This is a genomic window from Sphingopyxis sp. GW821-FHT12C06 (genome assembly GCF_058807415.1).
This window is the reverse complement of the sequence record NZ_JBXAQR010000006.1, coordinates 1-55,753: the sequence shown is the minus strand read 5'-3', so window position 1 is coordinate 55,753 and position 55,753 is coordinate 1. Positions and strand designations below refer to the sequence as shown.

The 55,753-nt window shown below is 65.2% G+C and carries 54 protein-coding genes and 1 tRNA gene (1 of these 55 cut by a window edge); 39 read left to right on the top strand and 16 right to left on the bottom strand.

The window, feature by feature from the left end; all coding sequences use genetic code 11:
- The 3 genes from AC1RRJ_RS17735 to fsa all read right to left on the bottom strand — a co-directional run.
- On the bottom strand, positions 1-407 hold the start of the coding sequence (locus tag AC1RRJ_RS17735; protein WP_493125105.1) for an acetyl-CoA acetyltransferase. 1,102 nt of this gene lie to the left of the window's left edge; only the first 407 of its 1,509 coding nucleotides appear in the window; its start codon is at positions 405-407; the stop codon falls past the left edge of the window.
- Positions 408-409: 2 nt separating this feature from the next.
- Positions 410-1,213: an enoyl-CoA hydratase-related protein gene (locus tag AC1RRJ_RS17730; RefSeq protein WP_493125103.1), complete on the bottom strand. Its 804-nt coding sequence runs from the start codon at positions 1,211-1,213 to the stop codon at positions 410-412.
- A 133-nt stretch (positions 1,214-1,346) separates the two neighbouring features.
- The gene (gene fsa, locus AC1RRJ_RS17725; RefSeq protein ID WP_493125101.1) at positions 1,347-1,997 is read right to left on the bottom strand and encodes a fructose-6-phosphate aldolase; all 651 of its coding nucleotides are present in this window, start codon (positions 1,995-1,997) and stop codon (positions 1,347-1,349) included.
- Positions 1,998-2,134: 137 nt separating this feature from the next.
- Between fsa and radA the strand changes: the two genes are divergently transcribed.
- From radA to AC1RRJ_RS17705, 4 genes are read left to right on the top strand one after another with little or no spacing between them, the layout of a single operon-like run.
- Positions 2,135-3,496, top strand: a complete 1,362-nt coding sequence (gene radA / locus AC1RRJ_RS17720) for a DNA repair protein RadA (RefSeq protein ID WP_493125099.1) — start codon at positions 2,135-2,137, stop codon at positions 3,494-3,496.
- Positions 3,497-3,506: 10 nt separating this feature from the next.
- Positions 3,507-4,058, top strand: coding sequence for a CvpA family protein (locus tag AC1RRJ_RS17715; protein WP_493125097.1), 552 nt, complete (start codon positions 3,507-3,509; stop codon positions 4,056-4,058).
- The gene (locus AC1RRJ_RS17710; RefSeq protein WP_493125095.1) at positions 4,055-4,486 is read left to right on the top strand and encodes an iron-sulfur cluster assembly scaffold protein; all 432 of its coding nucleotides are present in this window, start codon (positions 4,055-4,057) and stop codon (positions 4,484-4,486) included. The genes AC1RRJ_RS17715 and AC1RRJ_RS17710 overlap by 4 nt, the downstream gene beginning before the upstream one ends.
- The gene (locus AC1RRJ_RS17705) at positions 4,483-6,375 is read left to right on the top strand and encodes a cation:proton antiporter domain-containing protein (RefSeq protein ID WP_493125093.1); all 1,893 of its coding nucleotides are present in this window, start codon (positions 4,483-4,485) and stop codon (positions 6,373-6,375) included. The genes AC1RRJ_RS17710 and AC1RRJ_RS17705 overlap by 4 nt, the downstream gene beginning before the upstream one ends.
- Here the strand turns inward: AC1RRJ_RS17705 and aroB are convergent.
- Together aroB and AC1RRJ_RS17695 are read right to left on the bottom strand one after the other, a co-directional pair.
- On the bottom strand, positions 6,361-7,473 hold the full coding sequence (gene aroB, locus AC1RRJ_RS17700; RefSeq protein WP_493125091.1) for a 3-dehydroquinate synthase: 1,113 nt from the start codon (positions 7,471-7,473) through the stop codon (positions 6,361-6,363). The genes AC1RRJ_RS17705 and aroB overlap by 15 nt on opposite strands.
- Complete coding sequence (locus tag AC1RRJ_RS17695; RefSeq protein WP_493125089.1) at positions 7,461-8,024, bottom strand: shikimate kinase; 564 nt, start codon at positions 8,022-8,024, stop codon at positions 7,461-7,463. The genes aroB and AC1RRJ_RS17695 overlap by 13 nt, the downstream gene beginning before the upstream one ends.
- A 121-nt stretch (positions 8,025-8,145) precedes the next feature.
- Between AC1RRJ_RS17695 and AC1RRJ_RS17690 the strand changes: the two genes are divergently transcribed.
- From AC1RRJ_RS17690 to AC1RRJ_RS17670, 5 genes are all read left to right on the top strand, one after another.
- Entirely contained in the window at positions 8,146-8,280 is a 135-nt protein-coding gene (locus AC1RRJ_RS17690) for a hypothetical protein (protein ID WP_493125087.1), read from the top strand.
- Complete coding sequence (locus tag AC1RRJ_RS17685) at positions 8,277-10,100, top strand: hypothetical protein (protein ID WP_493125085.1); 1,824 nt, start codon at positions 8,277-8,279, stop codon at positions 10,098-10,100. The genes AC1RRJ_RS17690 and AC1RRJ_RS17685 overlap by 4 nt, the downstream gene beginning before the upstream one ends.
- Positions 10,101-10,126: 26 nt before the next feature.
- Positions 10,127-11,059 carry a tyrosine recombinase gene (locus tag AC1RRJ_RS17680; RefSeq protein WP_493125083.1) on the top strand — a complete coding sequence of 311 codons (933 nt, stop codon included), beginning with the start codon at positions 10,127-10,129 and terminating at the stop codon, positions 11,057-11,059.
- Positions 11,060-11,069: 10 nt separating this feature from the next.
- Positions 11,070-12,017: an acetyl-CoA carboxylase carboxyltransferase subunit alpha gene (locus AC1RRJ_RS17675; RefSeq protein WP_493125081.1), complete on the top strand. Its 948-nt coding sequence runs from the start codon at positions 11,070-11,072 to the stop codon at positions 12,015-12,017.
- Between the two features lie 173 nt (positions 12,018-12,190).
- Positions 12,191-13,702, top strand: a complete 1,512-nt coding sequence (locus tag AC1RRJ_RS17670) for a M48 family metalloprotease (RefSeq protein ID WP_493125079.1) — start codon at positions 12,191-12,193, stop codon at positions 13,700-13,702.
- Between the two features lie 82 nt (positions 13,703-13,784).
- Here the strand turns inward: AC1RRJ_RS17670 and AC1RRJ_RS17665 are convergent, their stop codons facing one another.
- Entirely contained in the window at positions 13,785-13,967 is a 183-nt protein-coding gene (locus AC1RRJ_RS17665; RefSeq protein ID WP_493125077.1) for a Flp family type IVb pilin, read from the bottom strand.
- 138 nt (positions 13,968-14,105) lie between these two features.
- The gene (locus tag AC1RRJ_RS17660) at positions 14,106-14,276 is read right to left on the bottom strand and encodes a Flp family type IVb pilin (RefSeq protein WP_493125075.1); all 171 of its coding nucleotides are present in this window, start codon (positions 14,274-14,276) and stop codon (positions 14,106-14,108) included.
- Positions 14,277-14,469: 193 nt separating this feature from the next.
- On the opposite strand from AC1RRJ_RS17660, the gene AC1RRJ_RS17655 reads away from it, so the two are divergent.
- A complete protein-coding gene (locus AC1RRJ_RS17655; protein WP_493125073.1) occupies positions 14,470-14,871 on the top strand; it encodes a (deoxy)nucleoside triphosphate pyrophosphohydrolase in 402 nt (133 codons plus the stop codon).
- Positions 14,872-14,902: 31 nt separating this feature from the next.
- On the opposite strand, the gene AC1RRJ_RS17650 is transcribed toward AC1RRJ_RS17655, so the two are convergent.
- Positions 14,903-15,694: a class I SAM-dependent methyltransferase gene (locus AC1RRJ_RS17650; protein WP_493125071.1), complete on the bottom strand. Its 792-nt coding sequence runs from the start codon at positions 15,692-15,694 to the stop codon at positions 14,903-14,905.
- Positions 15,695-15,796: 102 nt separating this feature from the next.
- On the opposite strand from AC1RRJ_RS17650, the gene AC1RRJ_RS17645 reads away from it, so the two are divergent.
- The 4 genes from AC1RRJ_RS17645 to AC1RRJ_RS17630 all read left to right on the top strand — a co-directional run bounded on the left by AC1RRJ_RS17645 (position 15,797) and on the right by AC1RRJ_RS17630 (position 17,525).
- A complete protein-coding gene (locus AC1RRJ_RS17645) occupies positions 15,797-16,666 on the top strand; it encodes a double zinc ribbon domain-containing protein (RefSeq protein ID WP_493125069.1) in 870 nt (289 codons plus the stop codon).
- 4 nt (positions 16,667-16,670) lie between these two features.
- Positions 16,671-16,931 (top strand): glutaredoxin 3, encoded by a 261-nt coding sequence (gene grxC / locus AC1RRJ_RS17640; RefSeq protein ID WP_493125067.1) that lies wholly within the window; start codon positions 16,671-16,673, stop codon positions 16,929-16,931.
- Between the two features lie 2 nt (positions 16,932-16,933).
- Positions 16,934-17,413 carry a DUF1178 family protein gene (locus AC1RRJ_RS17635; RefSeq protein ID WP_493125066.1) on the top strand — a complete coding sequence of 160 codons (480 nt, stop codon included), beginning with the start codon at positions 16,934-16,936 and terminating at the stop codon, positions 17,411-17,413.
- A 35-nt stretch (positions 17,414-17,448) separates the two neighbouring features.
- Positions 17,449-17,525, top strand: a tRNA-Arg gene (locus AC1RRJ_RS17630).
- Positions 17,526-17,635: 110 nt separating this feature from the next.
- Here AC1RRJ_RS17630 and AC1RRJ_RS17625 read toward each other — a convergent pair.
- Positions 17,636-18,880 carry an acyl-CoA dehydrogenase family protein gene (locus AC1RRJ_RS17625; protein ID WP_493125064.1) on the bottom strand — a complete coding sequence of 415 codons (1,245 nt, stop codon included), beginning with the start codon at positions 18,878-18,880 and terminating at the stop codon, positions 17,636-17,638.
- A gap of 95 nt (positions 18,881-18,975) precedes the next feature.
- Positions 18,976-19,887, bottom strand: coding sequence for a LysR family transcriptional regulator (locus AC1RRJ_RS17620; RefSeq protein WP_493125062.1), 912 nt, complete (start codon positions 19,885-19,887; stop codon positions 18,976-18,978).
- A gap of 581 nt (positions 19,888-20,468) precedes the next feature.
- Between AC1RRJ_RS17620 and AC1RRJ_RS17615 the strand changes: the two genes are divergently transcribed.
- From AC1RRJ_RS17615 to AC1RRJ_RS17590, 6 genes are all read left to right on the top strand, one after another.
- On the top strand, positions 20,469-20,648 hold the full coding sequence (locus AC1RRJ_RS17615) for a hypothetical protein (protein WP_493125060.1): 180 nt from the start codon (positions 20,469-20,471) through the stop codon (positions 20,646-20,648).
- Positions 20,648-23,071 (top strand): TonB-dependent receptor, encoded by a 2,424-nt coding sequence (locus tag AC1RRJ_RS17610; RefSeq protein ID WP_493125058.1) that lies wholly within the window; start codon positions 20,648-20,650, stop codon positions 23,069-23,071. Before AC1RRJ_RS17615 ends, AC1RRJ_RS17610 begins: the two co-directional genes overlap by 1 nt.
- Entirely contained in the window at positions 23,071-24,423 is a 1,353-nt protein-coding gene (locus AC1RRJ_RS17605; RefSeq protein ID WP_493125056.1) for an MFS transporter, read from the top strand. Before AC1RRJ_RS17610 ends, AC1RRJ_RS17605 begins: the two co-directional genes overlap by 1 nt.
- A gap of 43 nt (positions 24,424-24,466) precedes the next feature.
- Positions 24,467-25,420 carry a TauD/TfdA dioxygenase family protein gene (locus tag AC1RRJ_RS17600; protein ID WP_493125054.1) on the top strand — a complete coding sequence of 318 codons (954 nt, stop codon included), beginning with the start codon at positions 24,467-24,469 and terminating at the stop codon, positions 25,418-25,420.
- A 128-nt stretch (positions 25,421-25,548) separates the two neighbouring features.
- Complete coding sequence (locus AC1RRJ_RS17595) at positions 25,549-27,210, top strand: arylsulfatase (RefSeq protein ID WP_493125052.1); 1,662 nt, start codon at positions 25,549-25,551, stop codon at positions 27,208-27,210.
- Positions 27,211-27,274: 64 nt separating this feature from the next.
- A complete protein-coding gene (locus tag AC1RRJ_RS17590) occupies positions 27,275-27,937 on the top strand; it encodes an MOSC domain-containing protein (RefSeq protein ID WP_493125050.1) in 663 nt (220 codons plus the stop codon).
- On the opposite strand, the gene AC1RRJ_RS17585 is transcribed toward AC1RRJ_RS17590, so the two are convergent.
- Complete coding sequence (locus AC1RRJ_RS17585) at positions 27,934-28,845, bottom strand: AraC family transcriptional regulator (RefSeq protein WP_493125047.1); 912 nt, start codon at positions 28,843-28,845, stop codon at positions 27,934-27,936. The genes AC1RRJ_RS17590 and AC1RRJ_RS17585 overlap by 4 nt on opposite strands.
- Before the next feature lie 97 nt (positions 28,846-28,942).
- On the opposite strand from AC1RRJ_RS17585, the gene AC1RRJ_RS17580 reads away from it, so the two are divergent.
- On the top strand, positions 28,943-29,686 hold the full coding sequence (locus tag AC1RRJ_RS17580) for an SDR family oxidoreductase (protein ID WP_493125045.1): 744 nt from the start codon (positions 28,943-28,945) through the stop codon (positions 29,684-29,686).
- Here AC1RRJ_RS17580 and glpD read toward each other — a convergent pair.
- Positions 29,683-31,185, bottom strand: coding sequence for a glycerol-3-phosphate dehydrogenase (glpD, locus tag AC1RRJ_RS17575; protein ID WP_493125042.1), 1,503 nt, complete (start codon positions 31,183-31,185; stop codon positions 29,683-29,685). The two genes, AC1RRJ_RS17580 and glpD, sit on opposite strands and share 4 nt — an antisense overlap.
- Before the next feature lie 127 nt (positions 31,186-31,312).
- Here glpD and zwf point away from each other — a divergent pair, with 127 nt between their 5' ends.
- The 10 genes from zwf to tgt all read left to right on the top strand — a co-directional run bounded on the left by zwf (position 31,313) and on the right by tgt (position 45,196).
- The gene (gene zwf, locus AC1RRJ_RS17570) at positions 31,313-32,776 is read left to right on the top strand and encodes a glucose-6-phosphate dehydrogenase (protein WP_493125040.1); all 1,464 of its coding nucleotides are present in this window, start codon (positions 31,313-31,315) and stop codon (positions 32,774-32,776) included.
- Between the two features lie 98 nt (positions 32,777-32,874).
- Positions 32,875-34,716 carry a phosphogluconate dehydratase gene (edd, locus tag AC1RRJ_RS17565; protein WP_493125038.1) on the top strand — a complete coding sequence of 614 codons (1,842 nt, stop codon included), beginning with the start codon at positions 32,875-32,877 and terminating at the stop codon, positions 34,714-34,716.
- 93 nt (positions 34,717-34,809) lie between these two features.
- Positions 34,810-35,430 carry a bifunctional 4-hydroxy-2-oxoglutarate aldolase/2-dehydro-3-deoxy-phosphogluconate aldolase gene (gene eda / locus AC1RRJ_RS17560; protein WP_493125035.1) on the top strand — a complete coding sequence of 207 codons (621 nt, stop codon included), beginning with the start codon at positions 34,810-34,812 and terminating at the stop codon, positions 35,428-35,430.
- Between the two features lie 154 nt (positions 35,431-35,584).
- Positions 35,585-37,165 (top strand): HAD-IB family hydrolase, encoded by a 1,581-nt coding sequence (locus AC1RRJ_RS17555; protein WP_493125033.1) that lies wholly within the window; start codon positions 35,585-35,587, stop codon positions 37,163-37,165.
- Positions 37,166-37,270: 105 nt separating this feature from the next.
- Positions 37,271-39,616: a glycerol-3-phosphate 1-O-acyltransferase gene (locus AC1RRJ_RS17550; RefSeq protein ID WP_493125031.1), complete on the top strand. Its 2,346-nt coding sequence runs from the start codon at positions 37,271-37,273 to the stop codon at positions 39,614-39,616.
- On the top strand, positions 39,609-41,153 hold the full coding sequence (locus AC1RRJ_RS17545; protein ID WP_493125029.1) for a wax ester/triacylglycerol synthase family O-acyltransferase: 1,545 nt from the start codon (positions 39,609-39,611) through the stop codon (positions 41,151-41,153). The genes AC1RRJ_RS17550 and AC1RRJ_RS17545 overlap by 8 nt, the downstream gene beginning before the upstream one ends.
- A gap of 23 nt (positions 41,154-41,176) precedes the next feature.
- Positions 41,177-42,625, top strand: coding sequence for a DUF3336 domain-containing protein (locus tag AC1RRJ_RS17540; RefSeq protein WP_493125027.1), 1,449 nt, complete (start codon positions 41,177-41,179; stop codon positions 42,623-42,625).
- A gap of 2 nt (positions 42,626-42,627) precedes the next feature.
- A complete protein-coding gene (locus tag AC1RRJ_RS17535; protein WP_493125025.1) occupies positions 42,628-43,476 on the top strand; it encodes an alpha/beta hydrolase in 849 nt (282 codons plus the stop codon).
- A 59-nt stretch (positions 43,477-43,535) separates the two neighbouring features.
- The gene (locus tag AC1RRJ_RS17530) at positions 43,536-44,024 is read left to right on the top strand and encodes a hemerythrin domain-containing protein (RefSeq protein ID WP_493125023.1); all 489 of its coding nucleotides are present in this window, start codon (positions 43,536-43,538) and stop codon (positions 44,022-44,024) included.
- A gap of 47 nt (positions 44,025-44,071) precedes the next feature.
- Complete coding sequence (tgt, locus tag AC1RRJ_RS17525) at positions 44,072-45,196, top strand: tRNA guanosine(34) transglycosylase Tgt (RefSeq protein ID WP_493125021.1); 1,125 nt, start codon at positions 44,072-44,074, stop codon at positions 45,194-45,196.
- On the opposite strand, the gene AC1RRJ_RS17520 is transcribed toward tgt, so the two are convergent.
- Complete coding sequence (locus AC1RRJ_RS17520) at positions 45,197-45,367, bottom strand: NepR family anti-sigma factor (RefSeq protein ID WP_493125019.1); 171 nt, start codon at positions 45,365-45,367, stop codon at positions 45,197-45,199.
- Between the two features lie 210 nt (positions 45,368-45,577).
- On the opposite strand from AC1RRJ_RS17520, the gene AC1RRJ_RS17515 reads away from it, so the two are divergent.
- The 7 genes from AC1RRJ_RS17515 (at position 45,578) to xth (ending at position 52,458) form a co-directional block, all read left to right on the top strand.
- Positions 45,578-46,369 carry a response regulator gene (locus AC1RRJ_RS17515; RefSeq protein ID WP_493125017.1) on the top strand — a complete coding sequence of 264 codons (792 nt, stop codon included), beginning with the start codon at positions 45,578-45,580 and terminating at the stop codon, positions 46,367-46,369.
- A 55-nt stretch (positions 46,370-46,424) separates the two neighbouring features.
- Entirely contained in the window at positions 46,425-49,142 is a 2,718-nt protein-coding gene (locus AC1RRJ_RS17510) for a bifunctional [glutamine synthetase] adenylyltransferase/[glutamine synthetase]-adenylyl-L-tyrosine phosphorylase (RefSeq protein ID WP_493125015.1), read from the top strand.
- Complete coding sequence (locus AC1RRJ_RS17505) at positions 49,139-49,606, top strand: peroxiredoxin (RefSeq protein WP_493125013.1); 468 nt, start codon at positions 49,139-49,141, stop codon at positions 49,604-49,606. Before AC1RRJ_RS17510 ends, AC1RRJ_RS17505 begins: the two co-directional genes overlap by 4 nt.
- A complete protein-coding gene (locus AC1RRJ_RS17500) occupies positions 49,603-50,394 on the top strand; it encodes a ferritin-like domain-containing protein (RefSeq protein ID WP_493125010.1) in 792 nt (263 codons plus the stop codon). The genes AC1RRJ_RS17505 and AC1RRJ_RS17500 overlap by 4 nt, the downstream gene beginning before the upstream one ends.
- 140 nt (positions 50,395-50,534) lie before the next feature.
- Complete coding sequence (locus tag AC1RRJ_RS17495) at positions 50,535-51,209, top strand: M23 family metallopeptidase (protein WP_493125008.1); 675 nt, start codon at positions 50,535-50,537, stop codon at positions 51,207-51,209.
- Between the two features lie 97 nt (positions 51,210-51,306).
- Positions 51,307-51,648, top strand: coding sequence for an iron-sulfur cluster insertion protein ErpA (gene erpA, locus AC1RRJ_RS17490; RefSeq protein WP_493125006.1), 342 nt, complete (start codon positions 51,307-51,309; stop codon positions 51,646-51,648).
- A gap of 39 nt (positions 51,649-51,687) precedes the next feature.
- Positions 51,688-52,458, top strand: a complete 771-nt coding sequence (xth, locus tag AC1RRJ_RS17485; RefSeq protein WP_493125004.1) for an exodeoxyribonuclease III — start codon at positions 51,688-51,690, stop codon at positions 52,456-52,458.
- 26 nt (positions 52,459-52,484) lie between these two features.
- On the opposite strand, the gene AC1RRJ_RS17480 is transcribed toward xth, so the two are convergent.
- On the bottom strand, positions 52,485-52,772 hold the full coding sequence (locus AC1RRJ_RS17480; RefSeq protein WP_493125002.1) for a putative quinol monooxygenase: 288 nt from the start codon (positions 52,770-52,772) through the stop codon (positions 52,485-52,487).
- On the bottom strand, positions 52,772-53,953 hold the full coding sequence (locus AC1RRJ_RS17475) for an N-acetyltransferase (protein WP_493125000.1): 1,182 nt from the start codon (positions 53,951-53,953) through the stop codon (positions 52,772-52,774). The genes AC1RRJ_RS17480 and AC1RRJ_RS17475 overlap by 1 nt, the downstream gene beginning before the upstream one ends.
- Positions 53,954-54,126: 173 nt before the next feature.
- Between AC1RRJ_RS17475 and AC1RRJ_RS17470 the strand changes: the two genes are divergently transcribed.
- Positions 54,127-55,173, top strand: a complete 1,047-nt coding sequence (locus tag AC1RRJ_RS17470) for a fatty acid desaturase family protein (RefSeq protein ID WP_493124998.1) — start codon at positions 54,127-54,129, stop codon at positions 55,171-55,173.
- On the opposite strand, the gene AC1RRJ_RS17465 is transcribed toward AC1RRJ_RS17470, so the two are convergent.
- On the bottom strand, positions 55,104-55,753 hold a 650-nt coding region (locus AC1RRJ_RS17465), incomplete at its 5' end, for a hypothetical protein (RefSeq protein WP_493124996.1). The genes AC1RRJ_RS17470 and AC1RRJ_RS17465 overlap by 70 nt on opposite strands.

Genomic DNA, 55,753 nt, shown 5'->3' with positions numbered 1-55,753 from the left:
TGCGCGCGTTTCGCGGCGCGGCCGGCGGCGGTGCGCAGCGCCTCGCCGCCGACGATCGCCGCGAGTTTGATTTCGCCCGCGCCAATGCGGTTCGCCGCCTCGTTGAGCAGGCGGACCGGGGTGTCGCCGTGCGGCGCCGCCGACTGATAATTGACCGCCGGGGTGGCGCCGATCGTGGCGGCGAGCGGTTCGCACAAATTGCCAAGGTCGCGAAAGCTGATCTGGTCGACGATCGCGAGGCTGTCGAGATCGGTCAGCAATCCGCCGCCGGCGTCGGCCTCGGCCGCCTTCAGCGCGGCGACCATCAGCCCGAGCGAGTCGAGCCCCTGATCGGAGTCTTCGGGCCGGTCGTTGACCTGCCCGACGCCGATGATGACGGGAATGCGTTCGGGATCGGTCATGATCATGGTCAGCGCGCCTTCCACTCGGGCTTGCGCTTTTGAGCGAAGGCGAGGGGGCCTTCGCGCGCATCCTCGCTGGACATCAGTGCCTTGCGCTCGCGGCTGTTCTCGGCCCAATGCGCGTCGTCGCCGGCGATCTGGCCGTCGGCGATGCGGAGTGCGACGCGCTTCGAGGTTTGCACCGACAGCGGGGCGTTGCCTGCGATCTTTTCGGCGAGCGCGATCGCGGTGGGCATGAGGTCGGCGAGCGGAACGACGCGGTTGGCGAAGCCATAGCGCTGGGCAGTCGCGGCATCGAAGGGATCGCCGGTGAGCAGATGCTCCATCGCGATCTTCTGCGGCAGCTGCTTGACGATGCGGAAGGCGCCGCCCGCCGCCGCGAACAGCCCGACCTTGACCTCGGGCAGGCCGAACTGGGCATGATCGGCGGCAACGACGAGGTCGCTCATCAACGCGATTTCGCAGCCCCCGCCAAAGGCGAAGCCGTTGACCGCGGCGATGACCGGTTTCGAGATCGGGTGTGCGACCATACCGGCAAATCCCCACGCCTGCTGCGTCTTGTCGGCGGGCTGGAGCATCTCGCCTCGCGACAGCGCGACAAGGTCAGCGCCGGCGCAGAAGCTCTTGTCACCTGCACCGGTGACGATCACGACGCGAATTTCGGGGTCGTTCTCGGCCTCTTCGAGCGCGGTGCCGATGCCGACATGAACCGCGGCGTTAATCGCGTTGCGCGCCTCGGGCCGGTTGATCGTGACGATCAATATATGGCCCTGACGCTCCGTGAGAACGGCGGGTGCAGCGGTGTCGGTCATCAAATCTCTCCCATTGGCCGGGGTCGCGACAAGGCGAATCCCGGCTGTCTGGGAAAACTATCGGCCGAAGTTAACGTTTACGTCAACTGGAAAGCAATCATCGCCCCCGCGAAGGCGGAGACAATGACTGGAATCAGATCGACTGGCCGGTCTTCGCCCAATCGGCGAGGAAGCCTTCGATGCCCTTTTCGGTCAGGATATGCTTGAACAGGCCCTTGATGACCGACGGCGGTGCGGTCATCACGTCGGCGCCGATCTTGGCGGCTTCGAGGACGTGGATGCCGTGGCGGACGCTGGCGACCAGGATTTCGGTGTCATAGTCATAATTGTCGTAGATCAGGCGAATGTCGGCGATCAGCTGCATTCCGTCGAAGCCATTGTCGTCGTGACGGCCAACGAAGGGCGAGACGAAGCTCGCGCCGGCCTTGGCGGCGAGCAGCGCCTGTGCAGCCGAGAAGCAGAGCGTGACATTGACCATCGTGCCGTCGCTGGTCAGCGCCTTGCAGGTCTTGAGCCCGTCGATCGTCAGCGGCACCTTGATGCAGACATTGTCGGCAATCTTGCGGAGGATTTCGGCTTCCTGCATCATCGTCGCATGGTCGAGCGCGACGACTTCGGCCGACACCGGGCCGTTGGTCAGCGCGCAGATTTCGCGGGTTACTTCCTTGAAATCGCGGCCGGACTTGGCGATCAACGACGGGTTGGTGGTGACGCCGTCGAGCAGGCCGGTCGCGGCGAGCTCCTGAATATCGGCGATTTCGGCAGTGTCAGCGAAGAATTTCATGGCGCAGGCTTCCTTTCGGGGGGCGATTCGGTCGTTGCCGATCCCCCTAGAGCAATGGCGGGAAAAACTGAACCGTCCCCACCCTTCTTCGTGGGAAACCACTGGCGTTCCATCTTTGTTCCGATTATGCGAGCCGCATGGCCAAAGCGAAACGTCAATATGTCTGCCAGAATTGCGGGTCCGCGACCTATCGCTGGCAGGGGCAGTGCGCCGATTGCGGCGAATGGAACACGCTGGTCGAGGAGGCGGGCGAGACCGTTTTTTCGGCGAAGCATGACCTCAGCAAGGGCGGGCGTACGCTGGTGCTCGAAACGCTCGATGCCGACAGCAAGATGCCCGATCGCATGCTGTGCGGAATCGCCGAATTCGACCGCGCGCTCGGCGGCGGTTTCGTCGCGGGATCGGCGACTTTGATCGGCGGTGACCCCGGGATCGGCAAATCTACACTGCTTCTGCAGGCGGCCGGGCGCCTCGCGAAGGCAGGAAAGTCGGTGGTCTATATCAGCGGCGAGGAGGCGGCGGCGCAGGTGCGGCTGCGCGCGCAGCGGCTCGGGCTCGGCGATGCGCCGGTCGCGCTGGCAAGCGCGACATCGGTGCGCGACATTCTCGCGACGCTCGATCGGCAGTCGGCCGATTTCGTCGTCATCGATTCGATCCAGACGATGCACAGCGACCTGATCGACAGCGCGCCGGGGACGGTGAGCCAGGTTCGCGCGAGCGCGCAGGAACTGATCCGTTACGCCAAGGATGGCGGCGCGGCGATCGTTCTCGTCGGGCATGTCACCAAGGACGGGACGATTGCGGGGCCTCGGGTACTCGAGCATATGGTGGACACGGTTCTGGCGTTCGAAGGTGAGCGCAGCCACCAGTATCGCATCCTGCGCGCGGTGAAGAACCGCTTCGGCGGCACCGACGAGATCGGTGTCTTTGCGATGGGCGAAGAGGGGCTCGGCGAGGTTTCGAACCCGTCGAGCCTGTTCCTGACCGACCGCAGCCGCGATGTGCCGGGGTCGGTGGTGTTCCCCGCATTGGAAGGCACGCGGCCAGTGCTGGTCGAGGTGCAGGCGCTGACAGTGCGGCTGGCAAGCGGGGCCACTCCCCGGCGCGCCGTGGTCGGATGGGACAGCGGGCGGCTCGCGATGGTGCTCGCGGTGCTCGAAGCGCGCTGCGGGCTGCAAATGGGCGCGGCCGAAGTCTATCTGAACATCGCGGGCGGATACCGCCTGACCGATCCCGCCGCCGACCTTGCCGTCGCCGCGGCGCTGATTTCGGCCTTCACCGAGCGGCCGGTGCCCGCCGACGCGATTGTCTTTGGCGAATTGTCGCTGTCGGGCGAGGTGCGGCAGGTCTCGCACGATGCGCTGCGCCTGCGCGAAGCGGCAAAGCTCGGTTTTTCAACCGGCTGGGGGCCGAAGGGGATGAAGGCTGTGAAGGGGATCAGCGTCTCCGGCTTTGAGCGGCTCGGCGAACTCGTTGACCTGATGCTTGGGCGCGACTAGCGCACGGCAAATGGGAAGTCTGACATCATTGGATATTGCGGTGCTGGCGCTGGTCGGCGGCTTCGCGGTGCTCGGCTTCATGCGCGGGCTGGTGCAGGAGGTGACGAGCCTTCTTGCGTGGATACTCGCGATCGCGGCGGTGCGTTTCTTTCACCCTGTCGTGACCGATTTCGTCAGCGGCTGGGTCGGGACCGAGGGCGGCGCCGCGATGCTGGCGTTCGTGCTGTTGTTCGGCGGCGTGTTCATCCTCACCAAATGGGGCGGGCGCGCGATGGGGCAGCGCAGCCGCGCGTCGATCGTCGGCGGTTTCGATCGCGGGCTTGGTGCGGGCTTTGGCGCGGTGAAGGGGCTAATCGTCGCGACCATCGGCTTCATGATCGCGACGCTGCTTTACGACATCGGTTACGGCAATGCGCAGCGTCCGGCGTGGCTGACCGACAGCCGCAGCTATCCCGCGCTCAGCGCGACGAGCCAAGCTATGAGCAAGGTCATCGCCGACCGCCGCGCCGAGGCCCGCGCGGCCGCGGCTGAGGCCACCCGGCAGAGCGCGGGCGGGCAATGAGCGCGCCGCTTTATAACCGCGACATTTTGTCGCTGGCGGTTGCGGCGGCCGAGCATCTGCCGAACCCCGATGCGCGGCTGCGCGTCAGCGCGCGCGCGCCCTTGTGCGGCAGCGCGATTCTCCTCGACCTCGATACCGACGCCGCGGGGCGTGTGACGACGGTCGGCATGCATGTCGAGGCGTGTGCGCTGGGACAGGCGGCGGCGACCCTGCTCGCGCGTCATTCCCCGGGACGCGACCTCAGCGAATTGCGCAGCGCGCGCGACGCGATCGCGGCATGGTTTGGCGGTGCGGACAGCACGCCGCCCGACTGGCCGGGGTTCGACCTGCTTGCTCCGGCGCGCGACTATCCGGCGCGGCACGGCGCGATCCTGCTGCCCTTTGACGCGGCGATCCAGGCGCTTCAGGGGCAGGTAGTCGGGGCATGACGATAATCGGCCTCGCGACTGCCGCCGCGGGGGCCGCAGCCGAAACATCTGCCGATGCCCAATTGATCGAAGGCGCGATCCTGCTGGGGGTCGCGACCTTGTTTGTGCTAATTTTCCGCCGCCTCGGCCTCGGTGCGGTGCTTGGCTATCTGGTCGCGGGTGCGCTCGTCGGTCCGCACGGGCTGGGGCTGGTAGGCGGCGGCGAATCGAAACTCGCCTTTGCCGAAATCGGTATCGCCTTTCTGCTCTTCCTCGTCGGGCTGGAACTGCATCCGCGGCGATTGTGGGAGCTGCGGCGGGCGATCTTCGGCCTCGGCCTCGCACAGGTCGTGGTCACCGGGGTGATCCTGACCGGGCTGATTTTCGTGACTTTGGGCTTCAGCTGGCAGGCGTCGCTCGCGCTCGGGCTGCCGCTGGCACTGTCGTCGACCGCGCAGGTGCTGCCTGGCCTCAAAAGCTCGGGCCGGATCAACTCGCCCTTTGGCGAGAAGGCCTTTTCGATCCTGCTGTTCCAGGATCTGTCGATCGTGCCGATGATCACCATCGTCGCGGCGCTGTCGCGTGCGCCCGCCGACCCCTCGGCGCCGCCGGGGGCGATGATGGCGCTCTATACGGTGCTGGCGATCGTCGGGCTGGTGCTGGCGGGGCGTTTCATTCTCAATCCGTTGCTCCGTGTCATTGGCCGGTATGGCGAGCGCGAATTGTTCGTTGTCGTCGGTCTGCTCACCGTGCTGGCGAGCGCAGCGCTGATGCACAGCCTGCACCTGTCGCCCGCGCTCGGCGCGTTCATCGCCGGCGTCATGCTCGCCGATTCGCCCTATCGGCACGAGATAGAGGCCGATGTCGAACCCTTCCGCCTGATCCTGCTCGGCCTCTTTTTCCTCGCGGTCGGCATGGTGCTCGATATCAACGTGATCCTTGCGGACCCCATGCGCGTGGTGGCGCTGGCGGCAGGGCTCGTCGTGGTAAAGCTATCGGTCCTTACCGTCATTCTGCGTCTGTTCGGCAAGACATGGAAGGCCGCGCTCGGGCTTGGCCTGCTGCTCAGTCAGGGCGGCGAATTCGGCTTCCTGTTGTTCACCCAAGCGTCCGACGCTCTGCTGATCGAGCCCGAAGCCGCGAGTCTGTTCAGTGCTGTTGTGACGCTGTCGATGATATCGACGCCGTTCCTGATGCTGTTCGCGCGGAATCTGGAATTCGCGCCCGACCGCGACGGGCCCGAACTTGAGGATCCGAAGGATGCGCCGCGCGGATCGGCGATCGTGATCGGTTATGGCCGCTTTGGCCAGACCGTGGCGCAGATGCTGCACGGGGTCGCCTGTTCGGTGACGCTGATCGACAAGAAGCCCGCCCAGATCGAACGGTCGGGGCGTTTCGATACCAAAGTGTATTTCGGCGACGGGCTGCGCCCCGATTTGCTCCGCCGCGCGGGCGCCGACGAGGCGCGGCTGATCATTTACTGCATCGATGACGCGTCGGTTGATGCCGCGACGCTCAAGCCGATCGTCGACGCCTTTCCGCAGGCGAAGGTGCTGATGCGCGTCTTCGACCGCCGCCAGTTGATGGCGATCGACGGTGCGGGAGCGAGCGGCGCGGTGCGCGAAGTATATGAAAGCTCGATCGCGCTCGGGCTGATGGCGCTCGAACAACTGGGCGTCGATCCGCGCGAGATGGAGGATGTCGAGACCGCGCTGCGCCACATGGACCAGACGCGCTTCGATGCGCAGATGGTCGATGGCGACCTGTCGGCGGGGATGGACCACCGGTTCAAGCCCGGTGGCGGACGCGAGGCGGCGAGCGTGCTCGAAATATTGCGCCAGCGGCGCCTCGCGGCCAAGGCCGCGAAGGAAGAGGAAGCCGAACGCGCCGCCCAATCAGCCGCGCGCTGATCTTTCGCCGTCGAGAAAGGCCGCGACCACATCGAGGCTATATTCGTCGGTGACGAAGCTCTCGCCGATTCCGCGCGTCAGGATCAGCGGCAGCTTGCCGCCGCGTACCTTTTTGTCATGCGCCATATGCGCCGCAAGCGTCGCGCCATCGGCATTCACCCCGGCGCTGGCGAGGTCGTGCGGCAGGCCGACCGCGGCGAGATGCGCCGCGACGCGGTCAGCGTCGGCGGCGGAGCAGAGGCCATTCGCAGCCGAGAAACGATGCGCGAGCGCCATGCCCGCTGCGACCGCTTCGCCATGAAGCAATTTGTCCGAATAGCCGGTCTCGGCCTCGAGCGCGTGGCCGAAGCTGTGGCCGAGGTTGAGCAGCGCGCGGACATCTTGCGTCTCGCGCTCGTCGGCGGCGACGATGCGCGCCTTGGCGGTGACGCTATGCGCAATCGCCTTGTGGCGTGCCGCGCTGTCGCCTTCGAGCAGCGCCGCGCCATGCTCCTCGCACCAGGTGAAGAAAGCGGCGTCGTCGATCAGGCCATATTTGACGACTTCGGCATAGCCTGCAGCGAGTTCGCGGCGGGGCAGGGTGGTCAGCGTGGTCGGATCGATCAGCACCAGCGCGGGCTGGTGGAAAGCGCCGATCAGATTCTTGCCCGCGGGCACATTGATCGCGGTCTTGCCGCCGACGCTGCTGTCGACTTGTGCCAGAAGCGTGGTCGGAATCTGAACAAAGGCGCAGCCGCGCTTGACGATGCTGCACGCGAAACCGACGAGGTCGCCGATTACGCCGCCGCCGAGCGCGATGACATGGTCGCTGCGTTCGGCGCCTTCGCCGATCAGCCATTCGGTGAGGCGCGCGAGGCCCGCCCAGCTTTTGCTGCCTTCGCCCGGATCGAGGATGAGCGACGAAACCGCGATTCCGGCGCCGGTCAGCGTGGCTTCGACGGTCGCCAGATAATGCGGCGCGACATGGCTGTCGGTCACAACCATCGTGCGCGGACGGCGCAGCAGCGGTGCGACATGCGTACCGATTTCGGCGATAAGGCCGTCGCCGATCAAAATCGGATAGCTGCGCGCGCCAAGATCGACGGTCACATTTTGCATGTTGCGAGAGCCTCCAAAATCGCCTGCACCGTATGTTCGTGCGGATTGCTGGCCGAACTGACGCGCAGATGCGCCTCGGCATAGATGGGGTTGCGGACTGCGGCGAGTTCGCGGAGCACTTCGGCGGGGTCGCGATCCTTGAGCAGCGGGCGATGGCTGCGGCGTCCGACACGTTCGACCAGCGTGGGAATATCGGCGTCGAGCCAGATGCACAGGCTGCGTTCCAGAATCAGCGCGCGGGTCTCTTCGTTGACGAAGGCGCCGCCGCCGGTCGCGAGCACCAGCGGTTTCCCTTCGAGGACGCGCGCGATCACGCGGCGTTCGCCGTCGCGGAAATGCGCTTCGCCAAATTTGGCGAACATTTCCGAAATCGTCATCCCTGCGGCATGTTCGATCTCGTCATCGGCGTCGGCGAAAGCCATGCCCAGTCGCGCCGCCAACCGCCGCCCGATCGTCGATTTTCCCGACCCCATCAGCCCGACGAGCACGATCGGCCGCTGCCGGATCGACGGCGGGATCGCTGATGTGGGGCTTTTCGGGTTTCGCGTCATAGTCCGCGCGGCTATACCGCCCGAACCGCGCGGGACAATGTTTTTGCTTCGCGGTGGCAACGCGACGAACTGTGGGCACGGGATATTGCGCGCGAAGGACAGATCCGGAAAAGGCCGCTGGATGGCACGGTTGATCGTGTTGACGTTGTTGCTTGCGGCGTTCTGGTTACTGCTGTTCTTTATGGGCCGGCCGATTGCGCCACGAATGATTGAGGTTGATGTGACCGACAAGATTGCCGAAAGCGCTCCGCGATGAAGAAAAAAATTGTTTCGCTGAGCCTCGGCCTGTCGGGCGCCGCGCTCGCCGCCGCGCTGGTCCTGCCCGCGCTGGCGCAGGAGTCGCTGTTGCCGGAAGGATTTGGCAAGCCCGCAGACACGCCGGCGCCGACCCCGCGTCCTTCGCCGACGCCTTCGTCGACCCCCGCGCCAACATCGACGCCGAAAGCGGGAACCGCCGCGCCGTCGGTGACGCCGACGGTCGGCAGCACCGGTACGAGCGCCGCGCCCGTGACCACGGCTGCGGCTGGCGAAGAAGGCGAAGACGGCGAAGAGGTTGCGCCCGGCACGCTGAAATATGATTTGCCGCCGGGAGCGCGTCGTTTGCTGACGCGAATCGGTCCGCTGACCCCCGAAACCGGCGGGCTCGCCCCCGACGCCTTTGGCGTTCGCGGCCAATATGCCGCTGCGATCATGCGCGGCACGCGCGGGACGATGGCGTCGCGCTGGGGGCAGATTCTTTTGCGCCGGTCGCTGACCTCGGCGATCGACACGCCGGCGACGATCAACGGTGCCGACCTCGCCGCCGATCGCGCGGCGTTGCTGCTGCGCATGGGCGAATCGATCGCGGCGCGCTGGATCGTGCAATCGGTCGATTATGACCGCGCGAGCCCGCGGCTGGTGTCGGTCGCGCAGCAAACCTATCTGGCCAATGCCGATCCGGCGGGGCTGTGTCCCTATGTCCCCGCGGGCCTTGCGCATGGCGACGAGCAGGGGTGGAGACTGTCATCCGCAATCTGTTCGGGCCTGCAGGGCGACGCCGGACCGGCGGGCTGGGCGATCGGGCGTGTCCGGTCGAGCGGCAAGATTTCGAATTTCGACATATTGCTGGCCGAGCGTGTGCTCGGGGCAACGGGCGCCGGGCGGCGCTCGACGACGATCGAGTGGGACAAGGTCGACCGGCTGACCAGCTGGCGCTTCGGCATGGCGACTGCGACGGCGATTCCGATCCCCGACCCGCTGCGCGCCTCGGCACCCGCCTATATGCAGGGCTGGACCGTGCTGGCGCCGATGACCGAGATGGCGAACCGCGTCGCTGCCGCGCCCGACGCCGCGGCGCGCGGCGTGCTGTCGAGCGAAGCCTATGTCTCGTTGCTCAGCGCGGCGGCGAGCGAGGAAGAACCGGGCGACGCGCTCGCGAACCAGACGAGCCAGTTGCGTAGCGCCTTTGGCGCGCCGCGTGGCGCCGATCGCTATGCCGCGATGGAAGGCCTGTGGGGCGCGAACCCTGCGCAAGGCTATGCCGCGATGGTCGCGACCGCGCGCGCTGCGGCGGCGCTGCCGGTGAGCACCGAGGTCGGCGATGATCCGTGGCAGCTTTTGGGATCGATGCTCGCGGGCGGCTATGACCGCAACGCGATGGCGTGGGCGCCGAAAATTTCGGTCGGCAGCCGTGCGTGGGGCGTGCTCGCGGTCGGATCGCCGCAGCCGCTGAACGGGACATCGGCGGGCCGGATCGGCGATTTTTCGGGCAATGACGACAGCGCCGATTCGCTCCGATCGAAATTCCTGCTCGCCGGGCTGGCCGGGCTTGGCCGGATCGATGCGGGCGATACCGCGTCGGCGGCCAATGATCTGGAAGTCGATCTGGGCAAGCAGACGCGCTGGTCGCGCGCGATCATGTCCGCGGCCGAGCGTCGCGAGCCGGGGATGGTCGCGTTGCTCGCGGCGGCAGGGATGCAGGGCGACTGGTCGAAAATGCCGCCCTATCATCTTTATTATATCGTCCGGGCGCTGCGCGAGGTCGGGCTGGCGAACGAAGCGCGGATGATCGCGGCCGAAGCGCTGGTGCGTGTCTGAGCCTAACGTGATGTCAGACATCTACGATGTCTGACGGGCCGCTGATCGAGCGCTTTCTGGAGATGATGGCCGCCGAGCGCGGCGCATCGCGCAACACGTTGGCGGCCTATCGCCGCGATCTTGAGCAAGCGGCAGAATGGACCAAGGGCGCGTTGGCCGACACCGATGCGGCGGGCCTGCGCAAGCTGATGGCCGATTATCACGCGCTCGCGGCGAGCAGCGCGGCGCGCAAATTGTCGGCACTGCGCCAGTTTTTTTCCTTTCTGCTCGATGAGGGTGAGCGCGCCGACAATCCTGCGCTCGATATCGCGCGCCCGACGACGCGGCGCCCGCTGCCGCGAATACTGAAGCACGACGATGTGAACCGGCTGTTCGCGCAGGCGGGCGAGGAAGCCGAGGGCGAGGCGCCGCCCGCTGCGGCGGTCCGCATGCTGCTGCTGCTTGAGCTGCTCTATGGGTCGGGGCTCCGCGCGAGCGAGCTGGTGTCGCTCCCGCGCCGCGCGCTCACGGGCGAGCGCGAATATCTGATCGTGCGGGGGAAGGGCGACAAGGAGCGGCTGGTGCCGCTGTCCGACCGGTCGCGCGCCGCGCTCGATCGCTGGATGCCCTTGCTTGCCGATGGATCGCTCTGGCTGTTTCCGTCGGGCAAGGCGCATCTGTCGCGGGTGCGATTGTTCCAGATGCTACGCGAACTGGCGGCGCGCGCGGGGCTCGACCCTGCGGGGGTCAGCCCGCATGTACTGCGCCACGCCTTTGCCACCCATTTGCTCGAGGGCGGCGCAGATTTGCGCGCCTTGCAGTTGATGCTCGGCCATGCCGACATCGCGACGACCGAGATTTATACCCATGTCGACAGCCGCCGGCTGGTCGAACTGGTCAACCGGCGGCATCCGCTCGCACGCATGGCAACCGGGCATGACGCGCCGCCAGACGTTGACGTTGCGGCGCCATCGGCTTAGCGGTCCGACGATGACAGCCTTTCTGGATTTTGAAAAACCCGTCGCGGCGCTCGACCGCCAGATCGCCGAATTGCGCGAGATGGGCGACGACCCGACGCTCAACATCGACAATGACATTGTGCGGCTGGAGGCCAAATCGGCCAAGATGCTGCGCGACATCTACACGCGGCTGACACCGTGGCAAAAGACGCAGGTCGCCCGCCACCCCGACCGCCCGCATTTCAAACATTATGTCGCTGGATTGTTCGACGACTGGATGCCGCTCGCCGGCGACCGCAATTTCGGTGACGATCAGGCGATTTTGGGCGGGCTCGCGCGTTTTCGCGGCCGCCGCGTGATGGTGATCGGCCATGAAAAGGGCGACGATATTCCGTCGCGCATGAAGCATAATTTCGGGATGGCGAAGCCCGAGGGCTATCGCAAGGCGATCCGGCTGATGCAGCTTGCCGACCGTTTCGGCCTGCCGGTGGTGACGCTGGTCGATACGTCGGGGGCCTTTCCGGGCATTCAGGCCGAGGAACGCGGGCAGGCTGAAGCGATTGCACGCTCGACCGAACAATGCCTTGCGCTGGGCGTGCCGATGATCGCCGCGGTTGTCGGTGAAGGCGGATCGGGCGGCGCGATCGCGCTTGCCGCCGCCAACCGCGTGCTGATGTTCGAACATGCGGTCTATTCGGTCATCTCGCCCGAAGGCTGCGCGTCGATCCTGTGGCGCACGTCGGACAAGGCGGCCGATGCGGCGGCGGCGATGAAGATGGCGGCCGAGGATCTGCTCGCGCTGAAGGTAATCGACCGCATCATTCCCGAGCCTGTGGGCGGGGCGCACCGCGCGCCCGATGTGGCGATTGCTTCGCTTGGCGACGCGATCGCGGCCGAACTCGACACGTTGTCGGGCTTGCCGCGCGATACGCTGCTCGCCGCGCGCGAGGAAAAATTCCTGGCCATGGGCCGCGCCTGATCCGCTCGTCGTCCAGCCGGGATTGCCGGACCTGGCCGATCGCCGGGGCCGGAACCCGAACGGCCATGTCGCGTTCCACTACACAAAACCGGCATGTCGTGGTTCATCCGTGGCTTGCCTTGTGGCGAATCGGGGATATTCCCTGACAACGAGAGCATAAGGGAGGCGCGTCGATGACTCGGAAGACAAAAAAAGGTCTGGCGATCAAGCTGGTGGCATCAGCGGCGTTGGGCAGCGTGGCCTTTACCGGCGTCGCCGACGCCCAGCTCAAGGCGATCCAGACCGCAACCAATATTTCGCCCGCCGACCGCAAGCAGGGGAGCGAAGCGCATCCCGAGCTGATGGCGGAATTCGGCGGTGCCTATACGGGGCCGCAGGCGAGCTACGTCAACCGGATCGGGCAGAATATCGCGGTTCAGTCGGGTCTGTCGCGCTCACCCAGCGACTTCACCGTGACCCTGCTCAATTCGCCCGTGAACAACGCCTTCGCGATTCCCGGCGGCTATGTCTATGTCACCCGCCAGCTGATGGCGCTGATGAACGACGAGGCCGAACTCGCGGGCGTGCTGGGGCATGAGGTTGGCCATGTGGCGGCGCGGCACAGCAAAAAGCGCCAGTCGGCGGCGACGCGGAACCAGATTTTGGGGGTGCTTGGCGCAGTGCTCGGCGGAGCGATCGGCGACAATGGCGGCCTGCTCGGCGGGCTTGGCGGACTGCTTCAGAACAATGCGATGCAGGTCGCACAGATGGCGACGCTGGGCTTTTCGCGCGGGCAGGAACTGGAAGCCGATCAGTTGGGCGTCCAATATCTGCGCAGCGCGGGTTATGATCCGATGGCGCTGTCGACGATGCTCGCCAGCCTCGCCAACCAGACCAGTCTCGAAGCGCGGCTGGCGGGCGGCGACGCGCGCTCGCTGCCCGAATGGGCCAGTACCCACCCCGACCCCGCATCGCGCGTCCGCAACGCCGAGACGCTGGCGGCCCGCGTGGGCGGAACCGGCGGGAAGCGCAACGCCGATGCCTTTCTCGCATCGGTCGACAATATACTCTACGGCGACGATCCGGCGCAGGGCGTGGTCGAGGGCAACGAGTTTTTGCACCCCGACCTCAAGCTGCGCTTCGCGGTTCCGAATGGCTACGGGATGCAGAATGGTGCCAGCGCCGTGACGGTCAGCGGCAACGGCGGGCAGGCGCAATTTTCGACTGGCGCCTATAATGGCGATATGAACGCCTATGTCTCGGCGGTGTTCAAGGGGGTTGCGGGCAATGCGTCGATCAGCCCGGGCAGCCTGCAGCGGACGACGGTGAACGGCATTCCCGCCTATTATTCGACCGCGCGCGCGAACACCCAGTCGGGGCAGGTCGATGTGACCGTCTTTGCCTATGAATTTTCGCGGAGCAGCGCCTTCCACTTCGTCGCGCTGACAAAAGCGGGCGGCGGCAGCGTGTTCAATTCGATGTTCAACAGCGTCCGGCGGCTGAGCACCGCCGAAGCGGCGGCGATCAAGCCGCGGCGGATCGACGTCGTGACCGTGGGGCGCGGCGATACGGTCGCTACCCTTTCCCAGCGCATGGCGTACAGCAACTACAAGGCCGACCGCTTTCAGGTGCTCAACCGCCTGACGGCCACAAGCCGTCTGACACCGGGGCAGAAGGTGAAGCTGGTCGTTTACGCGGCCCGATAGCGCGAAGAGCACAAGAAAAGGGCGGTGGATTGCTCCACCGCCCTTTTTGGGCCTGCCGAGGCAGGCGCAAGGATGTCCGGGTTTACGGACCCTTGGTGTTCGCGGTCTGCAGGCCGGTCTTGACCTTGTCGAAGGTCGTGTTGACTTCGCCGCCAACGAGCCCGAGCGTGGTGATCAAACCAACGGCGATCAGAGCGGCAATCAGGCCGTATTCGATGGCGGTCGCGGCCTTGGTGTCGCGTCCGAACTTCTTGATGAACTTCATGTCTGGTCTCCTGACAAGTCACTTACCCTGTTGACGGTCTGGTCGTGGTCAACGCTGCCGGTCTAGGTCGAATAGGTTTTGAAATTCTTAACTTGGTCGCATGCCGATGTGGCAGGCGGATGTTTGTCCGCCTGGCGGCTACATCGCGGCATCGATCTCCGAACCCACATGGCGCCACATCTTGCCGGTTTCTTCGCCGACGGCCGCGATGGTCGCCATCGCCGCGATAAAGATCAGCGCGATGATCAGGCCATATTCGATTGCTGTCGCGGCCCTGGTCGACCGCATCATCCCGGCAAATATCTTCATCGTTCCGCCCCTGTCTCGAACCGGGAGCAGCATTCCTGGACAGCCCGGCGCTCGCCCGGTTTCGATCGGTCTGGCCCCGATCACCTGAAACCTCAGCCGTGCAATCCGGGGATTCTGGTCCTAGAGTTCCCGATCGTGCCCGTCGTCGCACAGGAGGGTTAATAATTTGTCGGTTTCGCAGCAGGGAAAGTCGTTGGAAAATTGTCTCATTGTGGTTGCGGCGGCGCTGGTCGACCGCGACGGTCGCCTGTTGGTACAGCAGCGTCCGGAAGGCCTGTCGATGGCGGGGTTATGGGAATTTCCCGGCGGCAAGATCGAACCCGGCGAAACGCCCGCACAGGCGCTGATTCGCGAATTGGAGGAAGAACTGGCGATCGACGTTGATCACGCCTGCCTTGCCCCCGCCTGTTTCGCCAGCGAGCCGCTGGGCGACAAGCATTTGCTCCTGCTCCTCTATGTCTGCCGCAAATGGCGCGGGACGCCGGTTGCGCAGCATGCGAGCGCGCTGCGTTGGGTGCGGCCGGTCGAACTCCACGGCCTGGCCATGCCGCCGGCCGACAAGCCGCTAATCGGCTTGCTCGAGGCGCTGGTTTGATCTGACCGGTCGCGCCTGCGGGGAGCGACGCTCATTTTGCCGGTTTCAGCGCCTCGCTCAGCGATGCGGTGCCGCTGCCGCGCCGCGCGGGCTGCGGTTGATCGGGATGCGGCGCCCAGCCGCTGAAATGGACGAGGCGAAATTGTTCGCCAATGCGGCCGTCAGGGTCGGCCTCGGTCGCAAAGGCGGCGGCGATCCGCGCCGCCTCTTCGCGCGTTAGCGGCGGCGGGGCCGGGGACAGCCGACTCGACAGGCCGCCCGCGCGCAGGTCGCGAACCAGCCCGAACACGTCGCCATAACGCACCGTCAACGCCTCGACATCGACCACGGGCAGCGCGAAGCCGACCCGCTGGAGCAAATTGCCCATTGCGGCGAGGTCGATCTGCGGATGCATCCGCGCGATCGAACGTACGCCATCGGCCATCACGGCGCGGCGCAGCCGGGGCAGGCTGCCGTCGCCGACAAAGGCGCCGAGCAGCAGGCCGTCGGGTGCGAGCAGCGCGCGCAGTCGAACCAGCGCGCCGGGAACATCGTTGATACTGTCGAGCCCGCCGGGCCAGAGGATGAGATCGAAGCTGCCGAACGGCAGGTCGATGGCGTCGGCCTCGACCGCCAGCGCGTCATTCTCCGCAGCGAGCAGTGGCCCCGCTTCGGCTATCGCAAGGTCGGTGCCGGTTCCGCGCAGATGCGCGATCAGCGCCGTATCATGCGCGCCGATCAGCAGGGTCCTCGAAAATTCGCGAGTCACCATCGTCAACCGGTCGAGCAGGGTTTCGGCAATGATCGGCGCGAGGAAATTGGCCGTGGCGGGCCGACGCGCCATGCGGTCGCGCTGGGCGCTGGTCCGGGCAGAGGAAAAAAGCGGGCTTTGGGGTTGCGACATGCGGCGCTTGTGCCGTCCCCGGCGATGCTTCACAAGTCCGTCATGGCGACGCACACGGGGGACGCCGAAATCGACGTACCGGCCGGGGCCGGAGAAGGGCTGTTGCGCGGCCTGCGCAAGGCGGTACGCGCGATCGTCGATTATGCCCTGCCGCCGCGCTGCCCGGGATGCGGCGTTATCGTTGGCGAAGACCGGCAATTCTGCCTGACCTGCTGGTCGTCGCTCTATTTTCTCGAAGGTCCGGCCTGTTCGCACTGCTCGATTCCGCTGCCGACCGCGTTGCCGGGCGGGGCGATCATGTGCGGCGCCTGCCTTGCCAATCCGCCGCCCTTCGAGGGTGCACCGGCGGCGGTCGCTTATGGTCCGGTGGCGCGCACGGTCGCGCTGCGGTTCAAATATGGACGCCGCCTTGGCCATGCCCGCCTGATGGCGCAATTGATGGCGCGGCACCTTGCTGCGCTGGCAGGGCCAGAGGCGATGCTGCTCGTTCCGGTGCCGTTGCATCGCTGGCGTCTGTGGTCGCGCGGGTTCAATCAGGCCGCGCTGGTCGCGGATGCACTGACGCGGGCGACCGGCGTGGCGCATGACCATCATCTGCTGCTGCGAACCAGGGCGACCGCGGTGCTGCGCGGGAAGGGCCGCCGTGAGCGTGAGCGCATCGTCGCCGGGGCGTTCGCGCTGGCGCCGGGGGTCAAAGATCGCGTGGCGGGACGGCATCTGGTGCTGATCGACGATGTTCATGCGAGCGGGGCGACCTTGCGCGCGGCGGCGCGCGTGCTACGGCGCGGCGGCGCGGCGCGCGTATCGGCGCTCACCTGGGCCCGCGTCGTTCCCGATGCGCTGATGACAAGCAACATATTTGACTTTGCGTCGTTGGATTCCGATATCGATGACGAAAGGATGACAGGATAGCCGTATGGCAAAGATCGAAATCTATACCAAATTCCTCTGCCCCTATTGCACGCGGGCCAAGGCGTTGTTCGACCGCAAGGGTGCCGAATATGAAGAGATTGACGTGACGATGGACCGCGCCGGTTTCAACGCGATGGTGGAACGCGCGGGCGGTGGCCGCACGGTGCCGCAGATATTTATCGATGGCAAACATGTCGGTGGCAGCGACGATCTGGCGGCGCTCGATGCGCGCGGCGGGCTCGATCCCCTGTTGGGGATGGCCTGACCTTGATCGTCTTCGACCTTTGCTGTGCCGCCGGCGATCACCGGTTCGAGGCCTGGTTCGCGAGCAGCGACAGCTTCGCTGACCAGCAGGCACGCGGGCTGATTTCCTGCCCGGTCTGCGGTGACAGCGAAGTCAGAAAGGCAGTGATGGCGCCGCGCGTCGGCGCCAAGTCGAACCGGCAGGTCAGCGTGCCCGCGAAACCTGTCGGCGGCCAGGCGCGGGAGGCGTCCGGCGACCCCATGCCCGAACTGGTGCGCCAGCTGATCGCGGAGATTGCGGCGAAGCAGGCCGAAATGCTGCCGCAGTCGCGCTGGGTCGGCCGCGATTTCGCCAATGCCGCGCGCGCAATGCACGAGGGCCGCGCCGCCGAGGACCTGATCCACGGCCAGGCCTCGCCCGAAGAGGCCGAGGCGCTGCGCGACGACGGCATTGCAGCGATGCCGTTGCTCGTCCCGATCATTCCGCCCGATCTCGCCAATTGACGCTGTCGGCGCGTTGCCGCTACACGGACCCCGGCGCACCCGTAGCTCAGCAGGATAGAGCATCAGATTCCTAATCTGGGGGCCATGGGTTCGAATCCCGTCGGGTGCACCATTTTTCAATAACCAGGTGCCGGGCAGCCCAAGGCGCCATGCCTCGATGGACGGTGATTCCGTCAGGCTCATTCTGCTTCGGGCGGTGACCTCTGGCCACCGCCCGTGCGATCAATGCCGCCCGAGTTCGTCGCGGCCGACGACCATATAATGAACCTCGTCGGGACCGTCTGCGAAACGCAGATGGCGGACATCGGCATAGAGGTCGGCGAGCGGGGTCCATTGCGAGATGCCCGTCGCGCCGTGGATCTGGATTGCCTGGTCGATGATCTGGCAGGTGCGTTCGGGGACCATCGCCTTGGCCATGCTCACCCAGACGCGCGCCTCGCGGTTGCCGAGCAGGTCCATCGCCTTTGCGGCCTTGAGGACGATCAGGCGCATCGCCTCGATCTCGATCCGCGCGCGCGCGATGACTTCCAGATTCTTGCCGAGCTGCGACAATTGGCGGCCGAAGGCGGTGCGCGAATTGCCGCGTTTTACCATCAGGTCGAGCGCGCGTTCGGCCTTGCCGATCGTGCGCATGCAGTGATGAATGCGGCCCGGCCCGAGGCGCATCTGCGAAATCTCGAACCCGCGACCCTCGCCGAGCAGCATATTGTCCTTCGGCACGCGGACATTGTCGAAGCGCATGTGCATATGCCCCTGCGGAGCATGGTCGGCGCCGAACACGTGCATAGGGCCGAGCACCTGCACCCCGGGCGTGTCCATCGGCACGAGGATCTGCGAATGCTGCGCTTTCCGCGCGGCTTCGGGATTCGTCTGGACCATGCAGATCAGGATCTTGCAGCGCGGATCGCCTGCGCCGCTGATGAAATATTTCTCGCCGTTGATGACCCATTCGTCACCCTCGAGCCGCGCGCTCGTCTCCAGGTTGCTGGCGTCCGACGAGGCGACATTCGGTTCGGTCATGACATAGGCCGAGCGGATTTCACCATTGAGCAGCGGCTTTAGCCAGCGCTCTTTCTGTTCGGGCGTGCCGACCATTTCGAGCACTTCCATATTGCCGGTATCGGGCGCCGAGCAGTTCAGCGATTCCGACGCGAGCGGCGATTTGCCAAGCTCGGCGGCGATATAGGCATAGTCGAGGTTGCTGAGCGGAGTCCCCGTGTCGCCGTGCGGCAGGAAGAAATTCCACAGGCCGGCGGTTTTTGCCTTGTTCTTCGCGCCCTCGAGCAGCTCAAGCTGCCCCGGTGCCCAGCTCCAGCGATCGGCGCGGCCTTCGCCGAGCCGGAAAAACTCCTCGGTGATCGGATCGACGTGTTCGGCGATGTGGCGCTTCACCGCATCGAGGAGCGGCTGCGCTTCCTTCGACATTCTGAGATCGTTGAGTTCGGCTTCGAGTTCGGTCGGCGACATGATAATTCTCCGCTGGATTTCCCCGGCAGGGTAGCGGCGTCATGTCATCCGGGATAATGATAGGATCGAATATACGGTATTCGCAGTGCGAATGACTAATCCGCTTTCGCCATCTCGTCGACGACGATCGCGCGGAGCCAGCCGAGGCCGGGGTCGGCCTGCGCCGCTTGATGCCAGTAAAGATAGCTGCCGCCCGGTTCGACGGGCAGCGGCAGGTCGAGAAGTTGCATCGGCCACATCGCGTCGAGCACCTCGGCATGCGAGCGGGGCAGCGCGAAGAGCATGTCGGACGAGGCGACGATCTGCCACGCGGTGATCGCATGCTGGCACCGCACGGCGACGCGCCGGACGAGCCCCATGCGCTCGAGCGCCATATCCTCGAGCCCGGGGCCATAGGGGCGAGCGGTCGCGATGATATGCTCGAGCGAAAGATAGGTGCCGAGGTCGATCGCGCCATTGACGCGCGGATGCCCCTTGCGTGCCGCGACGACGATGGGTTCGGTCCCCAGATACTGGCTGCGGAGGCGGTCGTCGGCGGGCAGGGCGACATCGAGCGCGAGGTCGAGGTCGCCGTTCGCGAGGAGCATCACCAGATCGCGTCGGCGAAAGGTCACGCTCGCGAGTGCAACATGCGGGGCCTCGCTTCGCACGCGCGACACGAGCGAGGAGAAGCGCGGCATCTCGCCCGACAGGCGCACCCCGATGCGAAACTCGCGCGTTGCCTCGGCGGGGTCGAACGACGTCGCGGCATCGAGTGCGGCATCGAGCCCGCGCAGCGCCTCACGCACCGGCCCCGCGATGGCGCGCGCCGCCGGTGTCGGCACCAACCGGTTCCCCTGTCGCACGAAAAGCGGATCGTCGAAGGTATCGCGCAGCCTGCCGAGCGCATGGCTGATCGCGGGCTGCGACAGGTTCAGATGCCGCGCCGCCGCCGATACCCCGCCTCTGGCGAAGATTGCATCGAATATTCTGAGCAGGTTGAGGTCGAACCGGGCAAGGTGCCGCAAGGCTTTCTCCTGAGCGAAGTCGGCAGATTGGTGTTGTCAGGCCATAACGGTCAATGGCGGGGAAGTGAACCGGCATCGCGGCGGAACTGCGCCAAAGTGGCCGCCCAAAAGCGGGGGAGCCGTTCCCGGCCAAATCGCGCGGGCCGGCTCGGGGCTAGCCTCGGCTCGCCGCCCGAAAGATTTTCTTCGTCGCAAAAACCGGCCCCGGCCGTTGACGAATCCAATATCAATCGTTTAAGTTGACTTTGTTGCTCGGGACTGGTCGAGACGGGCAACGGGCTCTCCCCCTCGACCCGCGGCTTTTGATCGGGAAGCAGCTTGCTCCGCGTTACCAACGGCTAAAGCGCGTGATGCTCGGGCGACAGCGCCAGGCATTGCGTTCCCCCTCCAGATAAGGGGTTATTGCGATGCATATGTGTAGCACCAACATTTAAACGATCGTCGATCCTGCGCGTGGGGTAGCGGACAGACCGCACCCCGTTCCGCGCAGCGACGCCTCCCTCCTCTCCAGTCGCGCCTCCTCACGCGGGGCGTTGCGACGACATGCCCGGCGCGCTCTGCGCGCCGGCGCGGGGAAAATCATGCCTTTGCTGACCCAATCCGACCTGTCGGATCTGGCTCGCTATCCCGCGTCCCTGCGCAGCGCCGCCCGTGCGTTGTGGGGGACCGAGCTGGCGGCTGCCCGATCCGGCGCGGCGCACCGCGCCACCATTCATCACATCAAAAAGGGGGCGCAAACGCCGCCCGGGGACATCATATAATGACCGCTTTCACTCCCGATCATCGCCTGAAGCTTTTGGCCGGCGCTGTGCTGCTGATGCCCGCGGCGCCGGCCTTTGCCGCCGAAACGACCGCCGACGCGGTCGGCACGACAACCGAAGCGGGTGTCATCGTCGGCCTCGACGACGCCGATTATGGCAACGAGATCATCGTTTCGGCGCGCCGCCGCGACGAAAGCGCGCAGGATGTTCCGATCGCGCTGTCGGTCATCGGCGCCGCGGCGCTCGAACAGACGGGCAATTATACGCTGACCCAGGTGCAGCAGATCGTCCCGAGCCTGCAGGTGTTCAGCTTCAATCCGCGCAACACCAATATCAATATCCGCGGGCTGGGCAGCAATGTCGCGCTGACCAACGACGGACTCGAAAACGGCGTCGGTTTCTATATCGACAATGTCTATTACGGGCGTGTCGGCCAGTCGCAATTCGACCTTGTCGATCTCGCGCAGATCGAGGTCTTGCGCGGCCCGCAGGGCACATTGTTCGGCAAGAATACGACGTCGGGCGCGATCAACATCAGCTCGAAGAAACCAAGCTTCGATCCCGAATTTTCGGGCGAGGCGAGCGTCGGCGACTATGGTTATTACCAGCTGCGCGGATCGGTTTCGGGCGGCATCATCGACGATCTTCTCGCGGTGCGGATCAGCGGTTCGTCGACCGAACGGCGCGGGTTCCTCTACAACACAACGCAGAATGAGCGCGCGCAGGATTATTCGAACTGGAGCGTGCGCGGGCAGTTGCTGCTGACTCCCTCGTCCGATGTCGAGGTGCGGATCATCGGCGACTTTGCGCGCCAGAAACAGAATCATGTCCTCAATGTCTTCGCCGATTATTTCGGCACCTATGAGAATGGCGCCGCCATCCCGAACAATTTCGCGCAGCGCGCGGCGCGCTTTCCGGGCTATGTCTTTCCGACGATCGACCCGTTCGCGCGGCGGGGCGAGGCGAACAGCCATTATCAGTCGAACATGGACGGCTATGGCGTTTCGGGTCAACTCGACTGGGATCTGGGCGCGGCGAAGCTGACCTCGATCACCGCCTATCGCTGGTGGGACTGGAACCCGGCCAATGACGGCGACTCCACCTCGCTGCCGGTGATCACCAAGGCGCAGCAGGCGAACCGCCAGCGCCAGTTCAGCCAGGAAATCCGGCTCGCCTCCGACAGCAGCGGCCCGATCAACTATGTCGTCGGCGCCTATTATTTCTGGCAGGTGATCCGGGGGAAGGGGGCCAGCGCCTATGGTCCCGCCGCGGCTTTGTGGAACCGGCCCGCGACATCGCCAATCCCGCTCGCAGCGTGGGAGGCCGCACTAAACGGTTTCGAGGCAAATTCGACCTCCGACCCGCGCACCAAAAGCTATGCGCTATTCGGCCAGCTCGACTGGAAATTCACCGATCGGCTGACGCTCACCGCGGGCCTGCGCTACACGCATGAGAAGAAGAGCGGGACGTTCAACCAATATCATGTCGCGGGGATCGACCTGTCGACCTTGCCCGCGAATATCGCCGGACCGGCGCTGGCCATCCGCGAACAGTTTAATCCCACCAATGCGAATATTTCGACAAGCTTCAGCGACAACAGCCTGTCGGGGCTCGCGACATTGTCGTGGCAATTCGCCGATGATGCGCTGGCCTATGCGTCCTATTCGCGCGGCAACAAGTCGGGCGGGCTCAACCTGACCAGCCTGCCCGCGGGGATCGACCCCGATGTCGCCCCCGAAAAGGTCGACAGCTATGAAGTCGGGCTCAAGACGCAATGGCTCGATCGCGCGGTTACATTCAACCTTGCGGGCTATTGGACCGAAATCGGCGATTATCAGACCGCGATCACCGAACAGGTCGGAACCACCGTCAACTTCCGCCAATATATCGCGAACATTCCCGGCGTGCGGTCGCGCGGGGTCGAGGGGGATTTGTCGTTCGCGCCGACCAAGCGGCTGAGCTTCTATGCCTCCGCCGCCTATGCCGACACGACCTATAGCGACTATCCCAACGCGCCGCAGGCGCCCGAACGGCTGAACCTCGACGGAAAACAGGATCTGACCGGCGAACAACTGCCGGGGGTTCCCAAATTCACTTACACTCTTGGCGGCGATGCGTCGGCGCCGCTGGGCGCGCTCGGCGGGCGCGACCTCTCGCTCTACGGCCATGCCGATTATTCGCACCGTTCGACATTCAACACCTCGTCAAGCAACAGCCGCTACGCCGACGTTCCCGGCTTTGGCATCGCCAATGCGCGCATCGGTATCCGCACCGAAGACGGGCTGCTCGATCTGTCGATCTGGGCGCGCAACCTGTTCGACAAGGATTATTACCAGACGCTGTCGGCGCAAAACACGGGCATCGTCACCGCGCTGATCGGCGAACCGCGCACGATTGGCGCGACGCTGCGGACGAAGCTGTGATGAGCGCCGCTTCGCCTCCCGCCGCAGGGCAGCTCGTTCGCTTCTCCGCGATCGCGGTGCCGCTCGCCGCCGCCGGCCTGCCGCTCGGCGTCTATCTTCCCGCGATTTATGCGCGCGATTACGGGCTGTCGCTGACGGTGATCGGGGTTATTTTCCTGCTCGGCCGCCTGTGGGATGCCATCGCCGATCCGGTGATGGGGTCGCTCAGCGACCGCACGCGCAGCCGCTATGGTCGCCGCAAGCCGTGGATCGCGGCGGGCGGGGTGGTCTTCGGTCTCTCGTCGATCTTCCTCTTCTTCCCGCCCTTTGGCGTGACGCCGCTGTCGCTCGGGATCGTGCTTTTCTTTTTCTACCTCGGCTGGACGGCGGTGCAGATCCCGTTTCAGGCCTGGTCGGGCGAGGTGTCGGGCGACTATCACCAGCGCACGCGCATCGCGACCTATCAGACGGTCGTCACCTCGGGCGCCTTGCTGCTGACGCTGATCCTGCCGACGATCGCCGACCAGCTGCGCCCCGGTGACGGCCGGCTTCAGTTGACCCTGATGGGCGCGCTCGTCCTGCTGTCGATCGTCCCCGCGCTGTTCCTGACGCTGACCGCGCTCAAGGAGCCGCCGCTGCCGCCGCTGCCCGTCGGCAAGCCCAGCCTTAAGGAGACAATCCGCGCGATTGTCGGCGAACCGCTGCTGCTGCGGGTGCTCGCGTCGGATTTCGCGGTGACGCTGGCGCAAAATATCCGCGCCGCGCTGATCGTCTTCTTCGTCACCTTCTATATGGGGCGGCCCGAATGGGCGGGCGGTCTGTTCCTGTTCCAGTTCGTCTTCGGCGTCTTTGCCGGGCCGATCTGGCTCAAGATCGGGCGCCGCTATGGCAAGCATCGCACCGCGGTGGCGGGCGAGCTGGTGCAGGTTGCGATCAACCTGTCGCTGCTCCTCGTTACCCCCGACACTTTCGGGCTTCTGCTCGCGCTGACGCTGGCGCAGGGGCTGGCGCAGGGATCGGGCAATCTGATGCTGCGCGCGATCGTCGCCGATGTCGCCGACAAGCATCGTCTCGACAGCGGCGAAGACCGCACCGGGCTTTACTATTCGGTGTTCAGCCTTGCCGGGAAGACGGCGACCGCGGTCGCGGTTGGTATCGCGCTGCCGCTCGTCAGCTGGTTGGGCTTCGACCCCAAGGTGGCGAACAGCCCCGAAGCGCTGACCGGTCTGCTCCTCGTCTTCGCCGCTGGCCCCGCCATCGCCCACGCTTTGTCTGCCGCCCTCATCGCGCGCTTCCCGCTCGACGAGGCGGCGCACGCCGAAATTCGCCGACAGCTCGATCCGGGACCGCCCGATTACGCCTTCGCCGAATGACCCAGAGCCCTCCCACCGCATTCAACCCCAAAGGAGACTGACCATGACGGACCTTCACAACAGCTATGCCAATGCCCGCGACAAGAGCATCGACCTCGACGTCACCCCAGTGACGGGCACGATCGGCGCGATCGTCAACAATGTGCAGCTGTCGGGCGATCTGCCCGCAGCGACGGTGCAGGCCATTCAAGCGGCGCTGGTACGGCACAAGGTGCTGTTCTTCCGCGACCAGCAACATCTGACCGACGAAGAGCATGAAGATTTCGCGGCCTTGCTCGGTGATCCGATCGCACATCCGACGGTGCCGGTTGCCGAAGGATCGCGCTATCTGCTCGAGCTCGACAGCAAGGAAGGCTATGCCGCGTCGAGCTGGCACACCGACGTTACCTTCGTCGATGCCTATCCCAAGGCGTCGATCCTGCGCGCGCTCACCATCCCCGAAGCGGGCGGCGACACGCAATGGGCGAATGGCGAAACCGCCTATGAAGGCCTGCCCGAGGTGCTGCGCCAACTGGTCAACAATCTGTGGGCGACGCATACCAACCTCTATGACTATGCGGCGATCCTGCAGTCGGCGCCCGATGGCGAAAGCGCGGCGAAGCGGATCAAGGAGCATCGCAACGTCTTTGCCTCGACCGTCTATGAAACCGAGCATCCGGTCGTCCGTGTCCATCCGGTCAGTGGTCAGCGCAGCCTGTTGCTTGGCCATTTCGTCAAACAGTTCGTCGGGCTGAACCAGGCCGATAGCGCACGGCTGTTCCAGACGCTGCAGGACCATATCACCAAGCCCGAAAATGTCGTGCGCTGGCGCTGGCGCGAGGGTGACGTGGCGATCTGGGACAATCAGGCGACCCAGCACCGCGCGACCGCCGATTTCGGATTGCAGCGGCGGACGCTGCGCCGCGCGACGATCGCGGGCGAAATTCCGGTCGCGATCGACGGACGCAAGAGTCGCACGGTGCGCAAGGATAAGGCGGTTCAGTACGAACCCGCCTGACGAACCGGGCCGGCGCTGGTGACTCTCCTCTCCCTTCCTCTGACTGCGCCGGTCCCCTCTACGGCGCGCCCGGGTTCCATTCGCCCGCGGCGCGCCGACCCTTTTCGATTTTTCCGGGGATGTTTCGAATGACCGACCGCCGCCGACTTTCTACCCTGTTGCTGTCCACTATCGCGGGCGCATGGCTGTCTTTTGCCCCCGCGCAGGCGAAGGAGCGGCGACCCAATCTGCTGGTGATCGTTGCCGACGATCTCGGTTATTCGGATATCGGGGCGTTCGGGGGCGAGATACGGACCCCGCATCTCGACAAGCTCGCGCTGGCGGGAATCCGGCTTTCCGGATTTCATACCGCACCGACCTGTTCGCCGACCCGCTCGATGCTGTTGTCGGGCACCGATAATCATCTCGCGGGCCTCGGTACGATGGCAGAGATGATCCGGCCGAACCAGAAGGGTCAGCCGGGTTATGAAGGCTATTTGCGCAGCGATGTCGCGACGCTCGCCGAACGGCTGTCGATCCATGGCTATCGGACGCTGCTCTCGGGCAAATGGCACCTCGGCCTCACCGAAGCGCAGGACCCGCACGCGCGGGGGTTCGATCGCAGCTTTGCCCTGCTTCAGGGCGGGCACAATCATTTCGGCACCGACGCCGATCCCGCGAAGGGCGGGACGGCGACCTATCGCGAGGACGGCAAGCCGGTCACGCGCCTGCCGTCGGATTTCTACTCGAGCGACTATTTCGCCACGCGGCTGATCGATTTCCTGGGCGAGCGGCCGAAGGCGGGGGAGGGCGAGAAGCCCTTCTTCGCCTATCTCGCCTTTACCGCGCCGCACTGGCCGTTGCAGGCGCCGCCGGAGGATATTGCGCGCTACAAAGGCCAATATGACGCCGGGTTCGATGTATTGCGCGAACGGCGGCTGGCGCGGCAACGCGCGCTGGGCATCTTGGCGAAGGATGTCGCGCCGCACACGCCGCGCAACCGCGACGGAAGCTGGGATTCGCTGACCGCCGGGCAACAGCGGCTCGCCGCGCGCAACATGGAAATCTATGCGGCGATGGTCGACCGGCTCGACCAGAATGTCGGCCGCGTTGTCGAGGCGCTGCGCGCGTCGGGTGAGCTCGACAATACTGTCATTGTCTTTCTTGCCGACAATGGCGCCGAGGCGCTCGATGTCGAAACCACGGGCGCCGAAATGCTCGGGCGCTATGCGAAGGGCGCAGACAACAGCTTTGCCAATCGCGGCACGGCGACCTCCTATCTCACCTATGGCGCGGGCTGGGCGCAGGCCGCGACCGCGCCGTCATGGCTGACCAAAGGCTATCAGAGCGAAGGCGGGACGCGCACAGTTGCGTTCATCAGTGGCGCGGGAATTCCGCACCGGCAGAGCGCCGACGCACAATATTTGTCGGTTGCCGATGTGGCACCGACTTTGCTTGACCTCGCGGGCGCCGATCCGGGCGCCACCGACATCAAGGGGCGCAAGGTCCGGCCGATCACCGGCCGGTCGTGGACGGGCTGGTTGCGCAACGCTGCTGCGCGCATCTATGGTTCCGAAGATGGCGTCGGGGCGGAGCTGTTCGGATCGCGCGCCTATCGCCGCGGCGACTGGAAAATCACCGACATCGGTGACGGCGAATGGAGGCTGTTCAACATCGCCCGCGACCCCGGAGAAACCCGCGACTTGTCGCTCGACGATCCCGAACGCAAGGCGGTGCTCGCGACCGCGTGGGAGCGATATGCGCGCGATGTCGGCGTTCTTCTTCCCGACGCCATTCCCTATCGACCATGACGCCGCGGTGCCGGGGCGAGGCGGCATATTGCCAAAAGGGCCAAAGGGGCTATTCCATCGACGGATGAAGGCCGAAATCCTTGCAGTTCTCAACGGAAAAGTTGGCGCTTTTCGCGGCGACGACGAACCGAGCGCGATCGACAAGCGGCCCGTCGCAGGAGCCGTCGCGATCGGCGCGCTTGGGCTTGCCGGTGACGAACAGGCCGACCGCGTCCATCATGGCGGAATCGACAAGGCGATCCATCACTATCCCGCCGATCATTACCCCTTCTGGCGCGAGCATCTGGGCGACGTGCCGCTGCTCGGCGGGCCGGGGGCGTTCGGCGAGAATATCTCGACCCTGGGTCTCGACGAAGACAGTGTATTCCTCGGTGACCGTTTTCGTCTCGGCACCGCGCTCGTCGAAGTGAGTCAGGCGCGCCAGCCGTGCTGGAAGCTCGACCACAGGTTTCAGGCGAAGGGGGTCATGGCGCGGGTCGTCACGACGCGGCGGACGGGCTGGTACTACCGTGTCCTCGAACCGGGACGGGTGCAGGCGGGCGACATGGTCGAACTCGTCGAGCGTCCCTATCCCGAATGGCCGCTGTCCTCGCTCTTCGCGCTGCTGATCGGCGGCGAAGCCAAAAGCCGCCCCGATGATCTTCGCGCGCTCGAGCGGGTGCCCGTGCTGGCGGAAACCTGGAAAGTACGGCGCGCCAAGCTGGCCGGGCAATATGGCGTGAACTAGGCGGCTGCGTTCGCCTGCGCATAACGTTTCGGGGGCATTCCGACATGGCGGGCAAAGGCGGTGCTGAACGCGCTCGCCGATCCGTAGCCGACGCGTGTCGCGATTTCGGCCAGTCCGCCTTCCTTGCGGCGCAGCATGTCCTTGGCGAGGCTCATGCGCCAGCTTTGCAGATATTCCATCGGGGGGATTCCCACGGTCCGCACGAAGCGGTCGAAGAAGGCCGACCGCGACAGCGCCGCCTCCTTCGCGAGCTCTGCCACTGTCCACGGGTGTGCGGGGTCGGCGTGGATACGGCGGATCGCGGCCGCGAGGCGTGGGTCGCCGAGGCCGCGCAGCATGCCCGTCGGGGTGCCGTCGCAATCGGTCGATACCGACCGGATCGCTTCGATCAGCAAGACTTCGACAAGGTGGACAAGCATGAGGTCGCGCCCCGCGCGGCCATCCGCGGCTTCTTCGCCGATCATGCGCACGATGGCGGCCAGCCGTTCGGCGGCGCGCAGATGGATCAGGCTGGGCATCTGCGACACCAGCAGGCCGTCGTCGGGCGAATCGAAGACGAAATGGCCGCCGATCATGCGGACATCGGCGTCGCCATCTTGCGTGCCGTGGCGAACCTCCGCCAACTGGACGGTCGCCGCGTGCGGATCGGCGAAGACCGGTTCGGCGGGTTCAAGGCTCGACAGGGTGAAGCCCGGCGTTGCGGGCAGCAGGACGAAATCGCCCGCCTCCAGCGTTACCGCATCCTGCCCGTCGATTGCGATCCGGCAGCTTCCCTCGGTTACGGTGCAAAAACCGGGGTGACCGAAATCGCCATAGTGGATCGCCCAGCGACCGGCGCCGCTGATCGCCTTGGTAAAGACCGTGCGCGGCCGCAGCAAGACCATGAGGTCGGAGAGGGGATCGAGCATATCTGGACCCTTGGTAACGAATTTTGGACTTCGGATTATAGATAGTCCTGCCCGTCTTGACTAGAGGCTTCCCATCGCAAGCTCGAAAGGAAAGACCATGAAGACCATATTGATCACCGGAGCCTCGTCGGGCTTTGGCCATGAGACCGCGCGCCACTTTCATGCCGCGGGCTGGAACGTCATTGCGACGATGCGCACCCCGCGTTCCGACCTGTTTCCGGCCTCCGACCGGCTGCGCGTCGTCGCGCTCGACGTGACCGACGCCGCCAGCATCGCTGCGGCGCTCGATGCCGCCGGTCCGATCGACGTTCTCGTCAACAACGCGGGGGTTGGCCTCATCGGTGCGCTCGAACATTCGCCGATGCAGAAAATCCGGGACATTTTCGAAACCAATACGCTGGGCGTCATCGCCATGACGCAGGCAGTGATCCCGCAGTTCCGCATCCGTGGCGCAGGAGTGATCATCAACGTCACGTCGACCGTGACGCTGGCATCCTTTCCGTTCATGGCGGCCTACACCGGCACCAAGGCCGCGATTCAGGGCTTCACCGGATCGCTGGCCCACGAGCTGCTGCCGCTGGGCATCGTCGTGAAGCTGGTCGAGCCCGGTTATGCTGCGACGACCGCCTTTGCGCAGAATAGCGACATCCGCATCGAAGAAGTGCTGCCCGAGCCCTATTGGTCGCAGGCGCAGCCGATCCTTGCGGCGCTGGCAGAGCCCGCGCTGGTCACGACCGAGGCCGACGTCGCCCAGGCTGTGTGGCAGGCGGTGCATGACGAGACGGGGCAGGCGCATTTCCCCGCCGGTGCCGACGCCGTAGCGCTGGCGCAGCAGGCCTAATTCGGCCGCGCCTCGAGCCACGCGGTGAGCCGGGCCGCGTCTTCGGCGGTGAAGTGCAGCCCCAGCTTGCTCCGCCGCCACAAAATATCGTCGGTGGTCCGCGCCCACTCCTGTTCGACCAGCCAGGTCGCCTCGGCGGCGCTCAGCCCATGGCCGAGATCGCCGCCGAGCGCGTCCCAACCGTCGGCATCGCCCAGCCAGTGCCGCGCGTCGCTGCCATAGGCCTTGACGATCCGGTCGACCGTTGCGGCGGCAAGGAAGGGGTGGGCGAGCTTGTATTCGGCCTTGAGCGCCGCCGCGCCGTTCGTCGGGAAGTCACCGCCGGGCAGCGGTGCCTTGCCGGTCCAGGCTTTTCCCGACAGCGCGGGCACATGCCCGGCGAGCACGTCGACCGCCGCCTCGGCGACGTGGCGATAACTGGTGATTTTGCCGCCATAGATGGTGAGCAGCGGCGCGCCTTCTTCGGTGTCGAGGTCGATTCGGTATCCGCGGGTCGCCGCCTCGGGCCGCCCCGATCCGTCCTCGATCAGCGGCCGGACCCCCGAATAGGTCCACACGACGTCGGCGGGGGTGATGGGGGCGCGGAAATATTCGCTCGCGCCCTCGCACAAATAGGCGATTTCCCCGGCGCTTGCGCGCGCCTCGCTCGCCGGTCCGTCATGATCCTGATCGGTCGTCCCGATCAGCGTGAAGTCGCGCTCATAGGGAATGGCAAAGAAAATGCGCCCATCGGGAAGCTGGAAGAAATAGGCATAGTCGTGCTCGAAGATCCGCCGCACGACGATATGCGATCCGCGCACCAGCCGCATTTGATGATCGGGTTCGGCATCGGCGCGTTTGAGCAGGTCGAGCACCGCGGGCCCCGCGGCATTGACGACACTATGGCCGGTGAAGCGATAGCTGTGACCGCGATCGTCGGACGCATCGACGATCCATAACCCATCTTCACAACGCAGCATCTCGGCGCGCGTTCGGGTGCGGACCCGCGCGCCATGCCTCGCGGCATCGCGCGCGTTGAGCACCACGAGCCGCGCATCGTCGACCCACCCGTCCGAATATTCAAAGCCGCGGGCATATTGCGGCTGCAGCGGGGCGCCCGCGACATGCTTGCGCAGGTCGATCGAGCGCGTCGCGGGCAATTTCTTGCGCCCGCCGATATGGTCGTAAAGGAACAGGCCGAGCCGCAGCAGCCAGCGCGGGCGCAATCCGGTGCGATAGGGCAGGACAAAGCGTAGCGGCCAGATGATGTGGGGCGCGATGCCCCACAGGATTTCGCGTTCTTTCAAGGCCTCGCGAACGAGGCCGAATTCATAATGTTCGAGATAGCGCAGGCCGCCGTGGATCAGCTTGGTCGATGCCGACGAGGTGCCCTGCGCAAGGTCGCCCGCCTCGAGCAGCAGCACCCGCGCGCCGCGCCCGGCGGCATCGCGCGCGACCCCGGCGCCGTTCACCCCGCCGCCGACGACAATGACATCATAGGGTTGGGGTGTGTCGCTCATTGCGCTGGTTCCTAAGCCAAGCGCGGGGCTTTTGCCAATGGAGAGACATCGTATGCGGCTTACGTATGCGCGTTGCAATCGCGCAGCGCATCCGCCACTTCTTTACCGGGATATCAAGGGGATTTTTGTGAGCGTGAAAGTCGAAACTCTGGTTTTGTTCGGCGCGACGGGCGACCTGGCGCAGCGCATGCTCTTTCCCTCGCTCTACAACCTCCATCTCGACGGGCTGCTCGCCGACACGCTGACGATCATCGGATCGGGGCGTTCGCCGATGGACCGCGCGGCCTTTCACGGCAATGTCCGCGCCGCGCTGGCCGAGCATCTGTCCGATGACCGGCTCGATGAAGCCGCGATTGCGGCTTTTGTCGAACGGATCGACTATTGCCCGGTCGATGCGGGCGCCGGCACCGGTTTCGACGATCTCGCGACGCTGCTGGGTGATCGCCGCGCGCGTCCCGTCGGCGTTTACCTCTCGACCCCGCCGTCGATGTTCGGACCGATCGCGCAGGGGCTTGCCTCGGCGGGCATTGCCTGCGCCGATTGCCGCATCGCGATGGAAAAACCGATCGGCCACGACCTTGCCTCGTCGCGCGAGGTCAATGCGCAGGTCGGCAGTGCCTTTGCCGAGGACCGGGTTTTCCGCATCGACCATTATCTCGGCAAGGAAACGGTGCAGAATCTGCTCGCGCTGCGCTTTGCCAATATGTTGTTCGAACCGCTGTGGAATGCGCAGGCGATCGACCATGTCCAGATCACCGTCGCCGAGACGGTCGGGCTCGAAGGCCGCGTCTCTTATTATGACGGTGTTGGTGCGCTCAAGGACATGGTCCAGAATCATATGCTCCAGCTGCTCGCGATCATCGCGATGGAGCCGCCCGCCAGCGTCACCTCGACCGCGGTACGCGACGAGAAGGTCAAGCTGCTGCGCAGCTTGCGCAAGATGACCGCCGAGGATGTGAAAGCGCATAGCGTCAAGGGCCAGTACACCAGCGGCGCGGTCAATGGCGCCCCGGTCGCGGGTTATGCCGACGAGCTTGGTCAGCCGTCAAACACCGAGACGTTCGTCGCGCTGAAAGCCTATATCGACAATTGGCGCTGGAAGGGCGTGCCTTTCTATCTGCGCACCGGCAAGCGGATGCCCGAGCGCAAGTCGGAGGTGCTGATCCAGTTCAAACCGGTACCGCACAATATCTTCGCGCGTCCCGGTGCGGGCAAGCTCGACGCCAATATGATGATCATCAACCTGCAGCCCGAGGAGAATATCCGGGTCAAGGTGATGTCGAAACAGCCCGGGCTCGACCGCGACGGGGTGAAATTGCGCGAGGTGACGCTCGACGTCTCGCTGTCGCACAGCTTTGCCGGCGAGCGCCGCCGCATCGCCTATGAGCGCCTGCTGCTCGATTTCATCGAGGGCGACCAGACCTTGTTCGTGCGCCGCGACGAGGTCGAGGCACAGTGGCAGTGGATCGACGCGATCCGCGACGCCTGGGCTGCGGTCGACATGGCACCGCAAAATTACACTGCCGGCAGCTGGGGCCCGTCGAGCGCGATCGCGCTGATCGAACGCGACGGAGCGAGCTGGCATGATTGATACAAAAACACGTCGCCCCCGCGAAGGCTGGTGCCGCTGGCTGCGTAGCGCAAGGCCGATGACGGCCCCCGCCTTCGCGGGGGCGACGAGGAAATTTTATGACTGACCTTCACCCCACCATCGCCGCGGTCACCGACCGCATCATCGCGCGCAGCGCGCCGCGCCGCGCCGCCTATCTCGAACTGATGGACCGCCAGCGCGAGGCGGGCACCAATCGCGGCATGCTGTCGTGCGGCAACCTCGCGCATGCTTTCGCCGCATCGGGCGAAGACAAGCCGGCGATCCGCACCGGTGCGGCGATGAATATCGGCATCATTACCGCCTACAACGATATGCTTTCGGCGCATCAGCCCTATGGTCGCTACCCCGAACAGATCAAAATCTTCGCGCGCGAAGCCGGTGCGACGGCGCAGGTCGCGGGCGGGGTTCCGGCGATGTGCGACGGGGTGACGCAGGGGCAGGCGGGGATGGACCTGTCGCTGTTCAGCCGCGACAATATCGCGCAGGGCACCGCGATCGCGCTCAGCCATGCGATGTTCGAAAGCGTCGCCATGCTCGGCATTTGCGACAAGATCGTCCCCGGCCTGCTCATCGGCGCGCTGCGTTTCGGCCATTTGCCGACGATCCTGATCCCCGCCGGGCCGATGCCCTCGGGGCTCGCCAACAAGGAAAAGCAGCGCGTCCGTCAGCTCTATGCCGAGGGCAAGGCGACCCGCGACGAACTGCTCGAGGCCGAGGCGGCGAGCTATCATGGCGCGGGCACCTGCACCTTTTATGGCACCGCCAATTCGAACCAGATGATGATGGAACTGATGGGGCTGCACATCCCCGGCAGCGCCTTCGTCAATCCGGGCACCAAGCTGCGGCAGGAACTGACGCGCGCTGCGACCCACCGGCTCGCCGCGATCGGCTGGGACGGCGACGATTACCGTCCGCTTTCGCGCTGCGTCGATGAAAAGGCGATCGTCAACGCCGCGATCGGCCTGCTCGCGACCGGCGGCTCGACCAACCATGCGATCCATCTGCCCGCGATCGCGCGCGCGGCCGGCATCATCATCGACTGGCAGGATTTCGACGAATTGAGCCATGTGGTGCCACTGCTCGCGCGCGTCTATCCGAATGGCGCGGGCGACGTGAACCATTTCCACGCTGCGGGCGGGATCGGCTATGTCGTGCAGGAATTGCTCGGCGCCGGCTTGCTCCACGGCGATGTACTCACCGTCGGCGGGACGATGGCCGATTATGCGTCGGAGCCGGTGATCGTCGACGACGAATTGCATTGGCAGGCGGCGCCCGCGACAAGCCGTGACGATGCGATGCTGCGCCCCGTGGCGGCGCCCTTCTCGCCCGACGGCGGGATGCGGCTGCTCGCCGGCAATCTCGGCCGCGCGATCATCAAAACCAGCGCGGTCGCCGAGGATCGCTGGACGATCGAGGCACCCGCGCGCATTTTCGACAATCAGGATGCGGTGCTTGCCGCCTTCAAGGCGGGCGAACTCGAGCGCGATGTGATCGTCGTCGTCCGCTTTCAGGGGCCACGCGCGAACGGCATGCCCGAACTGCACAAGCTGACCCCGGCATTGGGCGTCCTGCAGGACAAGGGTTTCCGCGTCGCATTGCTCACCGACGGCCGCATGTCGGGCGCCAGCGGCAAGGTACCCGCGGTGATCCATTTGTCGCCCGAGGCGCTGCCCGGCACCGACGGCATCAGCGGGCCGCTCGCTTTCTTGCAGGACGGCGACATCGTTCGCGTTTGCGCGCGCAAGGGGGAGGCGAGCGCGCTCGTCGATCCCGCCGTCTGGGCCGCGCGCGCGCCAGCCATTGCCCCGCCGCCCGCGCTTGGCGTCGGCCGCGAACTGTTCGCGTTGTTCCGTCATCATGCCGATGAAGCCGAAAAGGGCGGGTCGGCGATGCTCGCAGCGATGGAGCAGATAATTTAGCCCGTCGCCCCCGCGAAGGCGGGGACCGCCGGCAACCTTGCGCAACATAAATAGCGGCCCCCGCCTTCGCGAGGGCGACGAAGGATTTGAAGAATGACCGACAAAAGCATCGACCAGATTATGCGCCTCGCGCCCGTCATCCCCGTGATCGTGATCGACCGGGTCGAAGATGCGGTGCCGATGGCCGAAGCGCTGGTCGCAGGCGGGCTGACGGTGCTTGAGGTGACGCTGCGCACTCCCGCCGCACTCGATGCCATCGCCGCGATGAAGAACGTCAAGGGCGCGATCGTCGGCGCGGGCACCGTGCTCAACCCCGCGATGCTCAGCGCCGCGATCGACGCGGGTTCCGAATTCATCGTCTCGCCCGGCCTCACCGACAATCTCGGCAAGGCGGCGGTTGCCAGCGGTATTCCCTTCCTGCCCGGTATCGCCAATGCGGGCGATATCATGCGCGGGCTCGACCTCGGCCTCGAACGCTTCAAATTCTTCCCTGCGGCGACCAGCGGCGGCATCCCCGCGCTGAAGGCGCTCGCGGGTCCTTTCGGCCAGGCGCGTTTCTGCCCGACCGGCGGAATCAGCGCCGCAAGTGCACCCGAGTGGCTCGCACTGGGGCCGGTGCTTTGCGTTGGCGGCAGCTGGGTCGTCCCTTCGGGCCCGCTCGACCCTGCGCGGATCGAGGTATTGGCGAAGGAAGCCGCCGCGCTGCGTCCCTGACCGTCATCCCGGCCCCTGCGGCTGCCTTGCAGGCGCAGGGGCCATGCTTTGCCGGGATGACCATTTTCTGTGAAAACGGCGCATTGATTAACCCCATCTTACCTGCCATCGTGCAGCGATAAGGCGGCAAACAAGCCGCTGGTGGGGAGGATGCGTGCCGAGACCACAACCGCATTTGGAAGAAGTCCTTGCGTCCGAACCCGGACCGCATATCGCAGCGCTCTTCGATTTCGACGGCACCATCATCTCGGGCTATTCGGCCACTGCGATGCTGCGCGAAAAATTCCAGCGCCGCGAAATGTCGGTCGAGGAAATCGCCGAGACCGCACAGGTGATCGCGCAGCACAGTCTTGGGACCATCGGCTTTTCGGGGCTGATGTCGGGCGCGGCCAAATTCATGAAGGGCGTCGAGGAAGAGAGCTTCATCGAGTTCGGCGAGGAGCTTTACAAAAAGCATATCGCGCGCAAAATCTATCCCGAAGCCCGCGCGATCATCGAGGCGCATCAGGCCAAGGGCCACCGCGTCGCGATCATCTCGTCGGCGACCATCTATCAGATCGAACCGACCGCGCGCGATCTCGGCATCGAGGATATCAAATGCTCGGCGTACGAGATTGAGGATGGTGTGTTCACCGGCGAGATTATCCGGCCTCTTTGCTTCGGCGAGGGCAAGGTGCTCGCCGCCGAGGAGCTCGCCGCCGAATATGGCCTCGATCTCGACCAGAGCTTTTTCTATTCGGACAGCGACGATGATATCGAACTGCTCGAACGCGTCGGCAAGCCGCGCCCGCTCAATCCGAACCTGAAACTCAAAGCGATTGCCGAGGAAAATGGCTGGCCGGTGCAGCGTTTCGGTAGCCGCGGCACGCCAAGCTGGGTCGATTATACGCGTACCATCTATGCCACCGGTTCGCTCGTCGGCGCCTTTGCCGCGGGGCTCCCGATCTGGGCACTCACCCGTTCGCAGCGCGAGGCGGCCAATTTCTCGATCGGCTTGTTCGGGGACTTCGCGACCGCGATCACCGGGGTCGAACTCGATGTCGAGGGCGAGAAGAATCTGTGGGCGGCGCGCCCGTGCGTCTTCATCTTCAACCACCAGAGCAAGGCGGACGTCATGATCCTCGCCAAGCTCATCCGCCGCGACATGGGCGGGGTGGGGAAGAAGGAGATCAGGGATATCCCGATACTCGGGAAGCTTATGGAGTGGGGCGGAACGGTCTTTGTCGATCGCGCCGACGGCAAGAGCGCGATCAAGGCGATGGAACCGCTCGTCGATGCGATCCGGATCGAAGGAAAATCGATCTGTATTTCGCCCGAGGGCACGCGCAGCCTGACGCCCAAGCTCGAACCCTTCAAGAAAGGTGCTTTCCATCTCGCGATGCAGGCGGGGGTGCCGATCGTTCCGATCGTGATCCACAACGCGACCGACGTCGCCCCCAAAAATGAATTTGTGATGCGCCCTGCGACGGTGCGTGTCACCGTGCTCGATCCCGTCGATACGTCGAAGTGGAGCGCCCGGACGCTGAACAATCATGTCCGCGACGTCCGCAACATGTTCCTGCGCACGCTGGGGCAGGCGGAAGAGACGGTCGCCGAATCGGTGGCGCAGGACGCGCCGCCGCCCGAGGCGAAGGCCGAAAAACCGGCGCCGAAAAAGGCCCCGGTCAAGAAAGTCGCGGCGACGAAAAAGCCGCCTGCGAAGAAAGCCTCCCCGGGCAGAGGAAGGGCAGCCTAAAGCATGTATCATCTCGTCATTGCGAGCGAAGCGAAGCAATCCAGAGCGGCTTGCTCTACACGGGATTACTTCGCTTCGCTCGCAATGACGGAGAAGGCGTAGGCCATGGCCGACGGAACGCCCCGCACCCCGCTTGCGGTGGGAGCCGAAACGGCCGACCGCCTCTACATCATCGATGCCCGCAATCGCGTCGAGCGGCGCGTGCTGCTCGACTGGATCCACGCAACCTCGGGCGATCAGGAGCCCGCGTGGGTCAGTCTGGCGATCGCCGATGGCGACCATGCGCTCGATCTCGATCAGCTGAAGGAACGCCTTGCGGGGGCGTCCGACCGGCCGGTTGTGCCGCTGCGCGTCGCATGGCGCATCCCCAATTTCGAGCGCGACCGCGCGCTCAAGCTCCGCCATCTGATCTTTGGCGATCCGCGCCAGCCGGGCTCGCTGCGCGCGCAGATGATCCTGTGGCGCGACCGCCGCCGCGCGCAGATTTTGGTGGGCGAGGCGGCGACAGGGGCGGCACTCAAGGCCCGCTTCCTCGCCCAGACCGGCGGCGGCTGCGAGGAGGATGGCGCCGAATATGCGGGCTTCGTCGCGCGGCAGGCGGGGCTCGCGCTCGACGTCGCCGAACGCGGCATTCGCGGCAGCCGCTACAAAGTGCCGCGCTTCGTCGCCGACAGTCTGCGCACCGATCCGCGCTTCCGCGCTGCGCTCGCCGAATTATCCGCCTCGCTTGGGCGTCCCGTCGCCGAGCTGCTGCGCGAGGCGCGCCCGATGATGAAGGAGGTCATCGCGCGGCCGAGCGCGCTCTTCCTCGATCTGCGCGCGCGACTCGATCGCATGATGTTCGGCGGCTACGCGCCCGCGATGGAGATCGATGCGGTGGAGCTTGCGAAGCTGCGCGGGATATTGCGCGAGCATCCGACCTGCATCCTCTTCACCCACAAAACCTATATCGACGGTGCGACGCCCAGCCGGCTGCTCTATGAGAGCGACATGCCGATGCTCCACAGCTTCGGCGGCGCCAATCTCGATTTCGCGGTGATGGGCGAATTCTTCCGCCGGTCGGGGATGATCTTCATTCGGCGGAGTTTTCAGGATCAGCCGGTCTACAAGGCGGTGCTGCGCCACTATATCGCGTGGCTGCTCGCCAAGCGTTTCCCGTTGTCATGGGCCTTCGAGGGCACGCGCTCGCGGCTCGGCAAACTGATGCCGCCCAAATATGGCCTGATGAAATATGTTCTCGACGCCGCGCATGCGACGGGGACGCGCGACGTCCATTTCGTGCCCTTCGTCACCAGTTTCGACCTCATCCGCGACGTCGAGGAATATGCCGCCGAACAGACGGGGCGGAGCAAGAAGCCCGAATCGCTGTCGTGGTTTCTCGGCTATATGAAGAGCCTCAGGGAGCCGTCGGGCCGTATCCGGCTCGACATTGGCGAGCCGGTGGTGATCGATACGGCGCCCGCTCCCGACGACAAGCGCGCGCTCGAGAAGATCGCCTTCGCCGTCGCGGTCGAGGCGAACCGCGTCACGCCGCTCACGGTCACTTCGGTGATGTGCCTGATTCTGCTCGGCACCGCGCCGCGCGGCGTGACCGCCGCTGAATTGCTCGCGACGATCGGCGCGGTGACCGACTGGGCGCGAGCGCGCGGCATCCGTCTCAGCCGCGAACTCGAGAGCAGCGACGATGCCGCGCTGTCGGCGACCGTCGATACTCTCGTCGCAAGCGGGCTGCTCACGCGCTACGAAGCGGGCAGCGAAAATGTCTATTCGATCGAGCCCGCGAAGCATCCGATGGCGAGCTATTATCGCAACATCATCGCGCATCATTTCCTCGACCGCGCGATGATCGAACTGGCTTTGTGCGAACTGCGCGACGCCGACAGCCGCGACGCGACCGCAGCCTTCTGGGCGAAGATCGACCGGCTGCGCGATCTGTTCAAATTCGAATTTTTCTATCCCCCGCGCGACGAGCATCGCGCCGCGCTGGAGGCCGAACTCGAACGGATCGACCCCGTGTGGGACCGCCGCCTCGCCAGCGGCGACCGCGGGGTCGCCCAGCTCATTCGCCGCTGCCAGCCGCTTGTCGGCCATGCGATCCTGCTGCCCTTCGCCGAGGCCTATTCGGTCGTCGCCGAGATCTTGGCGCGCGCGCGGCCGGGTGACGAGGTTGACGAAAAGGCCTTGCTCGACGCCGCGCTGACCGAGGGGAAGCAGGCCTGGCTGCTCCGCCGGATCAGCAGCGAGGCGGCGATCGGGAAATTGCTGTTCGCCAATGGTCTGTCGCTGATGCGCCACATCGGGCTTGCCGGCACCGCGACCCCCGACAGCCTGATCGCGCGCCGCGCGCTGCTGATCGAATTGCGCGGGCTCGCCAATGTCATGGAATCGATGCGCCTCACGACGCTGGCGCTCGCCGATCGTTTGCCGACCCCAGGAGGATCAGATGCTTAAACAGCTCAGCGCGCAGGACGCCCAGTTCCTCTACACCCAGACCGCGAACAATCTGACGCACATCATGGGGGTCTATATTTACGATCCCTCGACCGCGCCGGGCGGCTTCGTGCGCTTCAAGGACATCATTCGCCACGTCGAAGGCCGCGTCCACACCTCGCCGCTGTTCAAGCGCCGCCTCCACCGCCTGCCGTTCGACATGGACCATCCCTATTGGGTCGAGGACGAGCATTTCGATGTCGAGGCGCATATGAGCCACGCGCGGCTACCCGAACCCGGCGACTGGCGGCAATTCTGCATCGCAGTCGCGCGCCATTTTTCGAAACCGATGGATATGAACCGGCCGCTCTGGGACATTTATGTCATCGAGGGGCTCGACCGCATTCCGGGCATTCCGAAGGGCAGCTTCGCGATGCTCCACCGCGTCCACCACGCCGCAGTCGACGGGGCATCGGGTGCCCACGCCTTTGTCGCGATGAGCGACATTGATGCGAAGGGAACGCCCGCGATTGCCGAACCGCCGCCGGTCGAGGATCTGGGCGACGCGCCGACGAGCGCAGAGACCCTCTCGCGCGCCTGGTCGGCGTCGATGCAGTCGCCGGTCAAGTTCATGAACGCGCTGATGAAGATGTCCCCCGCGATCCTTTCTGCGGCGCGCAAGTCGATCGCCGAGGGCGGCATGACCGCAGGCGTCCCCGAAACGCGTTTCAATGTCCCCGTCGGTCCGCACAAGATGTTCGACGGAACTTCGGTGGCGCTCGCCGATGTCGCGGCGATACGAAAGAAGGTACCCGGCGCGACGGTCAATGATGTCGTTCTCACCACTGTCGGCGGCGCGCTGCGCAAATATCTGGCGAAGCACAAGGAATTGCCGAAGGACAGCCTCGTCGCGGTTGCGCCGATCAATCTGCGCGGCAAGGGGGGCAAGGCATCGAAGCCGGGCAATCAGGTGTCGGCGATGAGCGTGCCGGTGCGCAGCGACATTGCCGATCCGCTCGCGCGGCTCGCGGCGATCCGCGATTATACGGTCGAGGCGAAGGAGGCGAAGGCGGGGGTCAGCGCGCGCATCATGACCGATCTGTCGCAGCATATTCCCGGCGCGACGATGGCGGCGGTTGCACGGCTTGTCACCAGCGAGCGCTTTGCGGTGCGCGGCACCAATCTCTTCATCTCGAACGTGCCGGGCGCGCAGGTGCCGCTCTATCTCGCGGGCGCGCAGCTCGTGACGCAGCATGGCATGGCGCCGCTCGCCAACAATATGGGGCTGTTCGTCGCGACGCCCAGCTACAATGGCCGGATCGCCTTTTCGATCATCTCCGAACGCGCGGTGATGCCCGACATCGCCTTTTTCCGTGAGTGCATCGACAACAGCTTTGCCGATCTGATGGCGGCCGTGCCCAAGCCCGAAAAGGCAAAAGCCGCTACGGCAGAGCCGAAGGCGGCACCCAGGGCGAAGGGTGGGACGAAAGCGCCGGCCAAAGTCACGCGGAAACCGGTTGCCAAAGGCAACGCAACCGGCAAGACTCAGAAAAAATAAACCATGTCTTGCAGGACGACCGCATGTTTTTCACCCCGACGCTCAGCGCCGACCGCGATCTCGTGACCGCTCCCGACTATGCCGCCTGGTCTCACGCGGCCCGGGACCATGACCGGAAATCGGGATTGCAGGCGTGGCGCGACAGCGACGAGAGCAAGCATTTCGACTATCAGGCGATCCGTGCGCGGCTCGAACGGCTGCGCAAACTGTCGGCGGCCGGCGACGTCAAGGGGCTGCTCTTCGTTCTCAACGAGGGGATCCACGGCAATATCGACGGGATGGGTCACGAGCGGCTTTATCAAAAGGCGCGCTTTGGCACGAAAAAACTGATCGAGGATTATGTCGCCGAGGTCGTGTCGGCACTGGACCGGATCGCCGCTGCGCGCAGCATCGGCCGCGACGAAAAGCGCGATTTTTTCCGTCGTGCCCAGCATTGCTATGGCCGCTCGGCGCTGCTTTTGTCGGGATCGGGCAGCTTCCTTTACTTCCATGTCGGGGTCGCGAAGGCGCTGTGGTCCGAAGGCGTATTGCCCTCGATCCTGTCGGGCGCCAGCGGCGGGTCGATCGTCGCCGCGATGGTGTGCACCCGCGCCGACCGTGATATTGGCGCCTGGCTCGACCGGGGCCAGCTCGCCACACCGGCCATCGAGCGCGATTATCGCCGCATGGCCGCCGCCGATGTCGCCGACCGGCTCGCCGAACTCATCCCCGATCTGACCTTTCAGGAAGCCTATGAGATCAGCGGTCGCCACCTCAACGTCTCGGTCGCGCCCGCCGAAAAGCATCAGAACGGTCGGCTGCTTAACGCGATCACCGCGCCCAATGTGCTGATCCGCGAGGCTGTCGCTGCTTCGTGCGCGGTGCCCGGCGTGTTTCCGCCGGTGATGCTGATGGCGCGTGACGAAGCGGGCAACCGCGTTCCCTATCAGCCTGACCGGCGCTGGGTCGACGGGTCGGTGACCCATGATATCCCGACCAAGCGGCTCGAGCGGCTCTATGGCGTCAATCACCATATCGTCAGCCAAGCGAACCCGATCGCGCTTCCTTTCGCGACCGACACGCGCAAGCAGATGGCGCCGATCGAGGCGATCCAGCACGCGTCGATGGCGACATTCAAGGCGTGGCTGAATGCCAATATGGTGATTTTCCAGAAGCCACTCGAATGGGTGCCGCCGCTCAACAGCCTCGCGAACATGGCGCGATCGGTGATCAATCAGGAATATACCGGCGATATCAACATCATCCGCCCGCCCAAATTCTGGTCGCCGGCGAAAATCCTGTCCGACCTGGGGCAGGAGGATATCGACGAACTGGTCGACACCGGCCAGCGCACCGCCTGGCCCAAGATCGAAATGGTGCGGACGCAAACCGCGATCAGTCGCGCGCTCGAGGGCATTTTGGCGAAGATTGACAAGGCGGGCGATGACGGCCCGGGCCATCGCAGCGGTGCGCTCCAAAAGGCAGTACGCTGATCATGGCGGCGGGCGCGGTGATCCTGCCCGCGGGCTCGGCGGGCGCCGGCGCAAAGCTGCACGTCACCCACTGGCTGCCCGAAGGCCGCCCGCGCGCAGTTGTGCTGCTCGCGCATGGTTATGCCGAACATGCCGGGAGATATGACCATGTGGCGAAGCGGCTGACCGACGCCGGTTACGCGCTTTATGCGATCGACCATTGGGGTCATGGCCGCTCGGACGGCACCCCCGGTTTCGTGCCGCGTTTTTCGGCCTTCACCGATGGGATGGCGGAGCTGTTGACGCGCGTCGAAGTCAATCATGGCGACACCCCGCGCTTGCTGCTCGGGCACAGCATGGGCGGGTTGATCGCGACCCTGTTCCTGATCGAGCGCCAACCGGCGTTCGTCGCCGCCGCGCTCTCGGGCCCCGCGATCCTGCCCGCCGCGCCGCCGTCGCGTTTCACCGTCTGGATCAGCCGTTTTCTGTCGCGCTTCTTTCCGCGCCTTGGCGTTCTCGCGCTCGATGCAAGTGGCGTGAGCCGCGATCCCGCGGTGGTCGCCGCCTATCAGGCGGACCCGCTCGTTTATCCGGGCAAGATCGGTGCGCGGCTGGGCAAGGAATTCATGGACGCGATGGCTGCGGCACAGGCGGGAGCGCCCAAAATCACGCTGCCGATCCTGATCCAGCATGGCGAGGCCGATCGCCTGACGGCCCCCGACGGCTCGCGCTATTTGTTCGACCATGTGTCGTCGGCCGACAAGACGCTCAAAATCTATCCCGGCCTGTTCCATGAAATCTATAACGAGCCCGAACAGGATGCGGTACTCGACGACCTGCTCGGCTGGTTCGACGCACATATCGCGGACTGATCGGCTCCGCACCGGAACCCCCTGCATCCGCAACCGTTCTTTTCCTTGAGGAGAAGACCATGGCCGAAACCAAAATCTTCGCGCGGCTGAAAGCCGATCATGATCGCCACCGCAAACTGCTGGGGCAGATCGACGACACGCACGGCGACAGCCCCGAACGCGAAAAACTGTTCGAGGCGTTTCGCGTCGAGGTGACCGCGCACGCGGCGTCGGAGGAAATGTCGCTCTACGCGACGATGCTCGGCAAGCCCGACCTGCGCGACGACGCGCAGCACAGCGTCGCCGAGCATAAGGAAATCGACGATCTGCTCACCGAACTTTACGAGATGGATTTCGCATCGACCGGCTGGCTGACGCGCTTTCGCACGATGAAGCACCGCTACCTCCACCATATCGACGAGGAGGAGGAAGAGATGTTCCCGGAGGCCGAGGAAGGTCTGTCGGAGGCGAAGAAAAAGGAACTCGCCGCAATCTTCGACAAGGAAAAGCCGAAGGAGAAGGCGAAAGCCGCCGCCGAGGAGCCATCGAGCGAAGAGGCTAAGGAATAGCGCGCGTACCTCGACTTTTGGCGCTTTCCCCGCCATAGGCGCGCGCCATGACCGACAGATTCACTTTCTCGATCGCCGCGACCGACGGCGCTGCGCGGACCGGCACCATAGCCATGAAGCGCGGTGAGATTCGCACCCCGGCCTTTATGCCCGTCGGCACCGCCGCGACAGTGAAGGCTATGCGACCCGCCGAAGTACGCGCGACCGGTGCCGACATCATATTGGGCAACACCTATCATCTGATGCTGCGCCCGACCGCCGAGCGGATGGCGCGGCTGGGCGGGCTCCACAATTTCATGGGCTGGGACCGCCCGATCCTGACCGACAGCGGCGGCTATCAGGTGATGAGCCTGTCGGCGCTGACCAAGCAGAGCGAAGAAGGTGTTGCGTTCAAGAGCCACCTCGACGGCTCGCGCCATATGCTGACCCCCGAACGCTCGATGGAAATCCAGCGCCTGCTCGGCAGTGACATCGTCATGGCGTTCGACGAATGCCCGCCGAACGGCGTCGATGCCAAGCGCGCCGAGGCGAGCATGGATCGTTCGATGCGCTGGGCGGCGCGCAGTCGCGCCGGTTTCGATGCGGGCGGCGAACATGCCGAACGGTCGGCGCTGTTCGGGATCCAGCAAGGCTCGCTCAACGAGAAACTCCGCGCGCGCTCGGCGGCGGCGCTGACCGACATCGGCTTCGACGGTTATGCGATCGGCGGGCTCGCGGTGGGGGAGGGGCAGGAGGCGATGTTCGGCGTGCTCGATTTCGCCCCGGCACAGCTTCCCGCCGACAAGCCGCGCTATCTGATGGGGGTCGGCAAGCCCGACGATCTGGTCGGCGCGGTCGCGCGCGGGGTCGATATGTTCGATTGCGTGCTGCCGACGCGCTCGGGCCGCAACGGTCAGGCCTTCACCTGGGACGGTCCGGTCAACATCCGCAACGCGAAGCATGCCGAGGATATGGGGCCGCTCGATGCGTCATGCGATTGCCCGGTCTGCACCACCTGGTCGCGCGCCTATCTCCATCATCTCGTCCGTTCGGGCGAGATGCTCGGCGCGATGCTGATGACCCAGCATAATCTGCATTTCTATCAGGCGCTGATGCAGGGGATGCGCGATGCGATCGCCGCCGGGCGCTTCACTTCGTTCCAGCGCGACTTCGACGCGCGTTACAAGCGCTGATCAATCGAGCTTGCTGAGCAGGTCCAGCATCGACTGCGGGATCACTTCGTCGACCGCAGACTCGTAAGCGCGGCGCAGGGCGATGTTCACATCCTGCGACTTTCTGGGGATTTTCTTTTCCGCGTCCTTTCCGGCCGGCTTTTTGGGCGACGGGCCGGAGTCAGACGACATTATCGAGGGATCCGTTGGACATATGGCCTGTTGCTAACCGCGCGTACACCAAACTGCAATGCGCCTTTGTTCTGTCCACATGAAACTATTTTGCCGCTAAATCGTTCCGCTATGGCATAATTATGTCGGGCGCGGGCGATGCGCGCTCGCCATTTTCCCGCTTTTGCGCGGGTTTCGAGGCAGGCTCGGTCCTGTATGAGGAGGTTTTACATGTCATTGGGTCAGGCGATCGCGCCGCATCTTCCCTATCTGCGGCGCTATGGCCGGGCGATTTCGGGGAGTCAGCAGAGCGGCGATGCGCTGGTCGCGCGCTTGCTCGAGACGCTGGTCGCGCATCCGGACGCGGTCGATACCGGCAGCGAGCTCAGAATCCAGCTCTACCGGATGGTCCATGACAATTTCGGCCTGGTGACTGAACAGGCCGCCGCCGAAGAGCCCGCCGGCGCCGATATCGCGATCGCCGATGCACGGCTGCGCCGTATCCCGTCGCTCGCACGGCAGGCGCTGCTGCTGACCGCCGTCGAGGGCTTCAGCGCGGCGGATACCGGCCGCATTATCGGCCGCGACGCCGATGCGGTGCGCGGGCTGATCGCCGAGGCGACCGACGAGATCGACCGCCAGACGCGCGCGCGCATCCTGATCATCGAAGATGAGCCGATCATCGCGATGGATATCGAAATGATCGTCCGCGATCTGGGGCATGACGTCGTCGGCGTGGCAACGACGCACCGCGAGGCGGTCGACGAGGCCAGGACCCACAAGCCCGGACTCGTGCTCGCCGACATCCAGCTCGCCGACAACAGCTCGGGGATCGAGGCGGTGCAGGAAATCCTGACCGGCATGGCGGTTCCGGTCATCTTCATCACCGCTTTCCCCGAACGGCTGCTGACCGGCGACCGGCCCGAACCGGCCTTCTTGCTCACCAAACCCTACCAGCCCGCGACGCTACGCGCGGCGATTTCGCAGGTGCTGTTCTTCGACGAATCGACCGTTCCGGCCTGACCCCGGTCGTTCCGGCCCTTGTCACGCGCGGCGACGCGGGTGATAGGGCAGGGCGATGACCGCTCCCGACGTCCCCAGCCGCCAGTCGGCGCTCGACCGGCTCACCGCCAACGCGCCCTTCCTCGCGCGCCTGGCCGAGCTCAACCCCGATGATGTGACGCGCTTCCTCGCCGAAGGCGCCGACGCCGCGCTCGCGGCGGTGACCGCGCCGCCGGTCGACGACGACATCATGGTCCGTCTGCGCCGCTGGCGCGGCCGGATCGCACTGCTGCTCGCGCTCGGCGATCTGTCGGGCGAGCATGATGTCGCGGCGACGACGCGCCACTTGACGGTCTTTGCCGACGCCGCCTGCGACGCCGCACTCGCCGCTGCCTTCGCCGAACGCGTGCCCGACGAGGTGGCGCAGGGGCTGTCGGTGATCGCGCTCGGCAAGCTCGGCAGCCACGAGCTCAACTATTCGTCCGACATCGACCCGATCCTGATTTTCGACCCCGACACGCTGCCGCGCCGGTCGCGCGACGATCCGGGCGAAGCCGCGGTCAGGATCGCGCGGCGGATGGTCGAAATCCTCTCGGCGCGCACGGCCGACGGCCATGTGTTGCGCGTCGACCTGCGCCTCCGGCCGCATCCCGAGGTCACGCCGATCGTGCTGCCGGTGAACGCCGCCATCTCCTATTATGAATCCGAAGCGCTCGCGTGGGAACAGGCGGCCTTCATCCGCTCGCGCGCCTCGGCGGGCGACCGCGCGCTGGGGGGCAGTTTTCTCGCGGCGATCCAGCCCTTTATCTGGCGCCGCAGCCTCGACTTCCGGCAACTCAAGGAAATCGGCGCGATGAGCGACCGGATTCGTGATCATTTCGCGCAGGGGCAGGCCTTTGGTCCCGGCTATGATCTGAAGCGCGGGCGCGGCGGCATCCGCGAGATCGAGTTTTTCGCGCAGGTGCATCAGCTGATCTACGGCGGCCGCGATCCGTCGCTGCGCCCGCCGTCGACGGTCGATGCGCTCGCGGCGCTCGCCGCAGCGGGGCGCATCGAGGCCGATGTCGCCGGGCGGCTGACGGACCATTATGCGACGCTGCGCCGGATCGAGCACCGGTTGCAGATGATCGAGGATCAACAGACGCACAGCCTGCCGACCCAGCCCGCAGCGCTCGATTGCATCGCGCGGCTCGACGGTCATGCCGATGGCGCGGCGCTGCTCGTGATGCTCGAACCCGTCGTCACCGACGTCGGCGCCTGCTACGACCGGCTCGTCGTCGAACGCGCCGTGACCACCGGCCTGCCACGCGACGAGGGCGAGCTTTCCGTCCGGCTGAGGGCCGCAGGGTTCGACCCGCCCGATGCCGCGCTGCGCACCATCGCCGAATGGCGCGGCGGAAAATTGCGCGCGCTGCGCAGCCCCGCCGCGCTCGACGCGCTCGAAACCGTGCTGCCCGAACTGGTGAAGGCGCTCGGCGCAGCGCCCGATCCGCAGGGCGCCTTGTTGCGCTTCGACAAACTGGTCGGCGGACTGCCCAGCGCGATCAATTTCTTCCATCTGCTCGCGGCGCAGCCCGAACTGGCGAAGATTGCGACGCGCATCCTGTCGATCGCGCCGACGCTCGCCGATGCGCTCGGCGCGCGGGTCGAATTGATCGAGGGGCTGATTGACCAGCGCGCGTTCGACGCGCCCGCGACCAAAGAGCAGTTGCGGGCCGAATGGGCACCGGGGCTCGCCGGACTCGATTATGAACGCCTGCTCGATCGCGTGCGCGACCGGGTGGGCGAGCGGCGCTTTGCCTATGGCGTGCAACTCATCGCCGGGGCGACCGATCCGCTGGTCATCGCTTGCGGCTATTCCGAACTTGCCGAAGCCGCGCTCGGCGTGCTTGCCGATGCGACCATAGCCGAATTCGTCGCGGCGCACGGGCGGATCGCCGACAGTGAACTCGTTGTGCTCGCTTTGGGCCGGCTTGGTGGACGCGCGCTGACCCACGCGTCGGACCTTGACCTCATCTATCTCTTCACGGGCGATCACCTCGCCGAATCCGACGGGCCGCGCCCGCTCGGCGCGACGACCTATTACAACCGCCTCGCGCAGCGCGTGACCGCTGCGATGTCGGTTCCGACCGCAGCGGGCAAGCTCTACGACGTCGACACGCGGCTCCGTCCACAGGGCGCGCAGGGCCCGCTCGTCGTCACTCTCGACAGTTTCGAACGCTATCAGCGCGAGGAAGCCTGGACGTGGGAGCATATGGCGCTGCTCCGCGCGCGGCCGGTCTATGGTTCGGATGCCGCGCGCGCCGAGGTCGAACGCATTATTGCCAACCTGCTCGCGGCGCCGCGCGATCCTGCCAGGCTGGCGGCCGATGCCGGGGAGATGCGCGACAAGATCGCCGCGCATAAACCCGCCAATGGCGCGCTGGACATCAAGGGTGGGCCGGGCGGGCTCGTCGACCTCGAATTTGCGATGCAGGTGACCCAGCTTGCCAGCGGCCGATGCCACGATCCCAATATCGCGGCCGCGCTCGCGTGCATGAAGGCGGTGGGGCTCGTTCCGGTGGAGGTTTGCGATGCCCATGGGTTGCTCGCGCGGATGCTGGTGATGCTGCGCCTGACCGCACCCGAGGGCGAACCCGCGACCGCTGCGGCGCGCCAACTCGTCGCGAGCGCGTGCGGCGAGCCGGGCTGGCCGCAACTGCTTGCCGCGCACGATGTCGCACGGCAGGAGATCGCCAACTGGTGGGCCTCGATTCGGCTCACCGCACGCCCCCAGCAGGAGACAGCAATATGAGCGGCCTTTCGATCGGAGACGCGATTCCCGCGGTCAAACTTCTCGATGCCGATGGCGCGGCGATCGATCTCGCAGGGATGACGGGCGCGCCGCTGGTCGTCTATTTCTATCCCAAGGCCGACACGCCGGGCTGCACGACCGAAGCGCAGGACTTCACCCGTCTTGCGCCCGAATTTGCGCATCTGAACGCGCAGGTTCTCGCGGTATCGCGCGATGCGCCCGCGAAACTCTGCAAATTCCGCGACAAATATGGCCTGACCGTTCGCCTCGCGTCGGACGAGGATGGCACGGTGTGCGAAGCTTTCGGCACCTGGGTCGAAAAACAGAATTACGGCCGCACCTATATGGGGATCGAACGATCGACCTTCCTGTTCGGCGCCGATGGAAAATTGGCCAGGGAGTGGCGCAAGGTCCGCGTGAAGGGCCATGCCGATGCGGTGTTGGAGGCTGCAAAGGCCCTGTGACCAGCCTTGGCGAAGCCGCGCATGCTGTCCTTTTGACCGCTGACCCGCACGACAAGCGTCGCGCGGCGCGCAGTTTCGCGCGTGCGTGGCGGCAGGGGCGGCTCGCCCATCGCTGCGATGCCCAAATGCCCGATCAGCCGGCATGGCCTGCCGCGCCCGAATTGCTGGCGCCAAATCAAATGCCCAAGCGCGGCAAGGGCGGCTCCGAACGCGGTCGCATCGCGCTGCTTCATGCGCTCGCGCATATCGAATTTGTTGCGATCGACCTCGCGGTCGATCTGGTCGGACGATTCGGCGGCGAATTTCCGCCCGCCTTCGTCGACGACTGGATCGGCGTCGTCGCCGACGAGGCGATGCATTTCGCGCTGCTCGACCGGCGCTTGCGTGCGCTCGGCAGCCATTATGGGGCTCTACCGGCGCATGCCGGGCTGTGGGAGGCCGCGCAGATCACCACCGATGACGCGCTGGCGCGGCTCGCGATCGTGCCGATGGTGCTCGAAGCACGCGGACTCGATGTCACCCCGGCAACGATCGAACGATTCGAAGCGGCGGGCGATACGGTGTCGGCGGCGATCCTGTCGCGCATCTATGTCGACGAAATCCGGCATGTGAGCGCGGGCACAACATGGTTCGGCTGGCTGTGCGATAAACGGGGATTCGAGCCTGCCGCGACATGGCAAAGCCTCGTAAAATCGCGATTTCGCGGCTCGTTGAAGCCGCCATTCAACGACTCAGCGCGCCACGACGCCGGTTTAACGCAAGAATTCTACGCCGTTATTGCTTCGTAAGGATTGGAACAGCACACAGGCTTCGCGGGGGATGAGCAATCATCCAAACCAACAAACACCGGCGCCAAGGCCCTTTGTGACTTTGGCGACATGGCAAATGCGGGGTCGTCGCTTTGATTAACACTCTTCTGGCGCAGAAGTTGCACCAAGCCGCCATTCTTTGCGCGGCAGCATGTTTCGGACTGGCCACCCCGGCCGTCCACGCCGCCGAAGCCAGCAGCGCAGCTGCTATCGTCGTTCCCGACGAACCCGATGACGACAGCTTCACCGCTGGTGTTCCGGCTCCCAGCGAAGACAGCGAAGCTCGTGCGATCTTCCAGGCCTGGAAGCGTCTCGACACCGGTCTTGCCGCCTCGGTCGGCATTGCGGTGCCCTCGCGCCGCCCGATCGACGCGATGTCGCTTTCTTCTTCCTATGGCATGCGCGTCCACCCGGTGACCGGCAAGCTTGCGCGTCACAATGGCATCGACATTCCCGCGCCGCGCGGCACCGCGATCTACGCGACCGCTGACGGTATCGTCGGCCGCGCCCAGCGCCTTGGCGGTTACGGCAATTATGTCGAGATTGAACATGGCAACATGATCCAGACGCGCTACGGCCACATGTCTTCCTACATCGTCCGCCCTGGCCAGCAGGTGAAGCGCGGCGAGATCGTCGGCTATGTCGGTTCGACCGGTCGTTCGACGGGCAATCACCTCCATTATGAAGTCCGCATCGAAGGCGCGCCGGTCAATCCGATGCCTTTCGTCCGGTCGGATCAGATGGCGATCGCGGCATTAACGGGAGACAAGCTCGCAATGGGCGGTCCCGAATAAGATAACAGAGCTTTCCTGGGTCGGAGAGGAGGGGCGCCCTTCGGTCAAAAGGCCGGGGCGCCCTTTTTATTTGCCGCAAAGGCCCTATGTTGCAGTCATGGCCACGCAGCTTTCCGAAATCACCCTGTCCCCCGCCGCTGCCGCGCGCGTCCGCTGGATTGCGACACGCAAGGGCGGAACCGAGGCGGCGCTGCGCCTTGCCGTCGATGGTGGCGGCTGTTCGGGCTTTTCCTATCGCTTCGGCCTCGCCGACAGCATTGATGACGATGATATCGTCACCGAAACCGACGGGGTGAAGCTCGTCGTCGATTCGGTCAGCATCGACCTGGTGCGCGGCTGTATCGTCGATTTCGTCGATTCGCTTGGCGGGTCGTCGTTCAAGGTCGAAAATCCCAACGCGGCCTCGGGCTGCGGCTGCGGCTCCAGCTTCTCGATCTGACGCCTTTCACAGCGCCGTGCTTGCTGCCATAGGTGCGGCATGAAAATCGCGACCTTCAATATCAACGGGATCAAGGCCCGTTTGCCGCGCCTCGTCGAATGGCTCGAAGAAACCCAACCCGACATCGCCTGCTTGCAGGAATTGAAATCGAGCGACGAAACCATGCCGACCAAAGAGATCGAGGCGGCGGGTTACGGCTTCCTCTATCATGGGCAAAAGGGCTTCAACGGCGTCGCGATCCTCGCCAAGGGCGCGCAGCCGGTCGAGACCCAGCGCGGGCTTGCGGGGGAGGCCGAGGATGAACAGTCGCGCTATCTCGAGGCCGACGTCCACGGCGTCCGCGTCGCGTCCATCTATCTTCCCAACGGCAATCCGCTGCCGGGCCCGAAATTCGATTACAAGCTGCGCTGGATGGCGCGGCTGCGCGAGCGCGCGAAAATGCTGCTGGCCTCCGAAATCCCGACGATCCTGACCGGCGACTATAATGTCATCCCGCACGACGACGATGTGTGGGACCCGCGCGCGATGGCAAGCGATGCGCTGATGCAGCCCGAATCGCGCGATGCGTGGTTCCGCCTGCTCGGCGACGGCTGGACCGACGCGCTGCGCAGCCGGTATCCGGCGGGCGGGGTTTGGACCTTCTGGGACTATCAGGCGGGCGGATGGCAGCGCGATCATGGCTTTCGCATCGACCACCTGCTGCTCAGCCCGGTGCTTGCTGACCGGCTGGTCGACGCCGGGGTCGACAAGGATCATCGCGGCCGTGAAAAAGCGAGCGATCACGCCCCGACCTGGGCGGTCCTCGCCTGACGCCTCGGAACTGGGGCCGATTGGCCCTAGGCGACCGCATCCATCAGGATGAAGGTGCCGTCCTGCCGTTGATGCGCGTTGATCAGCGGCACCAGCCGGGTGAAATGCTCGGTCTGGCAGTGGATATCGAGCGCCGCTTGGTCGGGCCATTCTTCGATGAAGATGAAATGGCCGGGATCCTTCTGATCTGTGAACAGCTCATAGGCGATGCACAGCGGCTCGGTTCGCGTTTTCGCGACCAGTTCGCGATAGAGCGGCAGGACGATTCCGACCGCTTCGGGCTTGATGAAATCCTCCGCGATGACCTTCAGCATCAGGCGGCGTCCGGGCCCAGCGGCTTGTCGTAGATTTGATAGACGCGGTTGACCTTCGCCTCGATCGCCGCGGCGACCGCGTTCATCCCCTGATTGTCGTCGAGTACCCAGCCGATGTCGCCGCGCTTCGCGCCATAATCGCGCACCGCGTCGCGGCGGATATATTCGATCATCATGAACGCGAGCGTGCTCGCCATGCGGCTGTTCTGCAGGCTTTTGACCACGCCCATCAGCGGCACGCGCATCGCCTTGCTCTTGGGCTTGCGCAGCCACCACAGCAATCGTGCCCAGTTGAAGGGGAGGAGCGATCCTTCCATGTCGATCAGCTGTTCGTTGAGATTGGGCAGCACGATCATGAAGGCGACGGGCTCGCCGTCGACCTCGGCGACGCGGATCAGATCCTCGAACACCATCGTTTTCAGTTTCTTGCCGACAAAGGCGATCTCGCTGTCGGTTAGCGGGACAAAGCCCCAATTGTCCGACCACGCATCGTTGAGGATCCCCATGATCAGTCGCGCTTCGTCATCGAAGCGGCGCTTGTCGACCTTGCGAATCCGGATACGCGCGTTCTTTTCGCCTGCGGCAACGATGCGGTTCACCAGCGGCGGAAAGCCATCGACGATATCGACCGTGAAGTTCAGCAACTGCTTGACCGGGCGATAGCCGGCGTCTTCGATCCAGCCGCGATAGAGCGGGCTGTTGTGGCCCATCATCACCGTCGGCGGTTCCTCGAAGCCCTCGATCAGCAGGCCGGGTTCGTCCCAGACCGAAATCGACAGTGGCCCGAGCGCGCGGTGCATTCCCTGCGCGCGCAGCCAGTCTTCGGCCGCGTCCAGCAGGGCCTGCGCGGTGTCGCGATCCTCGGCCTCGAGCAGCCCCCAATTGCCGGTGCCGGGCCCCATGCCCTGTTCGGCGGGCTGGGTGAGCGCGAGTTCGTCGATATGTGCGGAGATGCGCCCGACGGTGCGCCCGTCGCGCCGCGCGAGGAACAGCTGCGCCTTGCCATGCTCGAACCAGGGATTTTTCCCGGGGGTGAGCAGGGCGAAAGCCTCGCCCTTCAGCGGCGGAACCCATGCCGGATCACCGCGGTTGAGCCGAAAGGTCAGCTCGACGAATTCGCGCAAATCACCCTTGTTTTTGACAGGGTGGATGGTGATCGGGCCTTGGGAATGCGCGGTCATGGCTGGTTTCCTGAAATGGGTGTCCTATATTCGGCTCGACGCATTAGGGCATCGCCGCCGCCGTGGCGACCCGCTTTTGGCCATTTTGCTGCCACGAAATCATGATGAAGAGCGAAGCTATGTTAGCGATGAACACTCTTGTCGATCGGTTGTCGGCTCCGTCCGGGGCGGCGATGCCGAAATCCGCGATTGCCGACGATATGGCGATGATCCGCGCCGCGTCGGAATTGACGCGCGACCTCACCGCGCCCAGCGCACGCATCTACTGGACCGATTTTCTCGCCTCGACCTTCATCGGCTATGCCGGGGTTGCCGCGGCGATTTTTGCGCCCTCGACGTTGTGGATGCTTGCCGCGGCGCTCGTCGCGGTGATCGCGCTCTATCGCGCCGGCAGCTTTATTCACGAGCTGACCCATATTCGCAAAAATGCGCTGCCGGGTTTCCGCCTGATGTGGAACATCCTCGTCGGCGTGCCGCTGCTGATCCCGTCCTTCCTCTATGAAGGCATCCACAGTCTGCACCATAACCGCACCAAATACGGCACGGCCGACGATCCCGAATATCTGCCGCTCGCGCTGATGAAGCCGTGGACGGTGCCGCTCTTCGTCGTCGTGTCGGCGTTTGCGCCGCTCGCGCTGCTCTTCCGTTTCGCCGTGCTCACCCCGCTGTCGTTTGCGATCCCGCCGCTGCGCCGGGTCGTTGTGGAGCGCTATTCGGGGCTGATTATCAATCCGATGTTTCGCCGCAAGCCGCCCGAGGGCGAGTTTCGCCGGCAATGGGCTTGGCAGGAAGGCGGCGCCTGGGCGTGGTCGACCTTGCTAATCGTTGCTGGCGTTCTCGGCTGGGTACCGCTGCGCGCGCTGCTGATTTTCGGCGCGATCGCTTCGGCGACGCTCGTGCTCAACCAGATTCGCACCCTTGTCGCGCATCTGTGGGAAAATGACGGCGACGTGCTGACGGTAACCGCGCAGTTTCTCGACAGTGTCAACGTCCCGCCACCGGGCGTACTGCCCGAGCTGTGGGCGCCGGTGGGGCTGCGCTATCATGCGCTGCATCATCTGCTGCCCGGGGTTCCCTACCACGCGCTGGGTGAGGCTCACCGTCGTTTGAAGGCGGCGCTGCCCGCCGATTCGCAATATCATGCTGCCAATTATCGCAGCTTGCCGAAGCTGGTGATCAATCTCGTTGCCGGCGCGGCGCGCGGCGGCGCCGCAGTCTGAGCGGCCGAATCGGCGCGCCATCTGGCGCGCAGGGGTTGCGCGCGGCCGGAAGCCCCGACACTCCGGCAACCTTCGTCGCTCGGCACTTCATTAGGGGGCGAGTAAGGCGAGGCAGTAGCCGCCGCCATTATAGAGCCGCTGCATAGAGCGACGGCATCAATCCAACGCTCGTAACCCACCCGGGAATTCGACACGGCGCTCTTAAGGGCGGCGATGTCACTAATGGCGAGCGCCGCCGCTGCCCGGCTTTGGGGCGCGTCGGCGGTCGGAATGATTGGCGAGGCATTCGGTCCCTCGCTCACCTCTTCCAACGCCTCGATTCGGATCGCGTTATCATTGCGGGATAGAGTCGGCGGGCGGTCTTTCATTGAAAACGCAGGAATCGGGTGGGGAGCGAAGGGCCTCCCGGTCGACAAGGGTACGCGGCGGCAATCGCCTTCCCAAGGATTCCCGTTGGTCTTGCGAATCTCTGCATCGGGGCGGGGCAGGGCGTGCGTGCGCGAGCGTTCTGGAAACAGGTGATTTCCGGGGTTTTGTGGTGGATTGAAACAAAATTGCAAAAAGGTTGTTGACCCGAATC

Excerpts from the sequence above, each read along its gene's own strand:
- AC1RRJ_RS17710 (WP_493125095.1), top strand. The coding sequence starts at position 4,055 with ATGAGCGCGCCGCTTTATAACCGCGACATTTTGTCGCTGGCGGTTGCG.
- AC1RRJ_RS17670 (WP_493125079.1), top strand. The coding sequence starts at position 12,191 with ATGACTCGGAAGACAAAAAAAGGTCTGGCGATCAAGCTGGTGGCATCA.
- AC1RRJ_RS17645 (WP_493125069.1), top strand. The coding sequence starts at position 15,797 with ATGGCGACGCACACGGGGGACGCCGAAATCGACGTACCGGCCGGGGCC.
- AC1RRJ_RS17675 (WP_493125081.1), top strand. The coding sequence starts at position 11,070 with ATGACAGCCTTTCTGGATTTTGAAAAACCCGTCGCGGCGCTCGACCGC.
- AC1RRJ_RS17665 (WP_493125077.1), bottom strand. The coding sequence starts at position 13,967 with ATGAAGTTCATCAAGAAGTTCGGACGCGACACCAAGGCCGCGACCGCC.
- AC1RRJ_RS17515 (WP_493125017.1), top strand. The coding sequence starts at position 45,578 with ATGTCATTGGGTCAGGCGATCGCGCCGCATCTTCCCTATCTGCGGCGC.
- AC1RRJ_RS17530 (WP_493125023.1), top strand. The coding sequence starts at position 43,536 with ATGGCCGAAACCAAAATCTTCGCGCGGCTGAAAGCCGATCATGATCGC.
- AC1RRJ_RS17685 (WP_493125085.1), top strand. The coding sequence starts at position 8,277 with ATGAAGAAAAAAATTGTTTCGCTGAGCCTCGGCCTGTCGGGCGCCGCG.
- eda (WP_493125035.1), top strand. The coding sequence starts at position 34,810 with ATGACCGACAAAAGCATCGACCAGATTATGCGCCTCGCGCCCGTCATC.
- AC1RRJ_RS17695 (WP_493125089.1), bottom strand. The coding sequence starts at position 8,024 with ATGACGCGAAACCCGAAAAGCCCCACATCAGCGATCCCGCCGTCGATC.
- AC1RRJ_RS17510 (WP_493125015.1), top strand. The coding sequence starts at position 46,425 with ATGACCGCTCCCGACGTCCCCAGCCGCCAGTCGGCGCTCGACCGGCTC.
- AC1RRJ_RS17625 (WP_493125064.1), bottom strand. The coding sequence starts at position 18,880 with ATGTCGCCGACCGAACTCGAAGCCGAACTCAACGATCTCAGAATGTCG.
- AC1RRJ_RS17615 (WP_493125060.1), top strand. The coding sequence starts at position 20,469 with ATGCCTTTGCTGACCCAATCCGACCTGTCGGATCTGGCTCGCTATCCC.
- AC1RRJ_RS17715 (WP_493125097.1), top strand. The coding sequence starts at position 3,507 with ATGGGAAGTCTGACATCATTGGATATTGCGGTGCTGGCGCTGGTCGGC.
- grxC (WP_493125067.1), top strand. The coding sequence starts at position 16,671 with ATGGCAAAGATCGAAATCTATACCAAATTCCTCTGCCCCTATTGCACG.
- AC1RRJ_RS17580 (WP_493125045.1), top strand. The coding sequence starts at position 28,943 with ATGAAGACCATATTGATCACCGGAGCCTCGTCGGGCTTTGGCCATGAG.
- xth (WP_493125004.1), top strand. The coding sequence starts at position 51,688 with ATGAAAATCGCGACCTTCAATATCAACGGGATCAAGGCCCGTTTGCCG.
- AC1RRJ_RS17505 (WP_493125013.1), top strand. The coding sequence starts at position 49,139 with ATGAGCGGCCTTTCGATCGGAGACGCGATTCCCGCGGTCAAACTTCTC.
- aroB (WP_493125091.1), bottom strand. The coding sequence starts at position 7,473 with ATGCAAAATGTGACCGTCGATCTTGGCGCGCGCAGCTATCCGATTTTG.
- tgt (WP_493125021.1), top strand. The coding sequence starts at position 44,072 with ATGACCGACAGATTCACTTTCTCGATCGCCGCGACCGACGGCGCTGCG.
- AC1RRJ_RS17595 (WP_493125052.1), top strand. The coding sequence starts at position 25,549 with ATGACCGACCGCCGCCGACTTTCTACCCTGTTGCTGTCCACTATCGCG.
- AC1RRJ_RS17600 (WP_493125054.1), top strand. The coding sequence starts at position 24,467 with ATGACGGACCTTCACAACAGCTATGCCAATGCCCGCGACAAGAGCATC.
- AC1RRJ_RS17660 (WP_493125075.1), bottom strand. The coding sequence starts at position 14,276 with ATGAAGATATTTGCCGGGATGATGCGGTCGACCAGGGCCGCGACAGCA.
- AC1RRJ_RS17545 (WP_493125029.1), top strand. The coding sequence starts at position 39,609 with ATGCTTAAACAGCTCAGCGCGCAGGACGCCCAGTTCCTCTACACCCAG.
- AC1RRJ_RS17480 (WP_493125002.1), bottom strand. The coding sequence starts at position 52,772 with ATGCTGAAGGTCATCGCGGAGGATTTCATCAAGCCCGAAGCGGTCGGA.
- AC1RRJ_RS17535 (WP_493125025.1), top strand. The coding sequence starts at position 42,628 with ATGGCGGCGGGCGCGGTGATCCTGCCCGCGGGCTCGGCGGGCGCCGGC.
- AC1RRJ_RS17690 (WP_493125087.1), top strand. The coding sequence starts at position 8,146 with ATGGCACGGTTGATCGTGTTGACGTTGTTGCTTGCGGCGTTCTGGTTA.
- AC1RRJ_RS17550 (WP_493125031.1), top strand. The coding sequence starts at position 37,271 with ATGGCCGACGGAACGCCCCGCACCCCGCTTGCGGTGGGAGCCGAAACG.
- edd (WP_493125038.1), top strand. The coding sequence starts at position 32,875 with ATGACTGACCTTCACCCCACCATCGCCGCGGTCACCGACCGCATCATC.
- AC1RRJ_RS17475 (WP_493125000.1), bottom strand. The coding sequence starts at position 53,953 with ATGACCGCGCATTCCCAAGGCCCGATCACCATCCACCCTGTCAAAAAC.
- AC1RRJ_RS17650 (WP_493125071.1), bottom strand. The coding sequence starts at position 15,694 with ATGGCGCGTCGGCCCGCCACGGCCAATTTCCTCGCGCCGATCATTGCC.
- AC1RRJ_RS17730 (WP_493125103.1), bottom strand. The coding sequence starts at position 1,213 with ATGACCGACACCGCTGCACCCGCCGTTCTCACGGAGCGTCAGGGCCAT.
- glpD (WP_493125042.1), bottom strand. The coding sequence starts at position 31,185 with ATGAGCGACACACCCCAACCCTATGATGTCATTGTCGTCGGCGGCGGG.
- erpA (WP_493125006.1), top strand. The coding sequence starts at position 51,307 with ATGGCCACGCAGCTTTCCGAAATCACCCTGTCCCCCGCCGCTGCCGCG.
- AC1RRJ_RS17705 (WP_493125093.1), top strand. The coding sequence starts at position 4,483 with ATGACGATAATCGGCCTCGCGACTGCCGCCGCGGGGGCCGCAGCCGAA.
- AC1RRJ_RS17520 (WP_493125019.1), bottom strand. The coding sequence starts at position 45,367 with ATGTCGTCTGACTCCGGCCCGTCGCCCAAAAAGCCGGCCGGAAAGGAC.
- AC1RRJ_RS17540 (WP_493125027.1), top strand. The coding sequence starts at position 41,177 with ATGTTTTTCACCCCGACGCTCAGCGCCGACCGCGATCTCGTGACCGCT.
- AC1RRJ_RS17605 (WP_493125056.1), top strand. The coding sequence starts at position 23,071 with ATGAGCGCCGCTTCGCCTCCCGCCGCAGGGCAGCTCGTTCGCTTCTCC.
- radA (WP_493125099.1), top strand. The coding sequence starts at position 2,135 with ATGGCCAAAGCGAAACGTCAATATGTCTGCCAGAATTGCGGGTCCGCG.
- AC1RRJ_RS17610 (WP_493125058.1), top strand. The coding sequence starts at position 20,648 with ATGACCGCTTTCACTCCCGATCATCGCCTGAAGCTTTTGGCCGGCGCT.
- AC1RRJ_RS17680 (WP_493125083.1), top strand. The coding sequence starts at position 10,127 with ATGTCTGACGGGCCGCTGATCGAGCGCTTTCTGGAGATGATGGCCGCC.
- AC1RRJ_RS17585 (WP_493125047.1), bottom strand. The coding sequence starts at position 28,845 with ATGCTCGATCCCCTCTCCGACCTCATGGTCTTGCTGCGGCCGCGCACG.
- AC1RRJ_RS17470 (WP_493124998.1), top strand. The coding sequence starts at position 54,127 with ATGCCGAAATCCGCGATTGCCGACGATATGGCGATGATCCGCGCCGCG.
- fsa (WP_493125101.1), bottom strand. The coding sequence starts at position 1,997 with ATGAAATTCTTCGCTGACACTGCCGAAATCGCCGATATTCAGGAGCTC.
- AC1RRJ_RS17590 (WP_493125050.1), top strand. The coding sequence starts at position 27,275 with ATGAAGGCCGAAATCCTTGCAGTTCTCAACGGAAAAGTTGGCGCTTTT.